Genomic DNA, 56,651 nt, shown 5'->3' with positions numbered 1-56,651 from the left:
AGCAAACACTCAAGGACCGTCTGCTGGAGCTGTTTGGACTCTTCGAGTCTTCGGACCCGCGTGTACTTAAGGCGCGCACCCAACTCGCCAGCGCCCTGTACTAGGCAGGGGCAAGGGGTAGACAGCGCTCCTGCTTACCCTCATTCTGAAAAGTCCGATTCTCCCATTTTTCTGGACTTGGGGGACTGGCTATTAACCCCGGCTATGGCCCGGGGTTATTTTTCGTATACCCCCAGCGCAGGTCCAATTTCTAGATCCCAATAGGTGCGGTTTAATATCGCCTACATTAAGAATGCTGAGTGAGCCGTAGCACTTTGTTGGGCAAAGTTGTCGAGCAACTCTCAGTGCAGGTTTCTAGTTCCCCCTGAAGGGAGTGTCCATGTCCACCCTCTCACCACAAGGTCCAAAGATTGCGGAGTCCAAGGCTCCGAAGAAGGACCGCACCCACTGGCTCTACATCGCGGTTATCATTGCCGTTCTCGGAGGTATTGCCTTCGGCCTGATCGCGCCTGATTCTGCGTCGAACATGAAGATCGTCGGCACGATGTTTGTCAGCCTCGTCAAGATGATCATCGCTCCGGTCATTTTCTGCACCATTGTCCTTGGCATTGGATCCGTTCGCGCTGCTGCCTCGGTGGGCAAGGCCGGCGGCATTGCCCTCATCTACTTCATCACGATGTCTACGTTCGCTCTCGCAGTCGGCCTCATCGTTGGCAACTTCATCGAGCCAGGCGCGGGCCTAAACATCCAGGCCACCGCGGGCGAAGCTGACAAGTACGTCAAGCAGGCCGAGGAAGGCGCTCACGGCCTTTCCGGTTTCGTGCAGTCCATCGTTCCGGACACCCTGTTCTCGGCGTTCACCTCCGGTTCCGTCCTCCAGGTTCTCTTTGTTGCTCTGCTCTTCGGCTTCGCCGTTCAGTCAATGGGCAAGGCCGGTGAGCCGATCCTGGCTTTCGTGGCCAACCTGCAGAAGGTCACCTTCAAGATCTTGACCATGATCCTCTGGGTTGCCCCGATTGGTGCATTCGGCGCTATCGCTGGCGTCGTCGGCGCCACGGGCTTCGAGGCAGTCAAGTCTCTGGCAGTGCTCATGCTGGCCTTCTATATCACCTGCTTCCTCTTCGTTTTCGGTGTTCTCGGCCTAATTGCCCGCCTGCTCGGTGGCATCAGCATGTGGAAGCTGTGTAAGTACCTGGGGCGTGAGTTCCTTCTCATCGTCGCGACCTCGTCCTCTGAGTCTGCTCTGCCGAACCTCATGCGCAAGATGGAGCACCTGGGCGTCGCCAAGCCAACCGTGGGCATCGTCGTTCCGACGGGCTACTCCTTCAACCTGGACGGCACCGCTATCTACCTGACCATGGCGTCCATCTTCATCTCTGACGCCATGAATATGCCAATGCAGCTCGGTGAGCAGATCGGTCTGCTGGTCTTCATGATCATCGCTTCCAAGGGTGCCGCGGGAGTCTCCGGTGCTGGCCTGGCTACGCTGGCTGCGGGTCTGCAGTCCCACCGCTCTGAGCTTCTCGACGGCGTGGGTGTCATCGTTGGTATCGACCGCTTCATGTCTGAGGCTCGTGCGCTGACCAACTTTGCGGGCAACGCTCTCGCCACCATTCTTGTTGGCCGCTGGACCAACTCCATCGATATGCCACGCGTGCGCGAGGTGCTCAATGGCAATCTTCCTTACGTGGAAACCGCGGACGACGCTGATGTTGACCTCTCCAACCCAACCGTGGAGAATCCGGCAACCGGGCATCTGCAGCCAACTCCGCAGCTCGATATCGACAACTACCAGAAGGGCTCTGGCGCGCTCCAGTAGTGCGAACACTTAAGCTTCAATAAATGACCGGAATATTTCCGGTCATTTTTGCTTTAAAAGTGATCTGCCATGCTAGTTTTTCTCCAAGTGTTCTATCTCATATTCCACTGGAGGAAATATATGCGAAAGCTTTATGGCGTTTTGGCTGCCGGCGCCCTCGCCTTTGGTCTTGTTGCCTGCGGCAGCGATGCAGGCGATGCGGCTAGCGACGCCAACTATGTCACCGTGCTCGGCACCGAGCCGCAGCAGGGACTCATTCCGGCCATGACCAACGAGAACGGCGGCGGCCGCGTGGTCGATATGCTTTACTCCGGCCTTATCTACTACGACGCAGAGGGCAAAGTCCACAACGAGATGGCCGAGTCCATCGAGCAAGAAGGGGACAAGACCTACAAGGTCACCCTCAAGCCGGACCTGAAGTTCTCCGACGGATCCCCGGTTACTTCCGCAACCTTCGTAGACACCTGGAACTATGCCGTGGCCAACGAGCAACTCAACGAGAGCTTCTTTTCTTCCATTAAGGGCTATGAGCCAGGCGTCAAGGAGATGGAAGGTCTCAAGGTCATCGACGATCGTACCTTCACCATCGAACTGACCCAGCCGGAGTCCGACTTCCCGACTCGCCTGGGGTACAACGCCTACTTCCCGCTTCCCAAGGCCGGGCTCGACGACCCAGAAGGCTTCGGCGAGAACCCCGTCTCTAATGGCCCATACAAGTTTGTCTCGTGGGACCACAACCAGAGCCTCATCATCGAGCCGAACCCGGAGTACGGCGGCGAGCGCACCCCGCAGAACGAAGGTATCCAATACACCTTCTACAACGACACCGATGCGGCGTACATGGACCTGTTGGCCAACAACCTGGACGTCCTCGAGGCGATTCCTTCCTCGGCCTTCGGCAACTACGAGGCTGACCTAGCTGAGCGCAGCGAGACCAAGCCAGCGGCGACCTACCTCGAGATGTCCATCAATGAAGAGACCCCGCACTTCAAGGGTGAAGAGGGTGTTCTGCGCCGCCAGGCTATCTCCATGTCCATCAACCGTGCTGAAATCGCCGAGTCCATCTTCAAGGGCACTCGCACCCCGGCCCGCGACTTCACCTCGCCGGTCTTGGACGGCTACGACGACGATTTGCCGGGTTCCTCCAACCTTGACTACAACCCAGAAAAGGCGAAGCAGCTGTGGAAGAAGGCCGACGAGAAGTACGGCAAGTTTGAAGGTCAGTTCCCGATCAACTACAACACCGACGGCGACAATAAGGATTGGGCCGACGCCGTAGCGAACAACATCAGCAACACCTTAGGCATCGAGTCCGTGGGAAGCCCGTTCCCCGACTTCAAGTCCTTCCGCGACGCTTATCGCAAGGAGCGCATGGACGGCGCCTACCGCACTGCGTGGCTGGCCGACTACCCATCCATGGGCAACTTCCTCGGCCCGAACTTCACTAGCGACGTCGCCTCCAACGACGCTAAGTACTCCAACCCAGATTTCGACGAGCTCATCGTGAAGGCCAACGGCGCCAAGAGCTCTGAAGAGGCTGCCAAGCTCTACAACCAGGCCCAGGAGCTGCTGCTGCGCGACCTGCCTGCCATCCCGCTGTTCTACCCGAATGTTGTTGGTGGCTGGTCGCAGAACGTCGATAACGTCGAGTTTAGCTGGAAGTCCCTGCCGGTCTACTACGCCATTACTAAGAAGTAGCGCTACAGCTCAACGCGAGGCATAAAACACGGATAAAGTACGGAGTCATGACCTCCGTACTTTTTCTTTGCAACAGCAACCGCGGCAAGTCCCAGATGGCTGCCGCTCTGGCCAAGCAGCACGCGCCCGAGTGGGACGTGTATTCCGCAGGCGTCCAGGTGTTAGAGCCAGGCATTGCCGGCGACATTAACCACGAGGCAGCGGAATCGCTTGCTGCGGTCGGTGCCGACATGGCGCAGGGCACTCCGAAGCCTGTGGACCCTGAGCTCGCCTCACAGGTCGAGCACGTCATCGTGGTAGGTGGCGCAGACTACGACGGTCCCGCTGAGCGCTGGGATATCGAAGACCCGTCCCTGCGCGGCGTCGAGGGCACCCAGCGCATGAACGAGCTGCGCGACGACATCGACTCCCGCGTGCAGGAACTCATCGCGAGAGTCAACAAGCAGGCTTAACGCGGGCCTGCCTCGGGGGGGAGCTTAGCCCCTGAACAGGTACCACTGCACGGAGTTCGACGGCAAGTGGAGCTCCGTGTAGTTGCCCTGCGAGTGAATCCAGCGCGGCAGATCGTTGCCTGCTCCTTGGTAGACGGCGTCGTCAGTGTTGAGGATCATCTCCCACGCGCCGTCGCGCGGCAGCCACAGGTTATAGTTGGGCACCGAGCTGCCTGAGAAGTTGCACACCGCCAACAGCGCGGAGCCATCCGTGCCGTAGCGGACGTAGCCCAACATGTTGTTGTTCGAGTCGTCAGACTTGACCCATTGGAACCCTTCAGGTGCAAAGTCCTGCGACCACAGCGCCGGGGTGTCCTTGTACACCGCATTGATATCGCGCACCAAGCGCTTGATGCCGTGGTGCCACTCGTTGCCCCAGCCCTCCAGGTTGGACCAGTCAACCGAGTTGGACTCGTTCCACTCCGTGGTTTGGCCGAACTCCTGGCCCATGAAAAGCAAGTTCTTGCCAGGGTGGGAGAACATGTAGCCATAGAGCGCGCGCAGGCCGGCGGCCTTGTTCCAGTCATCGCCCGGCATGCGGGTCCAGAGCGAGCCCTTGCCGTGGACAACTTCGTCGTGGCTAAACGGCAGCACGTATCGCTCCGAGTAGGCGTAAATCATGGAGAAGGTCAGCTCACCATGGTGGTACTGGCGGTGGATGGGCTCGTGCTTGAAGTACTCCAAGGTGTCATTCATCCAACCCATGTTCCACTTCAGGGAGAAGCCCAGACCGCCCTGATCCGTCGGTGCAGTAACGCCTGGCCAGGAGGTGGACTCCTCAGCGATGGTCAAGACACCAGGATGGACGCGATTCAGCGTGGCGTTGGTCTCCTGCAGGAACTGGACCGCCTCCAGGTACTCGCGGCCACCGTACTGGTTGGGAAGCCACTCGTCGCGGGAGTAGTCCAGGTAGAGCATAGAAGCCACCGCGTCGACGCGCAGGCCGTCAATGTGGAACTCCTCCGCCCAGTACAAAGCGTTGGCCACTAGGAAGTTGCGTACCTCGTTGCGGCCAAAGTCGAAGACGTAGGTGCCCCAGTCGGACTGCTCGCCGCGGCGCGGGTCCGGGTGCTCGTAGAGAGCCTGGCCATCGAAACGTCCCAGGGCGAAGTCATCCTTAGGGAAGTGCGCCGGGACCCAGTCGACGATGACGCCGATGCCGGCGCCGTGGAGGGCGTCGACAAGCGCGCGCAAGTCGTCCGGAGTACCCCAACGCGCGGAAGGGGAATAGTAGCCCGACACCTGGTAGCCCCAGGAACCGCCGAATGGGTGCTCGGCAACAGGGAGCAGCTCGACATGAGTGAAGCCATGCTCCTGCAGGTACGGGATGAGCTCTTCGCGCAGGGAGTTGTAATTGGAACCAATCTTCCAGGAACCCACGTGCAGCTCATAGACGCTCATTGGCACGTTAAGGTCACCATTGCGCTGCTCTAACCACGCAGCGTCGTTCCACTCGTAGCGATTAGCGGAGACCACCGAGGCAGTCTCCGGCGGGGCAATAGTGCGCTTGGCTAGCGGGTCCGCCTTATCGATACGGCGGCCGTCCCTGGTCTGGATGGCGAACTTGTAGTGCTCGCCCTCGCTAATGCCTGGGATGAAGACCTCCCAAACACCAGTTGAACCCAAGCTGCGCATCGGGTACTGGGTGGGATTCCAACCACAGAAGTCGCCTATTACCGCAACGCCTTCAGCGTTCGGCGCCCACACGGCAAAGGCCACGCCGTCGACGGTGCCCAGGTCCGTGTCGTAGCTCTTCAGGTTCGCGCCCAACACATCCCACAGGCGCTCGTGGCGGCCCTCGGAAATCAGGTGCAGGTCCAGCGTGCCCAAGGTGGGCAGGAAGTGATAGCCGTCGGCGACGTCGACAGGCGTCTGTCCCGGGTAGGTAACGCGCAGGCGGTAGTCCTGTTCCTGAGGCAGGGTTGCTTCCCACAAGTCGTGGCCCACCGGGGACATGTCTACAGCGCCAGCCGCGGTAACCAACTGGACTGCCTCAGCGCCAGGGCGGCGGGTGCGGACGAGACCTTCATGCCAGCCATAAAAGGCATGCGGCGCGTGGTGACGGCAATTATTAAGGCGGGAAAGGTCTGGTTCCGGAATGGTCATGTGTCCAAGTTACCTAACTGTGTGAGGGTGCGGGGCTGGTTATGAAAGGCGTTATGCGCGGTAATCGTCAACGTCACGCCAGGCAAGGCGGTTCAACGAATGGGAGTCTGCCTGTGGGAGGACGAACACGTGGGCCACATCGCGCATCGGTTCGAGGCGCACGAAGTTGCGGTTGGACCAGTTATAAGCCGCGCCAGTGATCGCATCGTGCACGGTGTAGACGTCGCCGTCTGCGCGGCCGATGGCCTCCATGTCCACGGTCACGGTGGCCTCCTGGGCATTGCGCGGGTCTAGGTTCACCACGGCGAGAACTACGTTGCCGGTGGCTGGGTCCGCCTTTGAGTAGGCGATGATGTTCTCGTTATCCGCATTGTGGAACTTGAGGTTGCGCAGCTGCTGCAGGGCCGGGTTCTCGCGGCGAATCAGATTCAGCAGGCGGATGTAAGCCTCAAGCGACGCCCCCTTCTTCAGCGCTGCCTGGAAGTCGCGCGGGCGCAGCTCGTACTTTTCGGAATCCAAGTACTCTTCACTACCCGGCGCAACAGCCTCGTGCTCGTAGAGCTCATAGCCGGAGTAGACGCCCCACAGCGGCGACAAGGTGGCCGCGAGAACCGCGCGGATGGCGAACATTGCGCGGCCGCCGGTCTGTAGGGACTCGTGCAGGATGTCCGGGGTATTCACGAACAAGTTCGGGCGGCAGATATCAGCCTGTTCGACGTGCATCTTGGCAAACTCCGTCAACTCGTACTTGGAGGTCTGCCAGGTGAAGTAGGTATAAGACTGAGTAAAGCCTGCCTTGGCCAGCCCAAACAGGCGCGGTGCGCGGGTGAAGGCCTCAGCCAAGAAGATGACCTCAGGATGGGTTACGTGGACCTTGGAGATGAGCCAGTTCCAGAAGTTTGCTGGCTTCGTGTGCGGGTTATCTACGCGGAAGGTGGTCACACCCGCATCGACCCACAGCATGACCACGCGGAAAATTTCGTTGTAGATGCCGTTAGGATCATTATCGAAGTTGAGCGGGTAGATGTCCTGGTACTTCTTTGGTGGGTTTTCCGCGTAGGCGATGGTGCCGTCCGGCAGCACCGTGAAAAACTCCGGATTGGTTTGCGCCCATGGGTGATCCGGCGAAGCCTGAAGGGCCAAGTCCAAGGCCACCTCGAGACCCAGCTCCTTTGCGCGGGCCACCAGCTCCTTGAAGTCTTCCATCGTGCCCAGCTGCGGGTGCGTGGCGGAGTGGTCTTGAATAGCCCACGGGGAGCCGACGTCGCCTGGCTCTGCTACCACGGAGTTGTTCTTACCCTTGCGGTGTACCTCGCCAATCGGGTGAATCGGCGGGAAGTAGACGGTATCGAAGCCCATATCCGCGACGCGTTCCAAAGCCTTCTGCGTGGTTTTGAACGTGCCATGCACCGGCTGGCCGTTCTCGTCCCAACCGCCCGTGGAGCGAGGGAACAGCTCGTACCAAGAGTTGAATAACGCTTCGCGACGCTCAACTAATACCTCGTGGATTTCGCCCTCTACGAGGAGATCGCGCAGCGGGTGGGTGTGCAAAAGCTTCGTAGTCTCTTCAGACAGCGCCAGTTGCACTCGCTCGGCGGGGTCCAAGGATTCGTCGCTCAGCGCACGGGCGGCGTCGATAAGCAGCGCTGCCTTATCCGTTGGGGACTGAAGGGATGCACGCTCGAAGAGCTCCGTGCCGTGGAGCAAGTCATTGGACAGTTCCTGCGCTGACTGGCCGGCCTCCATCTTCTTGGTAATAGCGTTACGCCACGTCGCCATCGGATCTGACCACGCGTCTACACGGAAGAACCAGCGGCCGGGGGTCGCCGGAGTAAACACGCCATGCACTCGGTCGGGATTGACGGAATCGAAGTCCATCGTCACGGAAGAAACCGCGGGGGAGTCCGAGTTCCACACCGACAACGTTGCGGCGACTGCGTCGTGGCCCTCCCGCCACACCAGCGCAGTTACTGGAATTACCTCGTCCACCACTGCTTTAGAGGGGACAGAACCGGACAAGCTTGGGCGAACGTCATCGATAGCAAGGCGTGTAGTCATGCCCTTAAGATTAATGCAGCTGTGTCACTTTCACCGGCCAACAGAAATATCCGCCACAATGGAACCTGTGAATCAAACAAACCCAGTGAATCCAGTGAACCCAGCTCCCGAGCCAGAGACTGACGAAGACTGGCTCATCGACTTCCGCGGCGTCGAACTGCGACGTGGCGGCAATACCCTGGTGGGCCCAGTTGACTGGCAAGTAGAACTCGACGAGCGATGGGTCATCATCGGCCCCAACGGCGCCGGCAAGACCAGCCTCGTGCGCATGGCCTCCGCGGAAGAGTTCCCCTCCAGCGGTACTGCCTTCCTTATGGGCGAGCGCATTGGCAAGACCGACATGCGCGATCTCCGCGCCGCCATCGGCATCTCCTCAGCTGCCGTGCAACATCGCATCCCCGATAACGAGCGCGTCGATGACCTCGTTATCTCCGCAGGCTACGCAGTGCTCGGCCGCTGGCGCGAGGAATATCAAGACATGGACTTCTCTCGCGCTTATGAAATTCTCGAACAAGTGGGCGCTAGCCGCCTTGCGGAGCGCACTTGGGGCACCCTGTCGGAAGGGGAGAAGAAACGCGTCATCTTGGCGCGTGCCTTGATGTCGAACCCCGAATTACTCATCCTCGACGAGCCCTCCGCAGGCATGGACTTAGGAGGTCGGGAAGACCTAGTGGGATATCTGGGAGGCTTAGCTCTCGACCCTGATGCGCCTGCAATCGTCATGATTACTCACCACGTAGAAGAAATCCCTTTCGGATTTACGCATGCGATGATCCTCGATGAGGGTAAGGTCGTGGCCAAGGGCCTCATTAACTCGGTCCTCACCTCCGCGAACCTCACGCAGGCATTCCACCAGCCGATCCAAGTGGATCGCATCGGTGATCGGTACTTCGCCCGCCGCCTACGCTAAACGGAAAGATGCATGACCCAGCCCATCCATGACCGCCTTGACGCGATCGACCATAACGAAACCACCGGGTTCAATGGTGGACGCTTGGCGGCGACTGTCTTGCTTCTTAGAGACGGCGGAGAAGGGCTCGAGGTATGGATTCAGGAGCGCGTGTCCACCATGCGCAACTATCCAGGGCACGCGGTGTTCCCGGGCGGGGGAGTCGACCCACGTGACTTCCCGCCCCGTATGTGGGACTCAGGCGATCTGTGGACAGGCCGCTCCGTTATCTCCCTGGCACGGCGCATGGGAGTAACCAAGTACAAAGCACATGCCTTGGTGTTTGCAGCGATCCGCGAACTGTTCGAGGAATCCGGCACGCTGCTCGCCATTCGCGACGACGGCATTGTCTCCGACGCATCGCGTTATCACCGCGAGCGCGTCCTCCTCGAATCCCATGACATCTCTTTTACCGAGTTTCTCAGCAACAACGGCATGCGCGCCGATTCCGACATGCTCCGCCCGTGGTCCCGTTGGGCAGGCGAAGACGGGGGACAGTGGTTCGACACCTTCTTTTTCATTGGGGTACTGCCCGAGGGCCAGGAGCCGGACGGTCACACCATGGAGGCCGACGACGCCGGTTGGTTTCCACCGCAGCTCGTCCTCGACGGTTGGCGCGCCGGGCTGGTGCGCCTTGCGCTGCCCACGTGGGCACAGATGCTGCGGCTATCCAGCTATTCCACGGTGCAAGAAGCGCTTGACGACGCCTCCTTCTCCGACCTTCGCCCCATCATCGGCGATCCCAAAGACGACCCGCGCTACCGCGAGTACTTTACGACTTTCCCAGTAGACAGAATATGAGTTATACCCTCGCTGAGGTCGATTTCCTCACCCAGCATCTGCCCGAAATCGTGGGCCTAAACCTTGAGTTCAGCAAAGCCTCGCAGCTGAGCGACGTCGCCAAGCTCCAGCAGCTCTACGGTGAGAACTATCGCTGCGTGGCCGAACTGATCAAAGCCCGGCGCAGCGGCAAGCTACCAGCCGACTGGCTCATGGATTCCGACTCTGCGCAGCAGGCCACGCCTTTGGTGCTGGCGCAGTACCGACGCCGCTTTCTGCAAGGCCTGGGCGTGGAACTTGTCCACGATGTCACCTGTTCCATCGGCACCGAAGGGCACGCCTGGAACAAGGGCACCTACATCGGCTCCGACCTGGATGCTTCCCGCATCAAAATGGCCCAGCACAACGTGGCCCACCCCTTCTTCCGCGCCGATGCGCTGACCCAAACCTCCACTGCACGGGTACTCATCGCTGACCCCGCGCGCCGCAAGGACGGCAAGCGGATCACCGATCCCGCCAAGCTTTTGCCGCCTCTGCCGGACCTAGTTGCTGCGCACAGTGCTGACAGTTCGCGCATTGCGCACAGTGCCGAGCTGGCCGTGAAGTGCGCGCCCGGCCTCGACTTCTCGCAGTGGCCGGGACTGGTCTCTGTGGCCAGCGTGAACGGCAACGTCAAGGAAGCGTGTCTCTATACCCCGGGCTTGGCCACCGGCCGCCAGGCTGTGTTGCTCAAAGACGGCACGGAAGACACTGAAGGCGCTGAAGGTACTGAAGGCGCCGCAGACATCCTCGACAGCAACGACTTTGACGAGGACAACCTGCCCGAGGCCGGCGACGTCGGCAGCTACATCATCGACCCCGATGGCGCCGTGGTCCGCGCGGGTCTGGTGCGCCACTACGCGGCCCGGGAGGGCCTGCACCAGCTCGATCCGCGTATCGCGTACCTCACCGGGGAACGCATCCCGGCAGGCACGTCCGGATTTCCATTCATTGAGGCCGTGCCCGTCAAGCGGCTTAAGGCTGCGCTGCAGGCGCACGGCGCGGGCTCGCTCGAAATACTGGTCCGCGGTCTAAACGTCGATCCGGATCAGCTGCGCAAGAAGCTCAAGCTCAAGGGCAAACGTTCCATGGCGATTGTGATGACACGCATTGGCACGCAGGGAATCGCGTTGCTGTGCGGACCGCGAGTAGTATCGTCCGAGGATAATTACGCAACATAAATCTATCGGAAAGGGAAGTGTCCAATGCCCGCAATCGTGGCTCTGGTCAAACACGTACCGGATACCTGGTCCACCAAGTCCCTCGAGGAAGACCACACCCTCGACCGCACCAGCGTCGACAACGTCATCGACGAGATTAACGAGTACTCCGTCGAGCAGGCCCTGCGCCTGAAGGAGGTTAACCCCGAGTTCAAGGTCGTAGCACTAACCATGGGTCCAGCCGCCGCCGATGAGGCGCTGCGCAAGGCTCTTGCCATGGGCGCGGACGAGGCAGTGCACGTGCTTGATGACGCCCTCTCCGGCGCCGACGCGCTGTCCACCGCATGGACCCTGAACGCGGCCATCAACACTATTGAGGACGTGCAGGTTATTACCCTCGGCAACTCCTCTTCGGACGCATCCACCGGCCTGCTCGCAGGTCTGCTCGCCGAGTACCGCCAGCTGCCTGCGCTTACCGATCTGAAGTCCCTGAGCCTAGATGGCGGCGTCCTGCGCGGCGTCCGCGAGGACGCCCACGGTCACTGGAAGCTCGAGGCGCCTGTGCCTGCGATCGTCTCCTTTACCGACAAGGCCGATAAGCCGCGTTTCCCCAACTTCAAGGGCCTCATGGCCGCGAAGAAGGCAGAGGTTAGCACCCTCGACGTCGCCAAGCTCGGCATCGATGCAGTGGCTCCGACCACCACCGTTACGGCCTCTGCTCAGCGCCCAGCCCGTACCGCCGGCGAGGTCATTACCGAGCCGAACCCACAAGAAGCCGCCAAGCAGATCGCCGACTTCCTCGCCGCGAAGAACCTTATCTAGGAGAATAAATGTCTCACGTATACGTACTTGTAGAACACGAAGATAACGTCCTGAATCCTGTCACCGGCGAGCTCATTACCGCCGCTCGTGCCCTGGGCACCGTCTCTGCGGTCGTCGTCGGCAAGCAAGCCGATGCCTTCGATTCCGAGCTCGCAGCACTGGGTGCCGCCCAGATCGTCCAGGCGACCGCCGAGGACTACGACAAGCGCATCATTCTGCCCGAGGTCGACGCCCTGCACGCCCTCGCTGCTGCAAACCCGGCCCCAATCGTGCTGGCAGCCACCCCGACCAACAACGAAATCGCCGGCCGCCTTTCCGCGCGTTTGGCGTCTGGCGCCTTGGTCAACGTCGACGGCATCAACGCCGATGGTTCCGCACACCTGACCATCTTCGGCGGCTCCTACGAGACCACCGCCACCGCAGCCGGGGCCACCCCGATTTACACTCTGCGCCCAGGCGCCGTGACCGTTGATCCGCAGCCGGCTGCCGTCGCTCCCGCACCGATGCCGCTGCCCGCCGCCACCGCGAAGGACGTCACCGTTGCTTCTTTCACCCCGCACGAGAAGTCGGCTCGCCCAGAGCTGACCGCAGCGAAGGTCGTCGTCTCCGGCGGCCGCGGCGTTGAAGACAACTTCTCCACCATCGTGGAGCCGCTGGCTGACGCCCTCGGCGGCGCCGTCGGCGCCACCCGCGACGCTGTTGACCAGGGCTTCTACGACCCAGCACATCAAGTAGGCCAGACTGGCGTCACCGTGTCACCCGATCTCTACATCGCCCTCGGAATCTCCGGCGCCATCCAGCACACTTCCGGTATGCAGACCTCCGGCACCATCGTCGTGGTCAACCAGGACCAGGACGAGCCCTTTTTCCAGATCGCCGACCTCGGCGTCGTGGGCGACGTGCACGAGATCGCCCCGGCACTCGTTGCTGAGTTGGAGTCCCGCAAGTAATGTCTCGCTACTTCGACTACGCGGCCACCCAACCCATGCGCCAGGTGGCCATCGATGCTTGGGTTGCCGCCTCCGGGGCCGTTAACTCGGGAGCCCAGTATGCCTCTGGCAGGCGCGCTCGCTCCGTGCTTGACGACGCCCGCGAGAAAGTCGCCGAGCTCCTTGGCTGCGAACCCATCGAAGTGATCTTCACTTCTTCTGGAACTGAAGCAGACAACATCGCTATCCAGGGCCTTTACAAGGCTGGCAACACGAACCGCGTCATCTCGACGCCCATCGAGCATCCCGCTGTCCGCGACACCGTCGCACAGTTGAAGGGCGCGCAGGTGGATCTGCTGCCTGTCGACAGACACTCCCACGTCAGCGACCTCTCGCTGCTGGATACCCCGGCCGACGTCGCCACTTGCATGTGGGCCAACAACGAGACCGGTGCTATCCAGCCCATCGCTGAGTTCGCGGCGCGCGCGCAAGCTGCCGGGACGCCCGTTCACGTGGATGCGGTCCAGGTGGCAGGTAAGTTGCCCATTAACTTCCACGAGCTGGGGCTGACCACTCTGGCTGCGAGCGCCCACAAGTTCGGCGGCCCGCGCGGCATCGGACTCCTGCTGGCCAAGCGCAGCCCGGCCCCGCAGCCCATCGCCTATGGCGGCGGCCAGGAACGTGGAATCCGCCCTGGCACAGTCGACGTCGCCAGTGCCTCGGCTCTAGCCGCAGCTCTCGAGGAGTCCATCGCCGAGATTCCTTCCGAGTCCCAGCGCGTGGGCCAGCTTCGCGACGCCCTCCGCGCAGGCATCGTATCCAGCATTGACAACGTGGTGCTCAACTCCTCCGAGCCGATGCTTCCTTCGCACCTGCACGTTTCTTTCCCCGGAACTGATGGCGACAGCCTCATCATGCTGCTCGACTCGTTGGGCATCGAGGCGTCGACAGGCAGTGCATGCCATTCCGGCGTGAATCGCATGTCACACGTGCTGGAAGCAATGAATGTTTCCGAGGCCGATGGAATTGGTTCGCTACGCTTTACCCTCGGACGCAACACCACCCAAGAGGACGTTGACTTCGTGCTCCAGGAGCTGCCCGCAGTGGTAGCGCGTGCCCGCAGCGTTTAGGTAGCGATTCAGTACCAACCTCGCAGCCTTCTCACAGCGTATTCAGCCAGCGCAGGACTAGTGTTTAGGAGTGAATTTTTTCCTAGACCTTCCGCTGGCTGATCCTGTTAATGGCATCATTTACGTGGTCATCCTCGTGGGCGCAGTTGGCTTGATTGCATGGACCCGCAAGATAAAGCCGGTCTTGTTCGCCGTTGCTGCCGCGATCATCGCGTGGCTTTTCCTTCGGCACTGGGACGTTCCCGTCTACATTCTGATCGCGGGTGCCATTGCTATCGCTGCGTTGCTTCGCAAACCTAAGACTTCGACCGTGATCGCTGGGCTGTTGTCCTTGATCGCACTGGCCGGTTTGGTGAATTTGGAGTACCAAACGTACCCGACCGTCGGTTCCCTCGACCCTAGGCCCGTGGCCCAAGAGATCTCACCTTGGCAGTTGCCTACCTACAAGGGCCAAGGCGCTGCGACGGTGCATTTGAACCTGCAAGGGGAGAAGTCAGGCTTTAAGGCGCGGGAGGCCATCGCTTACCTGCCACCTGCTTATTTCCGCGGACAACGACTGCCAGTGATGGTGCTTCTCCACGGCAACCCGGGTGGACCTGAACAATGGTTTGGTTCAGGAGGCGCCGCGCAGACCGCGGACCAGTTCCAAGCAGCAAACGGAGGAGTCTCGCCAATCGTTATCGCGGTGGATGCGACTGGCTCGGAAACTGGAAATCCCGTATGCGCCGACTCTGCCCGTGCCAAGGTCATGACCTATCTCTCGCAGGACGTGCCCGCTGCAATCAAAAAGCAGCTGCGCGTAGACGAGGATCAGTCGCACTGGTCACTTGCAGGCTTGTCCTATGGCGGTACGTGTTCGCTGCAAGTGGCCACGAACCATCCCGCAAGTTACGGCAGTTACATGGACTTTTCCGGTCAAGCTGAGCCCACCCTGGGCAATCACTCGGACACCGTGACGAAGCTCTTCGAAGGCGACGAGCGCGCCTTCCAAGCACAAAATCCTGCGCACCTGCTTCAGAACAAGAAATATCCCAATCTTGCGGTGGCGTTCATTTCCGGCGATAAGGATAAAGATGCCCAGAGCGCGCAGAACGATCTCGCCGAGATGCTCCGGCAGGCAGGCGCTAAGAGCTACGTTGCCACGCTGCCCGGCGGCCATTCCTTCGGGGTTTGGCGGCCCGCGCTTAGACAAACCTTCGCGTGGGCTGCAGCCCGCGGAGGAATCCAAGTAGAACGAGACCCATTCGACGGAATTAAGGAATCCGATGTCCACGCTTAAGAAGCTCAAGTTCTTCCCAGTTACCGCAGCTCTTATCGCGGTGATGTGGGCTTTGCATCTGCTTGACTACGAATGGGTCGTCACCTCTGGGTTGAGTACCGTCACCATTGGTGGCTCGATAGTCGTGACCTTCTTTGCGCTCGTCTTTGGCATCCCCACAGAAAAGGTTTTGGGCAGCAAGAAATACTTCGTCGTTGGCCTTCTGGCACAAATGGTTTCGGCACCGCTCGCTCTTGTTATTGCCCGTGGAATTGAGATCACCGGCTTGAATCGATGGGGCGACGACTTGCTCCACAACTTCTTGTTTACGCCGGTTGGCTGGATCTTTGGCGCAGCCATGTATGCCTCAGCGATTATGCCCCGCCTGTGGAAGCGCCGCTTCCGAGTACTTATCATGGTGCTGGCCTTGACCAACGTCTTTTACGCCGGCTCTCTTGCAGATGTGCTTGGCCTTACCGCGGCCCTGCTTGGTCTTTTCTTGGGCATGTGGAGGCATCCTCAATCGCGTGCGACGCCCTCACTTCGCGAGCGGCGCGTCCTCGTTGCCCTGATTTTGGGCGCGGTTGCCATCAGCCCCGTCCTCGTGGCAATCAATCCCACCGCCGAAGGGCCCTTTTCTGACCTCACCCGACTCATGTGGGGGCCTGTGCTTTCCGACGTCTCCGTCGAAGTTCTGTGCACACTCGATTCCACGTCCGCTGCGTGCATCTCGTCAGCTGACATTGCTCGCATGCATGGCTTTGGGCCCATGTTGGCCAACCTGATGCCGCTTCTTCTTCAGCTTGTATTGTGCTTTGGCTTGGTGCGCGGCCGGCGTGTTGCTTGGTCTCTTTCCTTGGTCGTCCAGCTCGCGTCCTTGGGCTTCCTCCTGATTCAGCTTTGGGATCTTGACCAAGATGGCTTCTTTTTGTATGGGGTTAATCTGTTTGAAGCGCTGCTTCCTTGGCTGTTCTGCATTGCTGTGTTGCTCTACTCGCACAAGCTTTTTAGCGTTCACGAATCCCCGCGCATGCTTAAGAAATACGCGGGCATCCTGGCCATTGTGGCTGCTTCCTGTTCGGCTGCGTGGCTGCTCGGAACGCTGCTGGTTAAGGAGGCGTTTGTAGGCGGGGCGTCGTTAAGCACTGCTCTTGCTGAGTGGCCGTTGCGATTCCTTCCTGCAGTGATCACACTGGTCGCTCCACACGAGCTGATCCCCGCCAGCGGTTTCGGCTGGTTCCTTTACGAATGGGTGGGCAACGTATGGTGGCTCGCAGTGATTTGGGCCCTGTGGCGCTGCTTTGCCGCCCCTTCGGATCCTCAGCAGGAGGCCGACCGTGTCAAGGCGCGCGAAATCCTGGAACGACGTTCTGGCGACCACCTCTCTTTCATGACTTTATGGCAGGGCAACCGATATTTCTTCGAGCGAGATTCCTACGTGGCCTACCGTGCTTCCAACGGAATTGCCCTGACTCTGGGCGGACCGGTCGGCGACGATATTTCGCGTGAGTTTGAAGACTTTGTCAGGACCGAAGGCATGACACCGGCGTGGTATTCCGTGAATGCTGACTTTGCTAATAACCACCCAGATTTTAAGCGTCTCGAGGTCGCCGAGGAAGCGGTGCTGAGCTGTGAGAACACCGAATTTAAGGGTAAGAAATTCCAGAACATCCGCACCGCGCGTAACAAGGCGGTCAAGGAAAGCATCACAACTGTCTGGACCACTTGGGACGAACTCGACGTCGGTGTGGCATCCGCCCTCGTGGCACTGAGTGAGGAATGGGTGAGCGAGAAAGCGCTCCCAGAGATGGGGTTCACCTTGGGTGGTATCGAAGAAATGAAGGTGGCTGGCACGCGGCTCCTCCTAGCAATTGGTGATGATGGCATGATTCATGGCATGACCAGCTGGATGCCGGTCCGCCGTGATGGGCAACTTGCGGGGTATACGCTCGACGTGATGCGCCGCAATGATCAGGGGTTTAAGGGCGTGATGGAACTGCTCATCTCGGAGGCGCTTGTGATTGCGGCTGGAGAAGGCTGCGAGTGGATTTCGCTTTCTGGTGCGCCGTTGGCAGGATCAGCCGAGAAGCCATCCACACTTGATACTTTGCTCGCCAAAATAGGAGAGCAGATGGAACCTCTCTATGGATTCCGTTCTCTGGCTGCCAGTAAGAGGAAGTTTCAGCCTGAAGAGCACAAGTGGTTCCTTTGCTACGAGGACGAGCTATCGCTTCCTTCGATCGGTCTGGCAGTTGTTCACGCATACCTGCCCAACTTGAAAGCATCCGAGGCGCTTAACGCTCTTCGTCTTTCAAACAGTTAGCTCGGGCCTCCCTTCTTCTTGCTGCCACGGCCTCCATGAAAGTTCGCAACCAGTTGCGTTTCTTCGGAGCGAGGGGGCCTTCGGCTCGGGAGAATTCGTAGTGGCCATCGTCGAAGAGCCAGATGATGTCATTGGTTTCTTCGTCCATGATGTACCAGACGCGGCCGTCGGTCTTGAGGTTGTGGTGAGGCTGGCATAGGCTCACCAAATTCGATGCTGTGGTTTGGCCTCCGTCTGCGAAGTTTATGCGGTGGTCCATCTGGCATTCCCAGGCTGGGCGGTCACAACCAGGGATGCGGCAGGTGAGGTCGCGCCCTTCGACGTACGCACGGATCGTGGCCGGTGTGGTGTAACTGCTGCTTACCGCGGTCTCGGCCTTTTCCATGTCACGAACGACAGTGGGTTCCAGTGTGTCCGCTACCTCAGCGGATACCCAGCCGACGTCTTGAATGAACGCAGGCGCATCCTTGAGGTCGCTAGCGCGGTACATGTTGAGGATGACTGTGGCTTGGGAATTAGCTTCTCCGCGAATGAGTTTTTCGAGGGCCTCGGCCGGAGTGATCTCTAGCTTTTCGGCGGTGTCTTTGATGTGTTTGTCTAGTTCGAATGCTGTGGCGGCGTCGTACTCGGCGCTGATGGCCTCTCGGCCGCCCGGTACTGGGTAGGTGGAGTAGGAATCATTTCGCTTTTCCTCTTCCTTTGATTCTGGCTCGATGTTGTCATCAAGCAGGCGGAGGAGGTCGTAGATGAATTTGGTGATGGCGCGGTTGGATGGAAGACCCTGCCGCGGCTTAGTGGGAGTGAAAAACTCGCACAACGCCGCGTCAATTTGCTCGAGAGCTTCCGGTGAAGGCGCGCCGAGTTTGTTGAGAGCGAGGTCGATGGCAGTGAGCCTGGATATGTCGAGGAAGTATGACTCATGTTGCAACGCAAGCAATTGAGGCAATTCGTGGATGCGGTATAGAGCGAAGAGAATCTTCTTTGTTTGGTAGGTACCGCGGCCTGTTGTGGTGGCCAGATTTTGGATAACAAGTTCGATATCTGCGTCGTGCTCTGGAATACATTTGGCCCAGAGCTCAAACTCAAGCTTTCTTACTTCCCTGGCGGCAGTGGCTACAGGGCATGAGGTGTCATTGACCAGGTAGTATCCGTTCATTCCCCCAGGCCCCCGCCGTTAGAATATCTGTTTGCATGTTCATGCCCCTCATTCTAAACATGCACGGAGTTAAACTCAAGGGAAAATCGAAAATGTGTACGAAAGAAGTGAAAGAGGTAAAAGTGGAAAAATATTATAAAAGATACGCGTGTTAATAAAGGGATAATTGGGTTTGTCTCGGTACAGTTACGCGCATGACTTCAAATAAGGGAATGCGCAAGGCCATCGTTGCTGTTGTTGGATCCGTTGCTCTAGCTATCGCAGGAACGATGACCGCCGGCGCTTGGACCTCGAGTGCCCCTTCGGGAATTGACATCGCAGCACACCAGCATCCAGGTGGAGCGCTGATTAATTGGAGTGACGTCAAGACTGACGGTCAGTCCTTCGCCTTCGTCAAGGCAAGTGAGGGCAGCGACTGGACAAACTCTTATTTTGTTGCTGATGCCAACGCAGCCTCTGCTGCGGGCCTCAAGGTTGGTGCTTATCACTACGCGCGCCCGGCGTCGTCAGCTTCAGCGCAGGCTGCCCACTTTGCGGCGCAGCTGGCGCTCGTGCCAGGTCAGACCCTGCCTCCTGTTCTTGACATTGAGGTAGACGAGGGCTTGTCACCGGTGCAACTAGCCAATTGGATTCGCCAATTCACCACCGAACTGCGCGCGCTTACCGGCCGTACCCCGATGATCTACACCTACAAGTACTTCTGGATGGGGCAGATGGGTAACACCAAGGAATTCTCCGATATGCCGCTCTGGCTCGCCGCATACCAGGATAAGGCCCCGGAACCAGTGGGCGGCTGGGACAAGATCTCCTTCTGGCAACGTTCCGGCTCCGGCCGCGTTAACGGCATTACCGGTCCGGTGGACATGAACCTGTTTAACGGTAGCGAGGGGCAGCTCGAGTCCTTCAGCAACGGCAACTACCTCGACATCGGCGGAATCCTTGAGGGCCTTGTGCTCGGCGACGACGCACCAGACCTCAGCTCCAACAGTGGTCCGCTGATCGGAGCCATCCTCGCGTTGGCGGCAGGCATTATCGCGACGCCGCAGCTTGTCGACGCCGCCGAGCAGGCAGGTCTTGGCGGGAACGCTGCGGGCGTGTTCACGGACTTCGTCAAGCAGCTCACCCAGAATGGAACGCTGCCTATCGATGACCTCGTAGAAATGGCAACTGGCGACTTCACAGTCGGCGACTTGGCCATCCTTCTGGACAACGCGGGCCATATCGCTACGAAAAACGGCGTCAATCCAGACCAAGTAGAGCAGGCACAGGAAGCAGTTAATCAGCTCGCGCAGTAGCGCCCTGCATGTGCTTTTTGGTCCACTTCTCGTCTTTGTAATGGGCGGGGACAGCGCCACCTAACAGCAACTTTGCCAGTTGTGCGGCTGCAACGGAGCCCGCAGCTGGCATTTCGCGATCAGAGCCCAAGAGGATGATGTTGCCGTAACGCCTGCCTTTGAGCATTGGTGGATCGGCAATAACGGAGATGTGTTCAAAGACCTGCGACATTCCCTGCAGCTCAGCTTTGGCGATAGACAAGTCGTGGTGATCGCCGCAGTTAGCTACGTAGAGGCCTCCGGGAGCGAGGGCGTCGTGAGCCGCACGGAAGAATTCAACCGTGGTGAGGGGATATGGCGTCGTGTCGCCTGCAAAGACGTCACGGATGATGACGTCGCGGCTGGCAGGGACGAAACTGTCTGTAACCGCGCGGGCCTCGCCGGCGCGAATCTTGACGGTGGGCGAGCGGGGGACGTCGAAAAGCGTACGCACAAGCTCGCCCAGCTTTGCATCGAGCTCGACCACTGTGTGCCGTGATTTGGGCCAGATACTGGCGAAATAGCGGGGAAGGGAGCAGCCCGCGCCGCCCAAGTGGGTCATGCGCAGCGAAGCTGGATCGACTGGCAGAAGCGTTTCTACCGCCGCGGCAATCCACCGCATGTACTCGAACTCGAGGACTTCCGGGGAACCAATCACGATGTGGCTCGATGGCACACCATTGACCATGAGGATGTAACCATTGTCGTGATATTCGTCTGCGAGTACCTCAGCCGTGCCTGTGGAAATCTCGTAAGTGCCAACCAACTCATCCGTTTTGCGCATGTCTTTAAGCCTAGGGAATGTAGGAGCTGCGATTGTCGTTGGGCCTAAAAGGAGAAAAAGAGTAACGTATTCGGCCGAAGTAAAGGAGTATGTGTGCGAGTTCTCGTTGCGATGTCAGGTGGCGTCGATTCCTCGGTGGCTGCAGCCCGAGCGGTGGAGGCAGGCCACGACGTCGTGGGCGTGCACTTGGCCCTACATAAGGATGCTCAGCAGACCCGTGAGAAGGCGCGAGGCTGCTGCTCCTTGGAGGACTCTGCAGACGCGCGTCGCATCTGTGACAAGCTGGGCATTCCTTTCTACGTGTGGGATTTTTCCGAGCAGTTTAAAGAGGAGGTCATCGGGGACTTCGTGGATTCTTATGCCCGGGGCGAGACGCCGAATCCTTGTCTGCGGTGCAACGAGAAGATCAAGTTCCGGGCGCTGCTCCAAAAGGGCATGGCGCTCGGCTTCGATGCCGTAGCCACGGGCCATTACGCCACGCTTGACGACGCCGGCTACATGCGCCGTTCCAAGGACGAGAACAAGGATCAGTCCTATGTTCTCGGCGTGATTTCCGCAGAAGAGCTCGAGCATTGCTACTTCCCGATTGGTGATACCCCAAAGCCGCAGATTCGCGAGGAAGCGGCGCGGCATGGCTTTTCCACAGCGAAGAAGCCCGATTCCTACGACATTTGCTTTATTCCGGATGGCAATACGCAGGCATTTTTGGGCTCCCGAATCGGTTTGCGTCCGGGCATGATCGTGGACCAGGAGGGCCAGGAGCTCAAGCAACATGATGGTGCGTGGAACTACACCATCGGTCAGCGCAAGGGCCTTGACATTAAGGAGCCCACGGCGGACGGGCGCCCGCGCTATGTCACGGATATCGACGCTGCAACAGGAACGGTGACGGTAGGCGCGCGCGAGGATTTGGCGGTTTCAACGATTCAGGCAGATCGCCTGAAGTATCTGCACCCGGCCATGGACGGCGAGCTGGAGTGCGAGGTTCAGGTTCGCGCGCACGGGTCGGTTGTGCCTTGCAAGGCATACGTGGATCGCGATGGCGACAAGATGACGCTGGAGCTGAAAGAACCGCTCTCCGGTGTTGCACGCGGCCAAGCCGCAGTGCTGTACCTGCCAAGCCCCGATGAGCTGGGCGACATCGTCTTGGGTTCCGGAACCATCTGCGGGACGGCATAGTGACGGGCTTTTCGCTGGGGCCGATGCGTGGGGTTTCCATGACGGAGGCTGCCGACATCGTGATGGGCGAGTCTGGGCATCTGCCGGCGATTCCGCAGCTTCCCGAGCGCGGGCTTGGTGCGGATGCCGTGGGCTCTACGGCCGCGCTTTTAGAAGCGGTCAACGTTGACCGCGGCCCACGCGCGTGGCAGATGACCCAGCGCCCACAGCTGATGATGCGACGCACCTGGGATCTGTGGGAGCGTGATTTGGACGCCATCCAAGAGGTATGGGGCGAGTCTGTTCCCGTCTTAAAGATGCAGGTTTTGGGGCCGTGGAGCTTAGCAGCGGCGGTGGAGCTTTCGAATGGACACCGCGTGCTTTCCGACGCCGGTGCTACCCGCGATCTGCATGAAGCCCTGCAGATGGGCATCGCGGATCACGTGGCTAAGTTGCAGCGGCGTTTTCACGGTCAGGTGCGGGTGCAGGTGGATGAGCCTTTGCTTGGCGACGTCCTTACTGGAAAGGTCCCCGGGACCACCGACTTTGACGAGATTCGCGCGGTCCCAGCGGAAGTTGCTCGGGAGAAGCTCAAGGAGTTGGGTGCGGACTATCTCGTTTCGGGGACGCATTGGGAAATCGCCGATGCCGCGGAAACATTCGTGACTGACTTCGTTGGGCTTGACACGGCAAAGAACATCGATGGCCTTGGCGAGTTCTTAAGCGAAGGCAAGCGAATCGGTTTCGCAATCGCGGGTGTCGATGCGCGGGCAGAAGCAGTGGCTGTGGCCCGGCACTTTGACCGCATGGGTATGCCACGTGAGCTGCTGGTGGATGCGGTGGACGTGGTGCCAAGGGAGGCGTCGGCAAGCACGCTGCGCTCGGTCGTGGAGACGGCGGGCATGTTGGTGCGCGACGCCGGTGATCTCTAGCTAGTCGGCCCTGCCGAGTTTGTCGGTGGAGTTGAAGAAGCGCTCCATGTAGGGGATGACGAATTGCAGCTCGCCGTGGGCGGCGGGCTCGATGAGGTCGGCGTCGATAAGCCTTTGGCGCGTTGCCGAAAGCGAGCGGACCGTGCGGCCTTGGCTTTCTGCAATCTCCGTAATCGTGGCGATGCCATCAACGGAAGCACTAGACATCGAGTCAAGGAACTGGCGCTGAGCAGGAGGCAGCGAAGACGCGGCGGGCAAGTGCACTTGAGCGCACAGGATGGAAATGGCTTCGTCGGCAATGCTGTCTACGTCTGAAGCTTCAATCTGGGTCTCGTCGCGGGCGTATGCGCGCTCCCAAGCCAAGGAACCCACCAGCTGAACGAGGTATGGGTAGCCCTTCGACAGCTCGACGGCCTTGCTGATTGCCTCCGATGAGAAATTAAGGCCCGAGTCAGCTGCGGTGGCAGTAAAGGCTTCGGAGGCGTTGCCTGCAGAAAGCGGACCCAGAACGAATCTTTGGGCGCGGCGTAAGAAAGTAACGCCTGGGAGATCGAGCAGGCGGTTGACGCCTTGCGGCAATCCGGCGGCGACAAAGGAAATGTCGAGCTCATAGCGCAGGAGATCCTGGTAGGCCACTGCGATAGAAGTGAGGTCTTCTACTGAGGCGTCTTGAACTTCGTCGATGCTGAGCAGAATTCCGACCCCGCCGATTCCGATGCGGTTGATTTTCCGCTTATCTCGGGGCGCGAGTTGCTCGATCAACCGCGGAATGGTGGTCTCGACGAGCTCCTCGACCATGTTGGTGCGCCCAGAAGCTCGAATGCATATCCAGCCTTGTGCTTTCGCAGAATCCTCCAGTTCATTGAGCAGAACCGTCTTTCCGATACCGCGTGCACCGCTGACGATCATCGTGCGAGCGGAGGCGCCGGCTGGGGACTACAGGGCATTGCGGAATGCATCGAGCACAGCAGTGCGGCCCACCCAATAAAGAGGCGGGACTCCGAAGGTGGGGCGGAAAGGATTACTGCGGGTGCTCGTAGACGGCAAGGCTACCTCAAGATGGGAGATTTTGGAGATTTGGGAGACTTTTCGGAGGTTGGAGATTTGGGAGACTTTCTGTGAAAGGCCGCTTTTCCAGCATAAAGTGCCGTCATTGCTACCAACCGGCTGAAGTGGCCTTCGATACGCTCGAATCTTTTGGTGCTGACTATCTCCACGCTGAACCTTTGTGGGAGATGGCAGCCGCGGCAGGTACTTTCATCACCTTGTTCAAGGGGTTGGAGACTGGGCAGAACATCGACGGCTTGGGCGAACATCTCAGCGAGGGACGCCGCATTGGTTTTGCGATTGCTGGTGAAGATGCTCGTGCGCGACGCGGGGGATCTGTAGGCGTAGCGCGACTGCGCCCGCATAAAGCGCGGTCAGCGCCACGAGCGCATACCACCACCAGATGCTCAGCGAGCTGTTCCAGCCGAGTACACCTCCGAGAAAAGCGACGACGAGCCAGGTTATCACGGCATCGAAAATGCGGTAGCTCGTGATTTTCGGAGCGGTCCAGGACTTCCATATGGACCAGACGATGTTGCAGAGGAAAAATGCGGTGACCAGCAGGGGTAAATAGTCCATCATGGCAGCTCCTTGAAGATGGTTCGCGTGATGTTTTCGGTCCCGGCAGGGGAATCGTTGTTGACGAAGGCTGCGTGGCGAGTGCGTGGGTCAATGATGAGCATCGAGGAATAGCCGTAGGTGCCGCCGTTGTGCCAGAAGCCGCCGCCGTCCTCGACTGGGTTTTCTTGCCAGCCATGGGTGAAGTCGCCGTACGCGAGCATCCACTCGGCAAACTTAGTCATGTCGTGTGCAGTCGAACGGATAGCGCCGGCTGGACCTGTGCCGGGCATCTCCCAGGGTTCGGCGCTTCTGCCGCGATTGGTCAGCCCGCGCGAGGCGTTGTCAGGCACTGCCCCTAGGCTCATGAGGTAAGTCTCCTCCATGCCGGCGGGCTCGAGGATGTTGGATCGTAGGAGCTGCTCGTAGGATTTGCCGGAGGACTCTTCTAGCACCAAGCCCAACAAGGCGTATCCGAGGTTGGAATAGGACTCGGTGCCGCGGCCCGTTAATTTCGCGTCCTTGGCGGCGGAGAGGATGTCTGCCTTGGTCTCGTTGGCGTAGGGATTCTTGCCGCTAAAAGCCGAGGTTAAACTAAGAAAGCTGGTGCCTTGGGCGAGGCGGGGAAGTCCCGAGGTGTGCTCGGTGAGCTCGGTGAGGGTGACGTCGCTAATGGGGGAGTCGCCGGTGTCGAGGACCTCGCCCACCTTGGTTTCGTAGGTCAGATGCTGGCTCTCAACCTCCTGGCGCAGCAGTTCAGCGGTGAACATCTTGGTTACGGAGCCGATTTCGACCTCGGTATGTTCGTCGGCGCCAAGGCCTGCGAAGGAGACCTTGCCGTTCGACAGCGTAAAGGCCGTCAGATTGTGGTGACCGCGCTGTGCATTGTCACGCAGCTTCTGGGCTAGGTCGGTCGAGCCAGTGGCCTCGGTTGCCAGGGCGATGCGGTGAGGGCCTACCAGGACAAGGACGGCTGCTACGAGAGCAGCGACCAGGAATCCGATTGCGAGTTTGCCAATGGAAAAGTTCATTAGTGTGCCTCCACCGCCGTGATGATTGTCATGAGGGGGATGACGCGGGCCGGCCGGATTTCGAAGGCGCCGGACTTGGATTTGGCGATCCACCCGGCGCTGCTGAGTTCGTTGAGGTGGTGATATGCGGTTCCTGTCGAGCTAGCCAGCCCCTCCTGCACAAGGTCGCTGACGCTGGCGGGCGCACACAGGAGGCGACGCAGGATCTCCGCGCGGGTGGGATGTGCGATGGCGCTAAGACGCTTGATGTTTTCTTCCCAAGACTCGTCGGTGACGAATTGGGTGGGGCGCTGCCATTGGTATTTGTACTCGCGATTGCCGATGGTGACGTCGCCGCCAAAGATGACGGAGCCGTCGGGAATGTCGGGCCCTTCTTCGAGGGCCTCGACGAGCCAGTAGCGGGAATCGGAGGTGGGTGCTGGGGGCGGAGTGACCGAGTGCTGCCCTTCGAGAGCCTCGACACGGGCCTCGAGGGCGGCGAGGCGGGCTTCGAGTTGAGGTGCGGAAGTTCTGGAATTCATATTTATAGAATTCCAGAATTTTAAAAATGTCGCAATATTTAGCCAATCATTGGCCAAGCGGTGGAGATGTCGCTTGCGTCCTTACCTTGGCCTTCCAAGTACTTCTTGAAGGACTCGCGGTCCTTGTACCACTCGACGGCCTGGTACTCCATGAGCTCGGTGGTGTCCATTTGGGCCAGTTCTGGGAAGTGCTGACGCACCTGCATCCAGGCGATGCGAGCTGCGGCGAGTGCGTCCGAGGTTGCTTCGTGAGCGTTTTCGAGGGTGACGCCGTAGTGTGCAGAAACGTCGCCAAGCGTGCGCTTGCCCTTGCGCCACTTGTCCTTGACTCGGTCGATGACGAAGGGATCGAAAACCGGACCGTCAACCGTGAAATCGCCCGTGAGTGCGCGCAAAACGGAGAGGTCATAGGCGGCGTTGTAGACGATGAGCGTCAGACCGTCGTCCCACGCCTGACGGATGGAGCGGAGCGTCTCGGCTAGGACTTCGTCGTGTGGCTGGCCCTCCGCGCGTGCCTTTTCAGTGGTGATGCCATGGATCTTGGCGGCTGCCTCGGGGATTTCCACGCCGGGGTCTGCGAGCATTTCGCGTTTGTCGACGTCGCGTCCATCAATGCGCACCAACGCAGAGGTGACGATGCGCGCTTCTTTGGGGTTGACGGAGGTGGTTTCGAGGTCGAAGGAGAGCATGCGGGTGGCGTCGAAGTTCATGTGAAACACTCTAGCGCTTGGATCGGACACGGACTGTGGCACTCGGTGTCGGAGGTGATGACTAGACTGGTTGACCGTGACTAACTCTGCAGAAAACTCCGTAGATATCCAACGAAAGTGGTCCGAGCTTGCGCAAGAAGTGCGTAAGCACCGCGAGCTCTATTACAACGGTGAGCCTTCGATCCCTGATGCTGACTTTGACGAACTGTTTCAGCGCCTGCTCAAGCTTGAGGCAGAGCATCCTGAGTTGGCTGTTCCTGATTCGCCCACCCAACAGGTTGGCGCGGCGCCGGAGGGCGCTGCGGATATTGAGCACTTGGAGCGCCTCTACAGCTTGGACAATGTATTCAATGAATCGGAGATGCAGGATTGGCTCGACCGAACGCCGGCGCAGACGTACCTGACTGAGCTGAAGATTGATGGCCTGTCCATCGACTTGGTCTATCGGGATGGCAAGCTGACCACGGCGGCAACCCGTGGCGACGGCCGCGTGGGAGAGGACATAACCGCCAATGCCAAGGTGATTACGGATATCCCGCACGAGCTAAGCGGCACCGATGAGTATCCTGTGCCGGCGCTGATTGAGGTTCGCGGCGAGGTCTACATGCGCCCTGACGAGTTTGCGGAGATCAACGCGGCGCGCCGCGAGGATGGCAAGCCGACGTTTGCCAACCCGCGTAATGCTGCGGCAGGTGGCCTGCGCATGAAGGACCCCAACGAGGTGAAGAAGCGCCGCCTACACATGGTGTGCCACGGTATTGGCGCACGTGATGGCTTCCAACCAAGCTCCCAACATGATGCCTACCAGGCCTTGGAGGCCTGGGGATTCCCAGTCTCGCCGTACACCAAGCAGGTTAAATCAGCGGCCGCAGTGCAAAAGGAAATCAATCACTGGGCGGAACACCGCCATGACGCCTATTTTGAAATGGACGGCCTCGTGGTCAAGGTCGACGACTTGGCTTCGCAGCGTGCGTTGGGTGCGACGTCCCGCGCGCCGCGTTGGGCCATCGCTTATAAATACCCGCCTGAGGAGGTGACCACCAAGCTGCTGGACATTGAGGTAGGAGTGGGTCGCACGGGCAGGATCACGCCATTCGCGGTGATGGAGCCGGTGTTTGTCTCAGGCTCCACGGTGTCGAAGGCGACCCTCCACAATCAGTTCGAGGTCAAGAACAAGGGCGTGATGATTGGCGATACCATTGTCATCCGCAAGGCCGGCGAGATTATCCCTGAGGTGCTGGGACCGGTTCTGGAGCTGCGGGATGACTCCGTGCACGAGTGGGTATTTCCGGAGAATTGTCCTTCCTGCGGCACCAAGCTGGCACCGCAAAAAGACGGCGACCAAGACTGGCGTTGCCCGAATACACGTAGCTGCCCAGCTCAGCTTTCCGCGCGCCTTGAGTACTTGGCCTCCCGCAAGGGTATGGACATTGAGGCATTGGGGGAGAAGGCCGCGGTAGATCTCATTGAGTCGGGCGTGCTTGTTGACGAAGCGGATCTTTTCGACCTCGACGAAGAAAAGCTTCTGAAGTCCTCTGCCTATACGACAAAAGCAGGCAAGCTCAACGCGCAAGGCAAGAAGCTGTTGAAGAACTTGGAAAGCGCGCGGCAGACTGATTTTTGGCGAGTGCTTGTCAGCCTGTCCATTCGCCACGTTGGCCCGATTGCAGCGCGTGCACTGGCCACTAGGTATCGCTCGATGGAGGCGCTGCGGGCAGCGTCGGAAAGCGACCTCGCGGATACCGACGGCGTAGGCGGGATCATCGCGGCGTCGTTTAAAGCGTGGTTCGAGGAAGATTGGCATCGCAACATCGTCGAGAAGTGGGCTGCCGCAGGCGTGACCATGGAGGATACCGCTACGGAGCAACACGAGCAGACCCTGGAAGGCTTGACCATCGTGGTGACGGGCACGCTGGAGAACTTCTCTCGCGACTCGGCCAAGGAGGCCATCATTACGCGCGGCGGCAAGGCGTCGGGCTCGGTGTCCAAGAAAACGGACTACGTGGTGGTCGGTGAGAACGCTGGTTCTAAGGAAACCAAGGCGCGTGAGCTGGGTCTTACCATCCTGGATGAAGCCGGATTCCAGCGCTTGTTGGAGACGGGTGAAGCTTAGGCGATGAAGCTGGCGGCCTTTGACCTGGACGGCACCGTCTACTTCGACGGAAGTGTGCCTGATGGCATTGCGGAGGAAATCGCCGCTTGGCGTGCCGCCGGCAACTTAGCGGTGGTGACCACGGGCAAGTCTGCATTCTCTGCGCGCCGCGACTTGCGTGGCTCGGGGCTCGAATTTGATTACTACCTGCTGTGTAACGGGACCGTCATCATGGACGGCGAGTGGAACCTGCTCTATGAAAGCCACGTGCCACCGGCGGTGGTCGAAGCGGTTTATACCAAGCTTCACGACGTCCCGGCTATCGACCTGTATTGCACGCGGCTGCGTGAGCGTGACGGGGCGCTGCTGCGCAAGGTAGAAGGGTTGCACAACCCGATTATTAAAGACCCAGTTCCGGTTGAGCTTAACGCTGGTGTCTTTCCGTTGGTGGCGGTGTGGACGCCGGGGCAGAAGAACCTGCAGCTGGAGATCGCCTCGTGGGTGCGGCAGCGCTTCGACGTTGGTACGGCGATGAACCGGAATTTCTTCGATATCACGCCGCCGGGCCATGACAAGGGGTTCGCTATCAACTGGTTGCTCGAGTACCTGCACCGCCCCCGTGCCGAGATGCAGGTGATCACCTTTGGCGATGGACACAACGACCTGCCCATGCATGCGCTTGCCGACGTCTCGGTAACCTTTCCGTGGGCCGCGCCTGAGGTGCAGGCGGCATGCGATGTTGTTGCCGAAGACGTGATCACGGCCTTGAGGGGCCTAGAAAACTAATGCGGCTCTTTGCGCAACTAGCGCAGGAATGCCCCCAAGATAGTTCCCAAGTGTCCAAGGTGCTCGACCTCTGATGCGAGGTAGTCAGGTCCACCGACGCGGCCCATTACGATGACGTAGTCGGTGCCAACGAGGGGGGCAGCGGCTAGTGCAGAATCAAGGAGTGCCCAGGACTCAGGGATCCAGTCCTCGCGCTCAGGGTGAAGGACTCGGGCGGTGTCTACGGCGATGCTAGTGGGGATGGAGCCGTCATCTTCTGGTGCGGCATCGGAGCCAGCCACGCGGCTGATGGGGGCATTGATGTTGATTACGATGGCCCAGTTAGAGGTAAGTGCCTTCGGGATTGCAGCGCATACTTCCTGCATAGCGGCGGTGACGTTGTTCTTGGAAGCGACGTCGGCAAGCAAGCTAATCTGGCCGCGGCGGTCGACGCGGCCACTAAATGGTCGGATGGAGTCGATCTCTACGCCGTCGACGCCTTGCGCGGCTGTAATAATCTCATCCGCCATGGTCCCTTGCGGAAGTTCGATGACAATGTCATCCATGACAGTTCCGTCGGGGAAGTTTTCCACGATGTCTACCGATTGAATATTGGCATTGACGTTGCCTAACGCGTCCGCCAGCAAGCCTAAACTGCCAGGTGTGTCTGGAATGAGGACGCGTACGAGGAAGGACATGACTAACTTTCGGTAGGAGGAATAGTTTTTACCATCGTACAAGCCGCAATTGACGCTGTTCAATAAAGACGCGGGTGTATCCATATCGTTACCTGCAGGTGGGACTGGTGCTGTGGTGTCCGGTTGGGTGCAGTAACATGGTGCGATAGCTACAAGCATGTAACCAATCACGTCTGTGAATAAAAGGATGGAGAACGCGTGTCTGAGATTTCGCGTGAAGAGGTCGCGCACCTGGCTAAGCTGTCGCGCCTCGCGCTGAGCGACGAAGAGCTGGAGCAGTTTGCGACGCAGATCGACAAGATTGTCGATTCCGTGTCTGCCGTGGGCAAGGTCGATGCCGAGGGTGTTGAGCCGATGTCCCACCCGCACTCCGTTGTTGCCCCGATGCGTGAGGACGTCATTGTTCGCACGCTGACCGCCGAGCAGGCTCTGGACCAGGCTCCGGCTGCAGAGGATGAGCGTTTCGTAGTACCGCAGATTCTGGGTGGAGGAGACGAATAATGGCTACTTTTATCGCTCCAACCGAGGGAGTTCTGTCCATGACCGCTGCGGAGCTGGCGGAGAAGATTCACACCCGCGAGCTGACGTCGCGCGAGGTTACCCAGGCTTTCTTGGACCGCATCGCGGAGACCGATGGCGAGCTCAACGCGTTCCTGTACGTCGGTGCAGAGCAGGCGCTCGCTACCGCCGACGCTGTCGATAAGGCACTCGACGCGGGGGAGAAGCCGGCGTCAGCTCTAGCTGGCGTGCCATTGGCACTTAAGGACCTTCTGGTTACCACCGACGCACCGACCACCGCAGCATCCAAGATGCTCGAAGGCTGGATGTCTCCTTATGACGCCACACTGGTCACCAAGCTGCGCGAGGCAGGCATCCCGATCCTGGGCAAGACGAACCTGGACGAGTTCGCCATGGGTTCTTCCAATGAGAACTCCGCTTATGGCCCAGCCCATAACCCGTACGATACTGACCGCACCCCGGGCGGTTCTGGCGGCGGCACCGCCGCTGCACTGGCTGCGGGCCAGGCACCGCTGGGCATTGGTACCGATACCGGTGGATCCATTCGTCAGCCGGCCGCCCTGACCAACACCGTTGGCGTGAAGCCGACCTACGGCACCGTGTCCCGTTACGGCCTGATCGCCGCCGCATCTTCGCTGGACCAGGCTGGTCCGACCGCTCGCACGGTTCTGGATACTGCACTGCTGCACGAGATCATCGCGGGCCACGATTCCTTCGATGCCACCTCGGTGGACAAGCCGGTTGCTCCGGTTGTCGCTGCTGCCCGCGAGGGTGCTAACGGCGACCTCTCGGGCGTGAAGGTTGGCCTCATCAAGCAGTTCGAGCGCGATGGCTGGCAGCCGGGCGTCATGGAGGCTTACCACGCCGCGGTAGAGCAGCTCAAGGCGCAGGGCGCGGAGATTGTCGAGGTGGACTGCCCACACTTTGATGATGCGCTGGCCGCTTACTACCTGATCATGCCGTGCGAGGTTTCCTCAAACCTCGCTCGCTTCGATGGCATGCGTTACGGCCTGCGTGAAGGCGACGACGGCACGCACTCTGCTGAAGAGGTCATGTCCCTCTCGCGTGCTAAGGGCTTTGGTCCCGAGGTCAAGCGCCGCATCATGCTGGGCACCTACGCGCTGTCCGTGGGTTACTACGACGCGTACTACCTGCAGGCACAGCGTGTGCGTACCCTCATTGCGCAGGACTTTACCAAGGCATTTGAGCAGGTTGACGTCCTAGTTTCCCCAACCACTCCGACCACGGCCTTCAAGCTGGGCGAGAAGGTTGAGGATCCGATGGCGATGTACAACTTCGACCTGTGCACCCTGCCATTGAACCTGGCTGGCGTGTGCGGCATGTCCGTTCCTTCCGGCTTGGCGTCGGACACGAACCTGCCCACCGGTCTGCAGATCATGGCGCCAGCGTTTGCCGACGATCGCCTCTACAAGGTTGGCGCGGCATACGAGGCTGGCCGAAAGTAGCGGCGATGCCTGAGCAAGACTGGACCGAGGGCTTCCGGGCAGGTTATGCCGCCGGATTCTCTGATGGGTTCCGTGCGGCACGTGAGGCTCTTTCTTCTGGCGAGCTCGCACCCGCTGCGGTGCCACACAAGCATGTTGCTAAGAAGCGGTATGGCACCGCCACCGTGACAGGCAAGCAGCAGCTTTCAGTCGATATGATTCGGGTCTTTGCTCAGGCGCCCGATATGGTCGGTCTTTCCTTAGACAAGACGGATCACTACATCAAGATTTTCTTCGGTGAGCAGACGCGTTCGTACACGTTGCGCAAGGTGGACACCGCCACCGGAGAGATCGCGATCGACTTCTTCTTCCACGGTGATGTTGGGGTGGCAGGACCATGGGCGCGTGATGTGCACGTGGGAGAAACGTTTTCTTATAAGGGGCCAGGCGGCAAGTGGTCACCGACGACACCGCTGCCCGGGGTTCAAGAGTTTGTGTTTGCTGGCGACGAGTCGGCGGCACCAGCGATTGCGTGTGGCCTGGAGAGGATTCCGGCTGGGGCGAGCGCAACTGCCTACGTGGAGGTCGCAGCACCGGGCCACGAGATTCCGATGCCGGAGGGCTCGTCGGTGGTGTGGCTGTACCGGGAGGGTAAGCCGGCAGGGCAGGCGCTTGTCGACGCCCTGCGTGAACACAACGTAAAGCACGCGCGTACGGCCTGGTTCGTGCGTGGGCCGTCGAGCATAGTGAAGGATGCGCGGCGCTACCTGTTCCGGGAGAGGGGCGTCGCTAAGCAGGATGCGTCGATCTCTGGATACTGGAAGAACCGGCGATAGGGTTTTGAGCGCACGCGTTGTTTGAGGGTGGGGCACACTGTAAGAGAGATGAATAAGGCGCCCTCGGCCGCCCTCGCTACTTTAAGGGTGGCTGACAGGGCGCCTTATTTGGTTTGCTACTTAACTCCTAGGCTGTCGCCGAAGTTACTTTGCATCTGAAAGGAAGTATGCAGCGCCCGCAGAGGCTGCAGTCACGGTAAGGACAGACGGCCACGCTCCGATCTTCTTAGCGAGGGGGTGGGAAGCGCCGAATGCGCCGAGGTAGAGCGCAGACAGAGCGGCAGTGGTGGCAGGATTGGTCTTGTCGAGCCAGGAACGGCCGGCCCAGATGCCCGCCGCGCCGAGGATTACGCCACCGAGAGGGCGGATACCCGTTTCTTTGGCGGTTACCCAGCCGCCGATGAGGCCAAGGGCAACGGTGGTTGCGGTGGATACTTGCTTTGGTTTCTTTACATCAATCATGGACATGGGGTCAGTTTAGGCTTCCTTTTGGGGAGATGGCTAGACTTCCCGGCATGACAGTGCCCACTTTTGCAGCCGTCTCAGAGGTGCCACCGGAACGCGATGCGTGGCGCGCGATGTTCGCGCTTTCCCTGGGATTTTTCGTCTCCCTGTTGGATCAATCGATGATTGCGGTGGCCCTCCCTCGCATTCAGGCTGATTTGTCAGCCAACGTCAATGAGGTTCTGTGGGTCTCAGCCATTTACTTGCTAGCGGTGGTCGTGCCACTGTTGTTCACGGGTCGCTTGGGAGACGTCTTCGGACAAAAGAAGATGTTCCAGTGTGGAGTGAGTTTGTTTGGTATCGGCGCGCTGATGTGCGCGCTGGCGCCAAATATCCAGATATTGATTGCAGCCCGTGCGGTGCAGGGTATTGGTGCTTCGTTGCAGATGCCGCAGACGATGGCGGTTATTAATCGCGTGTTCGCGCGTGAACGCCGCGGCCGCGCGCTGGGCGCCTGGGGTGTTATTGGTTCGGTTGCTTCGCTGACTGGACCATTGCTGGGTGGCTTTTTGGTCGGTGCATTCGGCTGGCAAGCGGTCTTTTGGGTGCACATGCCTTTCGTTATCGCTGCCGTGGTGCTTTCGGCAATTTGGGTACCCGTGCTCCAGACGACGTCTCGCAAGATCGATGTGCTGTCGGTATTTGTTTCCTTTCTCGCCCTGACGGCGCTGGTGTTTGGAATACAGCAGGGTCCGGCAACGGGATGGCCGGTGTGGATTTGGGCGCTGTTAGCGTTTGGGTGCCTCGCGTTGGCGGGGTTCATGTGCTTGCAGGCAACAGCAGCTGCACGAGGAACAGAGCCGCTAGTGCCATTGCAGCTCTTTGCAGATAGGAATTACTCGGTAGGCAGCGTGGCCATCGTGACAATGGGCTTTATGGCGGCCTCGATGATGTTGCCCATCATGCTCTGGCTGCAGAACGAAAAGGGTATGCCGGCGGGGACAGCGGGAATCATCGTCGCTCCAATGGCGATTGTTTCGCTGGTGGTCTCGCCATTGGCGGGCATCTTGGCTGACCGCTTGGACCCGCGGCGCTTGGCGATGACCGGATTTAGCATCCTGGTGGCATCGTTTGGCGCGGCGTTTGCGGTCATCATCAGTGACGTTTCTGCGTGGTGGATGTGTGCTCCTATCGCCTTGCTTGGTTTCGGGCAGTCCTTCATCTGGGGCTCGAATGCTGCGACGACCATGCGCGACGTTGCGCCGGAACTCATGGGCGCTGCTTCGGGCGTGTACAACACCTCGCGCCAAGTGGGGTCGGTGCTCGGTGTTGCTGGGGTGTCTGCGGCGCTGCAAGCGGCGGGGATTGCCACATCGTTATGGGTGATTGTCGCGGTGCTTGCCGTGGGACTATGCGCCTCGCTCTTCTTCAGAGACACCCTGCACGGTGCGGGCGCGGCCCATCAGGGGTAAGTTGGAGAATATGCGCCTTGCTGTACTTACCTCCGGCGGCGACTGCCCCGGACTGAATGCTGTTATCCGCGCGGTCGTTCGCACCGCTTCCAACGAATTTGGCTCCACCGTCGTGGGCTACGAGGACGGATGGGTAGGCCTCATGGAGGACCGCCGTCGCGATCTTTACGACGATGCCGAGATCGACCGTATCCTCCTGCGAGGCGGTACCATCCTCGGCACGGGTCGCCTGCACCCAGACAAGTTCAAGGCTGGGCTGGACACCATCAAGACCAACATGGCGGATGCGGGTGTTGACGCATTGGTCGCCATCGGTGGCGAGGGAACGCTCAAGGGCGCCAAGTGGCTGTCCGACAACGGAATCCCGGTTATCGGCGTTCCGAAGACCATTGATAACGACGTTAACGCTACGGACTACACCTTTGGTTTCGATACCGCAGTATCCGTGGCTACTGACGCTATCGACCGCCTGCACACCACTGCTGAGTCCCATGACCGTATCCTCATCGTCGAGGTCATGGGCCGTCACGTGGGTTGGATCGCATTGCATGCCGGCATGGCTGGTGGCGCTCATTACACGGTTATCCCAGAGGTTCCATTTGACATCGCTGAGATCACCAAAGCTATGGAGCGCCGCTTCCAGATGGGCGAGAAGTACGGAATCATCTGCGTGGCTGAGGGTGCGCTGCCGAAGGAAGGCACCATGGAGTTCGAGGAAGGCGGGGTAGACCAGTTCGGTCACCAGACTTTCAACGGCATTGGCCAAGTCATCGGCGATGAAATCAAGAAGCGTACGGGCTACGACGTTCGTACCACCGTTCTTGGCCACATCCAGCGTGGCGGTACGCCGACTGCCTACGACCGCGTTCTGGCTACCCGTTACGGCGTGCACGCCGCTCGTGCCGCTCACGAGGGCAAGTCCGGTATGTGTGTCGCTTTGCATGGCGAGAACATCGATCTTGTTCCGCTCGAAGAGGCAGTGGGCAAGCTTAAGACGGTTCCGCCAAAGCGTTATGCCAATGCCCAAGCGTTGTTTGGCTAAATAGGACGTATATAAAAATGTCACCGCGCCTGTGCGGTGACATTTTTCGTTTTGCCTAGAAGTGGATGCGAGGTAGTGCGCAACCGTATCGGCCATCCTAGGGGAATGCATGCGCGTTCGTGGCTTCATACTAAGATGGCACCCATGACTGCTGCGATGTATGACCTGATGGACTACGACGAGGTCCTTGAAAAGTTTGAACCCGTGATGGGTATGGAAGTTCACGTGGAGCTCAACACGGAGACCAAGATGTTTTCGACATCGCCGACGAACTTCAATGCGGCTCCTAACTCCAACGTAGACCCAGTTTCCTTGGGTCTGCCGGGCGCACTGCCGGTTGTGAACTCTAAGGGCGTCGAAGGCGCTATCAAGATTGGTCTCGCGCTCAACTGCAAGATTGCTGAATCTTCACGCTTTGCTCGCAAGAACTACTTCTACCCAGACCAGCCAAAGAACTACCAGATTTCCCAGTACGATGAGCCTATCGCGTACGACGGTTACCTAGACGTCGTGCTGGAGGATGGCACCGAGTGGCGTGTGGAGATCGAGCGCGCACACATGGAGGAAGATACCGGCAAGCTAACCCACATCGGTGGCGCTACCGGCCGTATCCATGGTGCGACGAGCTCCCTGGTTGACTGCAACCGTGCAGGCATCCCGCTTATTGAGATCGTCACCAAGCCGATCATTGGTGCGGGTGAGCGCGCCCCAGAGGTAGCTAAGGCATATGTTTCTGCACTTCGCGAGCTCGTCGCAGCGCTCGGCGTTTCTGACGCGCGCATGGACCAGGGCTCGATGCGTGTGGACTCCAACCTTTCCCTGCGCCCGATTGGCCAGGAGGAGTTTGGTACCCGTACCGAGACCAAGAACATCAACTCGCTGAAATCCGTCGAGCAGGCAGTGCGCTACGAGATGCAGCGCCAGGCTCAGGTCATCACCGACGGCGGCGAAATCGTGCAGGAGACCCGCCACTACCAAGAAGCTGACGGATCCACCTCTAAGGGCCGTCCGAAGGAGACCGCTGAGGACTACCGCTACTTCAACGATCCGGACCTTCCGCCGGTTATCGTCTCCCGTGACTGGGTCGAAGAGATCCGCAAGACCCTTCCGGAGATGCCGTGGATTCGCCGCGCCCGCATCCAAGAGGAGTGGGGCCTTAAGGATGAGGAGATGCGCGACCTGGTAAACGCCGGTGCGCTTGACCTTATCGTCGCTACTGCCGAAGCCGGTGCAAAGCCGGACGAGGCTCGTTCTTGGTGGGTTTCTTACCTGACTGGTAAGGCGAACGAGGCCGGTATCGAGCTGGCCGAGCTCGCAATCACCCCGGAGCAGGTCGCACGGGTTGTGGCTTTGGTTAACGAGGGCAAGCTGACGAATAAGCTTGCTCGCCAGGCTGTCGACGGCGTCTTGGCAGGCGAGGGTGACGTTGATGAGGTCGTCGCAAAGCGCGGGCTCGAGGTTGTGCGTGACGACGGTGCCATTGAGGCAGCCGTGGACGAGGCACTTGCCGCTAACCCAGACATCGTTGAGAAGTACAAGGCCGGCAACACCAAGGTCACCGGCGCAATCGTGGGTGCAGTCATGAAGGCCACCCGCGGTAAGGCTGACCCGGCACAGGTCAACAAGCTGATTGCGGAGAAGCTTAAGTAAATAACTGGGTGCCTTTGCACCTTCGCTACATGGGGACGATTTCCATTAAGCGCTGATAATGAAAACTGGCGTAGGATCGTCCCCATGCCCATTAAGACAAAAGCTCTGCAAAAGACCGCGCCCGATGCGCCTTTCAAGGTAGTAGATATCGAGCGCCGCGATCCTCGTGAAGACGACGTTGTTATCGATATTAAGGCTGCTGGCATCTGTCACTCCGATATCCACACCATTCGCAACGAGTGGGGAGAGGCCCACTTTCCGCTGACGGTGGGCCATGAAATCGCGGGCGTAGTTTCCGCAGTCGGAGATAAGGTCACCAAGTTTAAGGTCGGCGACCGTGTGGGCGTTGGCTGCCTCGTGAACTCCTGCGGCGAGTGCGAGCAGTGCCAGGCCGGAATGGAACAAAACTGCCTTAATGGTGGCGTCGGAACGTATAACTCTAAGGACGTGGACGGCACCATCACTCAAGGTGGTTACGCCCAGAAAGTCGTGGTTAATGAGAACTTCGTCCTGAACATCCCTGACTCCCTTGACTTCGACGTCGCGGCACCTTTGCTGTGCGCAGGTATTACTACGTATTCGCCGCTGGCTCGCTGGAACGTGCAGGAAGGCGACAAGGTCGCGATTGTGGGCCTTGGTGGTTTGGGCCACATGGGCGTCCAGATTGCTGTAGCCAAGGGTGCTGACGTAACTGTTCTTTCTCGTACCTCCCGAAAGGAGAAGGAAGCAAAGGAACTTGGTGCGGCTCGCATTCTTGCGACGAATGAAGAGGAAGACTTCTTCAAGAACCATCGCGGCGAGTTCGACTTCATCCTGTCTACGATTTCTGCGCAATACGACCTAGAGGCTTACCTAGGGTTGCTGAAACCACGCGGCATTATGTCCGTTGTTGGCTTGCCACCAGAGGCGCTGTCGCTGCGTATGAACCGCATCATTGGCGGTGGCAAGGTGCTCACCGGTAACAACATCGGCGGCATTGCGGAAACCCAGGAGATGCTGGATTTCTGTGCCGAACACGGCTTTGGCGCAGTGATTGAAAAGGTCAGCGTCGACGAGGTCGATGCGGCGTATGACCGCGTGGTCGCGGGTGATGTGAAGTTCCGGTTCGTTATCGATACGGAGACCTTCCCGGCCTAGGAGCCGGGCCTTGGTGCATTCCCCACGGGATGAGGTACGTCACGCTTTTTATGGAAGCGGCGTAATCTCACCCCGTTCTTTAACGTCATAACGTGCGGCTTTCCGTATCGTGGAAAGGGACTATCGTCTATCAAGTAAGGCAATGAGACACCCGTGTCTTTGAAAAATATCCTGTCCATTTCTTTGTCCTTTGTTGGCCTCCTCGTCGGTGCTGGGTTTGCCACTGGCCAGGAAGTCGTGCAGTACTTCACGTCCTTCGGCCTGTCCGGCGTGTGGGGAATTATTGTCGCCGGCATCGTTATGACGCTTGCGGGCACCGTGTTCCTTCAGCTGGGAAGCTACTTCCACGCTTCTGAGCACAATCAGGTCTTCCGCGAGGTAACTCACCCATTCATCTCGCGAGTCTTGGACGTGGCTGTCATTTTGACGCTCTTTGCCGTGGGCTTCGTGATGCTCGCCGGCGCGGGTTCCAACATGGAACAACAATTCGGCTGGCCTGCTTGGGTTGGTTCTTTGCTGATGCTGGTCATGGTGATTGCCGTGGGCATGATGGACGTCAGTAAGGTTTCCCAGGTGATTGGCTTGCTGACTCCGACCATCATCATCGCGGTCATCGGTGTTGGTATCTATACTGCGCTGAATATGCCGGCAGACCCGAGCGCGGCCATCGCAGCATCCGCAGAAATCGAGTCACCAATCTCTAACTGGCTGGTATCCGCGCTCAACTACAACGGTCTGGCTCTGATTCTGGCCGTGTCCATGTCCCTTGTTATTGGCGGCGACAACATTAGCCCGCGTGAGGCTGGCTGGGGCGGCGTCGTCGGCGGCGCTCTCTATTCGGTACTCATGGGCGTTGCCGGGTTTGCATTGCTCATGAACTCCGAGATGCTCGGGGACTCTGATATTCCGATGTTGACCTTGGTGGATTCCATTCACCCAGTGCTCGGCGTGATCATGGCGGTCATCATTTATCTGATGATCTTTAATACCGCGATCGGAATGTTCTACGCCCTGGGTAAGCGCCTTTCCTCCGGACATGAAGCCCGCTACCGCATCATCTTTATTGTTGGTTGTGTTGCTGGTTTCGCGGTGTCCTTCGCCGGCTTTAAGACGCTGATGCAATACGTGTACCCGGTTCTTGGTTACATGGGCATTGTCCTAGTCTTCATCTTGGCGGTGGCGTGGCTCAAATCGCTCGGCCAGATTAAGGATGAGGGCATACGTCGTGAGCGAATCCGCGCACTGCTGCACCTGAAGCTGCACCCGGACAAGGAATATGATGCGGAGCGCTTTGACGACGAGCTCGGCCAGCACATCGTTGACTCCAACATGGAGGATGAGGCGCTTTTCGACGACCTTGCTTACGAGGTCGCCGAGTCTCTCGACAGCGATGACGACGTTGATTTCGATAAGGAAGTGTGGGAGGAAAACCGCAACGATGCTTCCTTCTATACCGAGCGTGACGCTGTAGAAACAGATCGCACGGAGGAAGAGATCAAGGCCTGGATCGAAGAAACGGGCGCATCCGGAGACCCGGAGGAACCCGTTGAAGAAGCTACCGAAGGGGAAGAAGTCGCGAAATAGCTTAACTAGCCGCCAACGAAGATCTTGATGAGCTCGTTGACGCAGATATATACAAACGCCGCCGAGATAATGGCCATCAACGTGTTGACGAACCAACCGTTGCGCCACTCGCGCGGCGTGTGCCTTGTGTTGAGCAATATCAATAGGGTGAGGCCGAGGAATGGCATGAAGAATGCGCCGAGGACACCGTAGGCAATAACGAGTGCCGTGGGCTTGCCCAGGAAGAGTAGCAGCATCGGTGGGAAGGTAAGCCACAAGACGAACCAGCGGTAGTACTTGCCACCCATCTGCGTATCGGGGTGTTCCTGGGGCAGCTTTTTGATGTGCCCGACGTAGTCGGCGAACATCATGGAAACGCCGTTCCACACGCCAAGAACGGAAGACAGCGCGGCGGCCCAGAATCCAATCAAGAAGACCGGTGCCATGAAGCTGCCATAGCGGTCACGGAGGACGTCAGCCAGATCAATCAGTCCCTTATCGCCCTTGGAAACAGCGATGTTGGCAGAGTAGAGCAAGTCGCCGCCGATGATGAGCATTGCAGCAACAAAGATGCCGGTGACCACGTAAGCCACGGTGTTGTCGAGGCGCATGACGCGCATCCACGGAGGGGAGTCCCAGCCTTTCTCATGCAGCCAATAGCCATAAGCGGCAAGTGTGATTGTGCCACCCACACCACCGGCAAGAGAGAGCACATAAACGAATGAGCCCTCTGGCAGCGTTGGTACCAAGCCCTTGAGGATTTCTCCGATGTTGCTTAGCGATAGGCAGGCGATTCCCACCACGGTGAGGAACATGATGCCCACCAAGACGGCAATGATCTTCTCGAACATTCGGTATTGGCCGGCCCAGGTTAATCCGAAGCCGATGAGGCCGGAGATGACGGCCCAGGCTACGAGTGGGACTTGCGGGATGAGCGCGTGGAGAGCCATGCCGGTGGCGCTCATGGCGGCGGCACCGTACACAAATCCCCAGATGATGATGTAAGGGGCGAAGTACCAGGAGGTCCATTTACCGAGGGATGACCAACCATGGAACATGGTGTTGCCGGTGGCCAGGGTGTAGCGTCCGACGCCCTCGACCAAGACGATCTTCATGATGGTGCCCGCGATGCAGGCCCAGAGAAGCGCGAAGCCGTACTTCTGACCGGCGATGAGTGTGGCGACCAAGTCACCAGAACCAACACCGGTTGCGGCGGCGACGAGGCCAGGTCCGATTACTTTCCACTTCGGTACGTCTTTATGCCCACTAGCGGGAGGTGATGAGGATGCGGGGGTGCTCATGGGTGCGCCTTCCTGTAAATCGAAATGTTTTACAGGTCACAATAGAGTAGCGCCCGGCGCTCTGGTGTGGTTTTGAGCACTCGACTTTGTAACCGGGCGGCTTTGGCGCCGCTGAGTGCGACTAGTGAAGGCACGACTGGTGAAGGCGCGATTAGTGGAGCAGGAGCTTGGCTGTCAGCAGCATCATGACGCAGCCGATGGCGAAGTTGACGTAGCGCCAGGTAGTGGGCTTTGCCAGGACGTGGGACAGTTTGAAGGCGCCATAACCCACGGTGGGGAACCAGACTGCGCTCGCCATGATTGCGCCTGCAGCGAAGACCCAGCGTTGATCGCCGTAATGCTGGGCGATACCGCCGAGCATCACCAGGACGTCGACGTAGGCGAGTGGGTTGAGCCAGGTTAGAGCCATGGCGCCCATGACTGGCTTGACCCAGGTGCGCGACTTGGTGCGCTGCTTGGTCATGACGGTGGTGGCGCCGCCAAGCTCTGTTTCATTAGGGGCAGACGGGGGCGTGCTTGAAACGACGAGTGCTTCCTGTTCCTTTTTGAATGCATCCCGGAAACAGGTAAAGCCAAAGTAAATCAGGTAAGCCGCGCCGAGGTACTTCATGATGATCAGGCCGGTGGGGAACTTCTCCACGAGCACGCCCATGCCGCCTACGCCGGCGTTGATGAGGATGACGTCGCTAAGCAAGCAGGCAAGGATTATGGCACCGATGTGGTCGCGTTTGACGCCCATCTTGATGATGTAGGCATTTTGGGGGCCGATAGCGACGATGAGGGAGAGGCCAAGGAGGAAGCCTGCGAGCAAAACTGACATGCTTTTAGTGTGCCCACGCTGCAAGCTGAAGTCCAGTTAAAGAAACTAAACCTAGTTTAGAATAGCTTCATGAACCCAGTCCATTTGGAAACTTTGCTGGCCATTGTTGAGGAAGGCAGTTTTGAGGATGCCGCCGCTGTGTTAGGAATCACTCCTTCGGCGGTGAGCCAGCGTATCAAGGCGCTCGAGCACAACACCGGTCGCGTGCTCTTGCATCGCGCCACTCCGGTCACTGCCACGGAGGCAGGAGAGATTCTTGTGCAATCTGCCCGGCGCATGGCGCTGGTGCAGGCGGAGACCGATGCACGCTTGCAGACGAGGCTTTCCCGTGTGCCCTTGACGGTTGCAGTGAACTCGGACTCCCTGGCCACCTGGTTCAAGGAGGTGGTGCGTGATGTCGCGACGCGCGGCGAGGTGGCCCTGCGTATCCGTATTGAGGACGAAGCTCGTACGTTGGCGATGCTGCGTAGGGGAGACGTGCTTGGTGCGATTACGCGCGAGCACACTCCCGTTTCAGGTTGTGAGTCGACGTACCTCGGCACCATGCGCTATTTCGCGGTGGCGGCGCCCTGGCTGGCGGAAGGCTTTGATAGTTGGGAGACGCTGCCGCTGGTGGGCTATGGTCCCAATGATCAGATTCTGGACGACGCCATGCGCGAGCGCTTCATCGATTCGCACGTCATTCGTGCCCGGGTTTCCCAGGTGCCCTCGTCGGAGGGCTACTTGGACGCGGTGCGCTACGGGCTGGGCTGGGGCTTGATCGCCGAACTCCAAGCGCGGCCGCTGTTGGACAACGGGGAACTGGTGCTTCTCGACGATAAGCCAATGGACGTTGAGCTCTATTGGCAGCGGTGGCGCTTGGAGTCGGAGGTTTTGGAGGAGTTAACGCAATCCGTGGTGGCTGCGTCGAGCGTCCTCCGCGGGCAGTAAGGAGACTCGCCTTTTAGTAGGTTGCAAACAGTGCCTGCTGGAAGCTCTCCGGGTTCTTGACCTCTTCACCTTTAGGCACTGGGCCAGGAAGGACGGTGCCTGCGGCGAAAGGCTGACTGCCGAAACGGTCACGGTCGTGGTCTTCCATGAGCCATTCCATGTTCGGGCCGACAGGAACGATCTTCGTCGGGTTAATCTCGGTGTGGACGATGAAGTAGTGTTCCTTGATTTCGGTGAAATCGGTGGTGTCTCCGAAACCTGGGATCTGGAAAAGCTCCTGTAGATAGCCACGGATATTTGGCATCTCAGCCATCTTGGTCCGTGAGCATTTGAAGTGGGAATAGTAGACCGGATCAAAGCGTATGAGGGTAACGAAGAGGCGGATGTCAGTTTCCGTGATGTGATTTCCGACCATATAGCGCTGTTTGTCTAGGCGTTCCTCGACCCAATCAAGTGCCTCCCACAATTGGACGTAGGCAGCCTCGTAAGCCTCTTGGGAGCCGGCAAAGCCACAGCGGTATACGCCGTTGTTAATGTTGCGGAAGATGTAGTCGTTTATTTCTTCCATTTCAGACGCGTGCTCCTCGGGGTAGAGGTTTGGCGCACCTGGGGTCTGGAACTGGGACCATTCCTTGATGAAGTCACGGACGATGGAAGGGTAGTCGTTAGTGACAACGCGCTTGGAAGATTCCTCCACGATTGCTGGAACAGTGATGCCGCGTGGGTACTCGGGGAAGCGGTTGAAATAGGCATCCTGGAGACGAGGAATGCCCAGTACTGGATCCACCCCGCCCTCATCGAGGTCGAAAGTCCAGGAACGAATGTCGTGGGTTGGGCCGGCGAGGCCGAGTGAAATTGAGTTTTCCAAACCCATGAGGCGGCGGGTGATGACAGCACGGTGCGCCCATGGGCAAGCGCGGGCGGCAATGAGGCGGTAGCGATCTGCTTCCATTGGCCAAAGGAAGGTGCCGTCTTCTTGTGCGGTTACCTCGGAAACCTGGGAAGAGATGCGGTCCTCGATGTAGTTGGTGTCGCGGATGAACTCGCCGTCGGGCGAGGCATTCTTTGCGTCGCCCGCCCAGTCCTTATCGTTTGTGGCTGTCACAGTTCATTCCTTTGGGTTGATGTTTTGATTCTTAGAGCATTGAAAAATGCGGGCAGGTAGGTAAACCACCGATTTTGTTAACGTGTCAACAAAATATATTTTTGATGATACATACTCAAAGTTGCGATGGCAATATGGTTCCGGCCGCGCCTATTTCGGGGGCTTAAAGGATTTTGCGGCCGCGCCGCGCCGTGTGATGTGCACCATTAGTGCTGTATGCTGCCCTAAGTTGGAGGTATGAGCGATAAGAATGTACCCGATAAAGCGACGAGCTTCGACGAGGATCTCGATCTCCCGACCTATAGCCGCGACAAGGCCGCCGCAGATGCGGCTGCGGACAATGCCGACGCCGCTACCGAGGTCACTCCCGCGGCTGCACCAACGCGGTCCCGGCTATTCCAACGTCCGGGCCGAGCGGAGCCGCAGGAAATCAAGCCCAAAGAACCTAAAGTCCATGACTCGGAACCTGCTGAGACTGCATCTGTTGAGCCCGAGCCCACCGAGGTCTTCGCGTCTGCCTCAGAGGCTGACTCTACAGTGGCATCTCAGGCTGTTCAGGCTCCGGAGAACGGGCACAAGGAAGGCGAGGGGCTGTCCTTTGACTCTTCTCGCAAGCATTCGCAGGCCGCTCCAGTCGCCGCCCCTGCAGGTGAGCCTATAGCTGAAGATGCTGAACCGGCTGCGGAAACAAAACAGTTCGTTGCCCCGCGCGATGAGGAGCCCGCTGTTGCCGAGGATCGGGCAGAAGATTCCTCTTATGACGATGCTGACTTTGCTCCCACGGCTGTTGCCGCTGCGGCGCCAGCGGCAGCGACCACCGTTATGCCGGCCAGCGTCTCGGATGTTGACCTAGAGGCAGAGACAGAGGAAGAAAAGTCGGATCGCCTCAAAGCGGAACAGGCCGAGCGTGATGGATACCGCGAGTACGGCCGCCGCGGCACGATTGACTTCGGTCTTCTCTTTGTGCGTATTGCATTGAGTGCTTATCTGCTTCTGGCTGGCGCAACGACCTTCTTTAAGCTGGGTGGCGGCGAGGGGCTATCCGGCCTCGAGTCTGAGTTTGCCAACTATGCATTTGCGTCGCCGTTGGCCATTGCTGTGCCGGCTATGCAGCTGATCGCGGGTGCATTCCTCCTGCTGGGCCTAGTCACGCCGTTGGCTGCGATGGTCGGCCTTGTCGTCACCGGCTTTATGGCTCTCCACGAGCTGGCAGCTTCGGGCGCGGGACTCGATGTCTTTACTTGGCCAGAGTCTGTGTGGCTGTCTTTGGTGCTTTTTGTCATCGCTATCGCGCTTCAGTTTACCGGCCCTGGCTTTATTTCTTTCGATGTCAAGCGCTCGTGGACCCGCCGTCCGCTGGCCACCTCTTGGATCTTCGTCATCATCGGTATCGCCGTGCTTGTCGCACTGTGGTGGTTCGGTGCGGGAGTTAATCCAATCGCTTAATCGCTCTGAATCCGCCTGCCAGAATAACGGTGGGCGGATTTTCTTTTGTCTTTCCCCTATGCTTGCTGGCGGTGGGGGTAGCGCCAGAGCAATGGGGATGGCCTGTATTTGCGGTGGTCATGGTCGTGGCTGTTGCCGCGTGCATTTTTGCTTGGAAGAAACGCTCCAAGACCCGCATGTCTTATCGCCAAGACCCACGCAAGGAACCTAAGCCGGACAAGAAATACTATGCCGGGATGGCAGTGCTGTTTGCGCCTGCTCTGCTTATGTGGGCTTTTGATGAAAAGATATGGCTTGGGATCGCCGCAGCTTTCATCTGGGGCTGCGCGATGTTTTGGGCGCTGCAAAGCGATGCGCTGGATCTAAACAAGAGGGCGAGCCGCAATGCGTGAGTCACTATCTGCTCTAAACCCCATCATCCAGCCACTTAACCGATTCAAGATCTGTGCGGCGCTCAGGGCTTTCGGGGCAGTCGAGGGCCAGCAGCGGAAGGAGATGCGTTTCGGTGCGCTGCGCGATGAAACGGGACTCACAGATGCGATGCTGTCGAAGCAGCTGAAGGTCTTGGAGGAGGCAGGCTTTGTTACCCGCTTCCGCGAGTACGGCTCAACGCGCGCCAAAGACACCGTCTGGGTCATGCTGACCGCAGAAGGAAAAACGTGTTTAATTCTCACTTAGCGGCGCTGCGGGAAATCGCAGGCGACGGTGTTACATAACGCAGGCAGTAGGCAAAAAGTGCTACTACGATGAAGGTCAACCACACAAAGTCGTCCACGAGGAACTTCTGATAGAAGGGCTGGCCGTGCACGTCAATGGAGTCACCGAACCACCACTTTGGTGGCACCGTAATGACCATCGCGCCCCACGCTGCCATAACCGCTAGGAAGGAGCCTGCGACCCACGTGTTGTTGCGCCATGTCCATGCACGGTAGGTGAAGACCGGGATAACGAGTGCGAGCCAGACCCAGTGGTGAGACCAAGAGACTGGGGAAATCAGCAGCATGACTAGTGCGGTGACCAGCTGGGCGTCGATAAGCATGTTGCGTTTGAGCAATGCCAAGATGAGCAGCGAGCCTACGGCGACCACCGCAAGCGCCAGCACCAGCCAGATGATGTTGATGAGGGTTCCGTTGGCCTCCATCGACTCCGTGGAGGGGAACAGGCGCTGCACGACCGCCTTGAGTGAGCTGTTGGACTGGTAATCGGTGGCCACGCCGAAGTCGGCGCCCGAGCCCATGTCGAGCAGCTTTGAGGTAAAGAACTCTACGAATGCCTGCCAGCGAACCGCTGCGGCTGCCAGCGTGGCCGCGGCTGCAGTGCCGATAGCAATCAGGATCGGCTTAAGCTCCTTGCGCAGCAAGAAGTAGAGCAGCATTGCCAGGGGAGTGATCTTGATGGCTGCAGCGAGACCGATGAGGATGCCCTGCGGTAGCCAGCGCTTGCGCGGAACGAGATCGAAGATGACCAGGGCCATGATGACGATGTTGACCTGCGCAAAGCCGTTGTTGAGGCGAATTGGTTCGAAGGCCATCGTCAGAGCCCAAACCAGGGAAACCACCGGCAAGAGCCATGTGCGGTCCTTGAGCAACGCGCGGAAAATGAAATACAGGCAGGCGAGCACAAGTACGTCCGACAACACGTTCATGATGTTGCCGGCCATGTCGTGGGTAATCCAGTCAGGCGCCGTGAGTGGCACCATCGCGAGCGCACCGAATGGCGGGTAGATGAAGGGCAGCGCAATGTCGCCGGCCATCATGGGCTCCGAATACATGGAGCGGCCCTCGAGATAAGCCTTCACGCCTTCCCGGTAGATGACCATGTCGATGGGGAAGTCTGTCATGCGCACATGCAGGATCATTCCCACAGTTCCGGCAATGAGGCCGAACAGCGTTAGTGCCCATTTCAAAGTTGTATTCGCGGGTTTCATCGGATTCAACAATAGGACACTTTCGCCCATGCGCTGCGTAGGACGTGGCGCATGGGCGAAGTTAGTTGGAATAAGCAGCGGGAACGCTTAGTTCACGTGGCCATCCACCACGCGGACGGCACCGCGGTCAGCGGAGGTTGCCATGTTGGCATAAGCGCGCAGAGCCTTGGAGACAGGGCGGTTGCGCTCAACCGGGGTCCATGGCTTTTCGCGCTGCTCTTGCGCTTGGCGACGTCGCTTCAGCTCCGTCTCATCAACGTCCAAGGAGAGCTTGCGCTCGTGGATGTCAATGGAGATGGTGTCGCCGTTTTCAACCAAACCGATGAGGCCGCCGTGGGCTGCCTCAGGGGAGATGTGGCCGATGGATAGGCCGGAAGTGCCGCCGGAGAAGCGGCCGTCCGTGATGAGCGCGCAGGCCTTGCCCAGGCCCGAGCCTTTGAGGAAGGACGTCGGGTGGAGCATCTCCTGCATGCCTGGGCCGCCGGCCGGGCCCTCGTAACGGATGACGATGACATCGCCCGCCTGCACCTCGCGCTTCAAGATGATGGAGACGGCCTCTTCCTGGGACTCGACCACGCGGGCCGGGCCGGAGAACTTCCACAGCTCTTCCTCGACACCAGCAGCCTTGACGATGGCGCCGTTCGGTGCGAGGTTGCCGCGCAAGACCACGAGGCCGCCGTCGGAGGAGAAAGCGTGTTCTACATCGTGGATGCAGCCATTGGCTTGGTCGGTATCCAGCGACTCCCAGCGGTTGGACTGGGAGAAAGGCTCGGTGGTGCGCACACCACCCGGTGCGGCGTAGAAGAGCTCGCGGGCCTTGTCTAGAGCCTTGTCGTTACGGATGTCCCAGTCGTCCAACCACTGTTCAGCGTTGTCGTAGAGCGCGGTGTGCACCTTCAGGTTGAGGTGGCCGGCGCGACGTAGCTCGCCAAGGATGGCGGGGATGCCGCCGGCACGGTGGACGTCCTCGATGTGGTAGGTGCCGTTAGGCGCGACCTTGGACAGGCACGGTACGCGGTAGGAGATCTCGTTGATGTCCTCCAAAGTGAAGTCCACCTCGCCCTCCTGCGCAGCGGCCAAGGTGTGGAGGATGGTGTTGGTGGAACCGCCCATCGCCATGTCGAGTGCCATGGCGTTGGTGAAGGCTTCCTTAGTGGCGATGCTGCGCGGGAGGACGGATTCGTCCTCCTCGCCGTAGTAGCGGCGGCACATGTCCACGATGGTGGAGCCGGCCTCTTCAAACAGCGCCTTGCGGGCTGTGTGCGTGGCCAGGGTGGTGCCGTTGCCCGGCAGTGCCAAGCCGAGTGCCTCGGTCAGGCAGTTCATGGAGTTGGCGGTGAACATGCCGGAGCATGAACCGCAGGTAGGGCAGGCAGACTGCTCGACGGTGAGCAGATCCTCGTCAGAGACGTCGTCGCTTGCCGACGCCGTGATAGCGGTGATGAGGTCGGTCGGGGCCTTGGCGACGCCGTCGACTACGACGACCTTGCCTGCCTCCATGGGGCCGCCGGAGACGAAGATGGTGGGGATGTTCAGGCGCAGTGCTGCGTTGAGCATGCCCGGGGTTATCTTGTCACAGTTGGAGATACACACCAGTGCGTCCGCGGTGTGGGCATTGACCATGTACTCGATGGAATCAGAGATGATTTCACGTGAAGGCAGGGAGTACAGCATGCCCTGGTGGCCCATGGCGATTCCGTCGTCGACAGCGATGGTGTTGAACTCCTTTGGGACGCCACCGGCTGCGCGGACCGCATCGGCCACGATGTCGCCCACATTTTTGAGGTGAACGTGGCCTGGCACAAACTGGGTGTAGGAGTTAGCAATCGCCACGATTGGCTTGCCGAATTCGTGCTCCTGGGTGCCGGTTGCGCGCCATAGGGCACGCGCACCAGATGCCTGGCGGCCAACGGTGGTTACTTTCGAGCGCAGCGGAAACATGGGGTGATAATCCTTTATCTCTATGGCGTGCTACTAGACGCTTACTGGTGGGCTGAGAAGGTCGTTAATGCTCAGCTTTGGGGGCTCGCTCGGGGTGTTTTTCGAGGTATTGGCTGTATTCTTCCTTGGACATGAGAACCTGCTGACCATCGCGGTGCACGATCACCACTTTCTCGTCGGCGGCGTCACGCCCGGCGGTTAGCGCATCGGGGATGCGGCCGCGGGAGGCATCGGAAAGCCTTGGCAACGAATTGAAGGTGACGCCCGGAAGCGTGAACTGCTTTCCGGACTTCGTGCGGGCGAATGCTTTGGCACGCTGGAAACCAATGCCTGCGAAGTTGTCCCAAGAGATGTTTTGGGAACCCTTGAAAGCGTAGCTGATTGCAATGCCCTTTTCGGAGACACGAGTGCGGGACTTCAATACCCACCAGATGCACAACACTGGAACGATGAGCAGCCAAGCCAGATACTTGGGAGCCCAACCGATGCTGAGCAGTGCGATGGCGGATAAAAGAATGATGCCCAAAATGTGGTCTCGAGCGGGCTTGAATTCCTCTGCCTGGGCGTGGGTGGCCCGGGCCTCCGAGGCGGGAGCGGAGTCGGCGTTCTGTGGGTGAGATGACGTCATAGGTGCTTATGCTAATTGACTTTGCCCCCTCCGTGCTAACCGCCCCACCTGTGCTATCTCGCAAAATGGAACGTCGCTCCCAAAAGTGGGGGTATTTCCAGTGGACCGATATCTATATGTGTATAGTAATTCCCATGATCATTATTCGACTTCAGCTAGTAGTACCGGCGCGGCGTTTGCCGTAACGGGTTGCCGAATCAAACTTCAGCGACGTCGAAAAGCAAGCGCCCTCGCCAACTTCTTAGCGGAAGTTGAGACGGGGGCGTTGGCATTTTCTGGTCAGTTCAGCAAAAGTGGCACCGCACCCGGGGTGTTTCATTAGCAAACGGACATCCCACCATCCCCGGGTTGTCACCCAAAGCAGATACAGCAATTCATCAACAAGGAGCTCATTCCCCGTGGCAGCTACACATCCGCCCACCCCGGCATCGGTGGCCTCTGTTAAGAAGCAAGGGGCCGAGATTATCACCGGCGCGCAAGCGATCGTCCGCACCCTAGAAGACCTAGGCACTGACCTAGTATTCGGCATTCCGGGCGGCGCAGTGCTGCCGCTCTATGATGCATTGCACCATTCCACCAAGCTGCGCCACGTGCTCACCCGCCACGAGCAGGGTGCGGGTCACGCCGCAGAAGGTTATGCCCAAGCCTCCGGCAAGGTGGGAGTGATGATCGCGACCTCCGGTCCGGGTGCAACCAACTTGGTTACGCCGCTTGCCGACGCCAACCTGGACTCCGTTCCTGTTGTGGCCATCACCGGCCAAGTGGGCACCAGCCTGCTGGGGACGGACGCGTTCCAGGAAGCAGACATCCGCGGCGTGACGATGCCGATTACCAAGCACAATTTTATCGTTACTGATCCGCAGCAGATTCCCACCGCTATCGCTGCAGCCTTCCACCTGGCTTCGACTGGACGTCCTGGACCGGTGCTAGTTGATATCCCGAAGGACGTGCAGAACGCCACGCTCGAGTACGTGTATCCGCCGCAGATTGAGCTGCCGGGTTATAAGCCCACCACTACGCCGCATCCGCGTCAGATCACGCAGGCTGCAAAGTTGATTGCTGAGGCTGAGGCGCCTGTTCTCTACATCGGCGGCGGCGTCATCAAAGCGAATGCCTCTCGCGAGCTGCTGGAGTTTGCCGAGCTTTCTGGGATCCCGGTTGTCACCACCTTGATGGCGCTGGGTTCCTTCCCCGATTCGCACCCGCAGCACATGGGTATGCCGGGCATGCACGGTACGGTTCCGGCGGTGGCTGCGATGCAGCGCGCGGATCTGCTTATCGCTATTGGTGCGCGTTTCGACGACCGTGTTACGGGCGATACCGAAACCTTCGCGCCGAACGCACAGGTTATCCACGCGGACGTGGACCCGGCCGAAATTGGCAAGATCCGGGAGGTGGCCGTTCCAATCGTCGGTGATGCCCGCGAGGTGCTGCTGCAGTTGACCAAGGCTTTCCAGAATGATGCGAAGCTCAACCCACCGGCGATCGGGGAGTGGATGGCCTACCTGGAGGATCTAAAGAAGCGTTTCCCGCGGGGCTATGAGCCCACGCCGGACGGTTTGCTCAATCCGCAGTTCGTATTGGAAAAGCTCAGCTCCATCGTCGGCGCTGAGGCAATCTATTGTGCCGGTGTGGGCCAGCATCAGATGTGGTCTGCTCAGTTTATTGACTTTGAAAAGCCGCGGACCTGGATTAACTCCGGTGGTGCGGGCACGATGGGCTACGCGGTCCCCGCTGCGCTGGGTGCTAAGGCTGCTTGCCCGGATAGGGAAGTGTGGGCTATCGACGGCGATGGCTGCTTCCAGATGACCAACCAGGAGCTGACCACCGCGGCGGTGGAAGGCTTTCCATTCAAGGTGGCTGTTATTAATAACGGCAATTTGGGCATGGTGCGTCAGTGGCAGACACTTTTCTACGACCAGAACTACTCCAACACCAAGCTGCGTGAGCACGATGAGTATCTCCCGGACTTTGTCAAGCTCGCGGAGGCGCTGGGCTGCGAGTCGATTCGCGTCACCAAGGAAGAGGAAGTCGAGCCGGCCATCAAGCGGGCGCGCGAAATCAACGACCGTCCAGTGGTCATCGACTTCATCGTGGGGCAGGATGCTCAGGTATGGCCGATGATTGGTGGTGGCGCTTCCAATGAGGAGATCCAGTATGCATTGGGACTGCGACCACTATTTGATGAGAACGAGTCCGCTGCTGAGGATCCCGCAGAAATCCACGAGATGGTCGAGGAGGCCTAAGAATAATGGCAACGAATGAAATCACCCGCCACACCCTGTCCGTCTTGGTGCAAGACATCGAGGGCATCATCTCTCGCGTTGCGGGTATGTTTACCCGCCGTGGCTACAACCTGATCTCGCTAGTTTCTGCGCGTACGGAAACGGAAGGCATCAACCGTCTTACTATCGTGGTCGATGCTTCCGACGTCGTCATTGAGCAAGTTACCAAGCAGCTCAACAAGATCATTCCGGTTCTCAAAGTTGTGGAACTGAAAAAGGAATCCACCATCGCTCGCGCCATTATGCTGGTGAAGGTCTCTGCAGACAACACCAATCGTCCGCAGGTGGTTGATGCGGTCAACATCTTCCGCGCGCGCATTGTCGACGTCGCGCAAGAGTCCGTGGTTATTGAAGCCACTGGTACACCCGGCAAACTGCGGGCGTTGCTTGATGTCTTGGAGCCTTTTGGTATCCGTGAACTTGTCCAATCGGGTCACGTGGCGCTGGGACGCGGACCAAAGACGATGGCTCCTTCGAAATAAGTATCTCACATCGTGAACAAACCATCCCGTTGTGTGGTACAACTATAGGTAGTTCACCGCACAGCAATATCTATGTAAGGAATACTGACATGGCAATCGAGACTTTCTACGACGCTGACGCAGACCTCTCCATCATTCAGGGTCGCAAGGTCGCCATCATTGGTTATGGCTCCCAAGGCCACGCACACGCACAGAACCTGCGTGATTCTGGTGTTGAGGTTGCGATTGGTCTGCGTGAGGGCTCCAAATCCCGCCCAAAGGCTGAGGAGGCCGGCTTTAAGGTTCTCACCAACGCTGAGGCGGCTAAGTGGGCAGACGTCATCATGTTGCTGGCGCCGGATACCTCCCAGGCACAGATCTTCTCCGAGGACATTGAGCCGAACCTGGAGGGCGGCAACGCGCTGTTCTTCGGCCACGGCCTGAACATCCACTTCGGGCTCATCAAACCGGCAGAGAACATCACCATCGGCATGGTTGCCCCGAAGGGCCCAGGCCACCTGGTTCGCCGTCAGTTTGTTGACGGTAAGGGTGTTCCTTGTCTTATCGCTACCGAGCAGGATCCGAAGGGGGAGGGTCACGACCTTTCCCTGTCCTACGCTGCGGCAATCGGTGGCGCTCGTGCGGGTGTTATTTCGACCACCTTCAAGGACGAGACCGAGACCGACCTCTTCGGTGAGCAGGCTGTGCTCTGCGGTGGCCTCGAGTACCTGATGATGGCGGGATTTGAGACCCTGACCGAGGCTGGCTATGAGCCGGAGATGGCCTACTTTGAGGTTCTTCATGAGATGAAGCTCATCGTCGACCTCATCTGGGAGGGCGGCCTGGCCAACATGAACTACTCCATCTCTGATACCGCTGAGTTCGGTGGCTACGTTGCTGGACCGCGCATCATTGACGATTCCGTTAAGGCTCGCATGAAGGACGTTCTTACCGACATTCAGGATGGCACCTTCGTCAAGCGCCTGGTTGCCAACGTTGAGGGCGGCAACAAGGAACTCGAGGATATGCGCGCTAAGGTTAACGCACACCCAATCGAGGACACCGGTGCCAAGCTGCGTGACCTCATGAGCTGGGTCAAAAACCCTTTGGACGCTACCGCCTAAGAATTCGCAGGTGAAAGCGTTAGACACCCTTTTTCAATAGGCGGGGATCCCGCAAAAATCCCGCAATAGATACGAAAGCGCCCCGGCGATTTGATTAGATTCAAGAGCCGGGGGCGCTACTGCTGTTCTGCTACTCGCCGACCGCCCGCAAAGCCGGACGGCCTGGCGATAGGTCTTTGCCCACATGGGCGCTAATCGCCGCCGTGATACGGTCCTGCGAACCTGAAAGCACATGCGCATACGTAGACAACAAAACATTGGGAGAATGCCCCATCACGTGGGCCACGTCCTGAAGGGGATGCGGACGAAATCTTGGAGGATTTCCCGTATGATTAATGTGCGATACACGGATGCCCAGCGGCTCAAGGCTTAGAGGTATTTGATAGAACATTATCTGCTACCGATTAAACCAGCAGGGGTTTCACATCAAACCTGAGCGCTTCAGAAAGTGGGTGGAAAGAGGAGCGTTAGCGACGCGAAAACAAGCGGATGGGGTTAACTTATATGAAGTAAACGAGGTTCACGATGTCTTGCGCATCAGAAACGGCTACAATCAAAAGCCCATAGAACCGTGACCGTCTAGCGAAAGGAGTAGTGATGTCAGATGGCACGCCGGAAGATGAACTTCCAGACGCGGAGTCGGAAGCTACTAGCGACGACGAACAGCGGGGAAAAGATTTACGGAGTGAGAACTCCGAGGCCCGAGACCCTGGTCGTGGAGGGCTGGAAAGACACCGGTCGAGCATTGACGAGTGCAATGCAACAGATCCCGATCTCGAGGTAATAACTCCAGACGAAGAACGCCAAATCACTTCGGCTGAGTTCCAAACGATGATAGCGACTCACACAGGGCCGCTACCATGAGTAAACGATTTCGCTGGGTATGACGATGTTCTTCCCGGTGCTGCGGATCGTATTGTCCAGATGGCCGAGAAATCAATTGATGCCTACCATCAAACTGCTTCGGCTGATGCAGAAATTCAAAAAGCAACTGCTCGTTCGATTGACAATCGAGGATTAATTGAACGACGTCAGCAAGGGTTGTTTTCAGCGGTTGCCATCATCGCTCTTCTTGGCACGCTTATTATGGCTTGGTTCGACAAACCGGTCCCCAGCGTAGTGGCGCTAATTGTTACTGCTGCAAGTGCATACATGGCGTATCGCACGGGCAAAGAAGGTCTGCAGGTGAATCCAGTGCGACACGATGGGGAGAATGACGACTGAGTTTTGTCACGCTGTGTGATATAATCGATGCGACTATTTATATCCTGCCACCGGCGAGGGTGTCTGTCCGTTTGAGTACGGGGGTTGATTTACAAGTATGCGGCGAACCTGTTGGGGTAGGCCACGGATAGCTGATTGATTGCCTGCTTCCAGTTGCTGGTCTTGCTGCCTTCGATAGGTTGCTTGGCTGAAGCAGAAGCTTTGGCTCCTTCTTTAGCGCGGCGGGCAGGACGACGGTTCTCGATGTTACAGATCATCAACCACAGCGTCTTCACTGCCGCTGAATCCGACGGGAACTGAACTCGGTTTCGTGTTGTTTTTCGCAGCTGACTGTTCATCGATTCGATGGAATTGGTGGTGTAGATAACCTTCCTTGCCGCTGGCGGGAACTGCAGGAACGGAATGAACCTGTCCTACGCGTCGCGCCAGACTTTCACTGATTACGGATACTTCTGGCCAAGCTCGCTGGTCTCAAACTCATCGAGTGCACGTCGAGCTTCATTCTCGTTGACAGCGGTATAGATGCCTCGTAGTTGCTTCGAGATCTCTTTCCGGTCGCCGGAGGCTACCCACCTGTTAGCGGCACGAATCAGATGCACCACTCAGGTTTGGACCATGGAGTCCGGCTAGGTTGCCTGGATTGCTTCGGGAAAACCTTTCAGTCCGTCACAACAGACAATAAAAACATCGTTGACACCGCGGTTGGCGATTTCTGCGCATACCTGCGACCAGAATGCTGCACCTTCATTGGTAGCTACCCACAAGCCCAAGATGTGCTTGATGCCTTCCATGTCCACACCGACAGCCATGTAGACCGCCTTGTTGACGACGCGTCCGTTGTCACGGATTTTTACACGTAGGGACCTGACCCCTTTTTGGTGGACACCTGATATCCAGCCCGGTTGGGTTGGGAAGAAAGGTAATCTACCATTATGTCCAGGTACTCCGAACAGTTCAAACGCGATGCTGTGGCCCTCTATGAAAACAATAAGGACCTCTCGCTGAACGCAGCATCAACAGAGCT

General features: G+C 58.8%; 49 protein-coding genes and 2 pseudogenes (1 of these 51 running past the window's edge). 33 read left to right on the top strand and 18 right to left on the bottom strand.

All coding sequences use genetic code 11. From position 1 onward, the window contains the following. From HMPREF3148_RS03940 to HMPREF3148_RS03925, 4 genes are all read left to right on the top strand, one after another. A protein-coding gene (locus HMPREF3148_RS03940) for a tetratricopeptide repeat protein (RefSeq protein WP_046645544.1) crosses the window boundary here: on the top strand, positions 1–104 show its 3' end. It extends 787 nt beyond the left edge of the window; the window shows 104 of its 891 coding nt (coding positions 788–891); the start codon falls outside the window, past its left edge; the stop codon is at positions 102–104. Between the two features lie 275 nt (positions 105–379). Beyond that, the gene (locus HMPREF3148_RS03935; protein ID WP_070508740.1) at positions 380–1,819 is read left to right on the top strand and encodes a cation:dicarboxylate symporter family transporter; all 1,440 of its coding nucleotides are present in this window, start codon (positions 380–382) and stop codon (positions 1,817–1,819) included. 120 nt (positions 1,820–1,939) lie between these two features. Continuing rightward, positions 1,940–3,517, top strand: a complete 1,578-nt coding sequence (locus HMPREF3148_RS03930) for a peptide ABC transporter substrate-binding protein (RefSeq protein ID WP_110333285.1) — start codon at positions 1,940–1,942, stop codon at positions 3,515–3,517. Positions 3,518–3,564: 47 nt separating this feature from the next. Continuing rightward, complete coding sequence (locus HMPREF3148_RS03925) at positions 3,565–3,969, top strand: arsenate-mycothiol transferase ArsC (RefSeq protein ID WP_049063757.1); 405 nt, start codon at positions 3,565–3,567, stop codon at positions 3,967–3,969. 24 nt (positions 3,970–3,993) lie between these two features. On the opposite strand, the gene glgB is transcribed toward HMPREF3148_RS03925, so the two are convergent. Both glgB and HMPREF3148_RS03915 read right to left on the bottom strand, forming a co-directional pair. Beyond that, the gene (gene glgB, locus HMPREF3148_RS03920) at positions 3,994–6,114 is read right to left on the bottom strand and encodes a 1,4-alpha-glucan branching protein GlgB (RefSeq protein WP_049063755.1); all 2,121 of its coding nucleotides are present in this window, start codon (positions 6,112–6,114) and stop codon (positions 3,994–3,996) included. A gap of 51 nt (positions 6,115–6,165) precedes the next feature. Next, positions 6,166–8,172 (bottom strand): maltotransferase domain-containing protein, encoded by a 2,007-nt coding sequence (locus HMPREF3148_RS03915; RefSeq protein WP_049063753.1) that lies wholly within the window; start codon positions 8,170–8,172, stop codon positions 6,166–6,168. A gap of 58 nt (positions 8,173–8,230) precedes the next feature. Between HMPREF3148_RS03915 and HMPREF3148_RS03910 the strand changes: the two genes are divergently transcribed. The 8 genes from HMPREF3148_RS03910 to HMPREF3148_RS03875 all read left to right on the top strand — a co-directional run bounded on the left by HMPREF3148_RS03910 (position 8,231) and on the right by HMPREF3148_RS03875 (position 17,562). Beyond that, a complete protein-coding gene (locus tag HMPREF3148_RS03910) occupies positions 8,231–9,082 on the top strand; it encodes an ABC transporter ATP-binding protein (RefSeq protein ID WP_049063752.1) in 852 nt (283 codons plus the stop codon). Between the two features lie 12 nt (positions 9,083–9,094). After that, complete coding sequence (locus HMPREF3148_RS03905; RefSeq protein ID WP_046645549.1) at positions 9,095–9,922, top strand: NUDIX hydrolase; 828 nt, start codon at positions 9,095–9,097, stop codon at positions 9,920–9,922. Next, positions 9,919–11,121: a THUMP-like domain-containing protein gene (locus HMPREF3148_RS03900; RefSeq protein WP_070508730.1), complete on the top strand. Its 1,203-nt coding sequence runs from the start codon at positions 9,919–9,921 to the stop codon at positions 11,119–11,121. Before HMPREF3148_RS03905 ends, HMPREF3148_RS03900 begins: the two co-directional genes overlap by 4 nt. Positions 11,122–11,145: 24 nt before the next feature. After that, positions 11,146–11,922, top strand: a complete 777-nt coding sequence (locus HMPREF3148_RS03895; protein ID WP_049063748.1) for an electron transfer flavoprotein subunit beta/FixA family protein — start codon at positions 11,146–11,148, stop codon at positions 11,920–11,922. Positions 11,923–11,930: 8 nt separating this feature from the next. Then, entirely contained in the window at positions 11,931–12,872 is a 942-nt protein-coding gene (locus HMPREF3148_RS03890; RefSeq protein ID WP_049063746.1) for an electron transfer flavoprotein subunit alpha/FixB family protein, read from the top strand. Next, complete coding sequence (locus tag HMPREF3148_RS03885; RefSeq protein ID WP_046645553.1) at positions 12,872–13,981, top strand: cysteine desulfurase family protein; 1,110 nt, start codon at positions 12,872–12,874, stop codon at positions 13,979–13,981. Before HMPREF3148_RS03890 ends, HMPREF3148_RS03885 begins: the two co-directional genes overlap by 1 nt. Positions 13,982–14,051: 70 nt before the next feature. Then, a complete protein-coding gene (locus tag HMPREF3148_RS03880) occupies positions 14,052–15,260 on the top strand; it encodes an alpha/beta hydrolase (RefSeq protein WP_005532093.1) in 1,209 nt (402 codons plus the stop codon). Next, a complete protein-coding gene (locus HMPREF3148_RS03875; protein WP_070508727.1) occupies positions 15,247–17,562 on the top strand; it encodes a bifunctional lysylphosphatidylglycerol flippase/synthetase MprF in 2,316 nt (771 codons plus the stop codon). The genes HMPREF3148_RS03880 and HMPREF3148_RS03875 overlap by 14 nt, the downstream gene beginning before the upstream one ends. On the opposite strand, the gene HMPREF3148_RS03870 is transcribed toward HMPREF3148_RS03875, so the two are convergent. Then, positions 17,534–18,718 (bottom strand): HNH endonuclease signature motif containing protein, encoded by a 1,185-nt coding sequence (locus HMPREF3148_RS03870; RefSeq protein WP_049063742.1) that lies wholly within the window; start codon positions 18,716–18,718, stop codon positions 17,534–17,536. The two genes, HMPREF3148_RS03875 and HMPREF3148_RS03870, sit on opposite strands and share 29 nt — an antisense overlap. 194 nt (positions 18,719–18,912) lie before the next feature. Here HMPREF3148_RS03870 and HMPREF3148_RS03865 point away from each other — a divergent pair, with 194 nt between their 5' ends. Next, the gene (locus tag HMPREF3148_RS03865) at positions 18,913–20,013 is read left to right on the top strand and encodes a glycoside hydrolase family 25 protein (protein WP_049063740.1); all 1,101 of its coding nucleotides are present in this window, start codon (positions 18,913–18,915) and stop codon (positions 20,011–20,013) included. Here HMPREF3148_RS03865 and HMPREF3148_RS03860 read toward each other — a convergent pair. Further along, positions 19,994–20,815: a spermidine synthase gene (locus tag HMPREF3148_RS03860; protein ID WP_049063737.1), complete on the bottom strand. Its 822-nt coding sequence runs from the start codon at positions 20,813–20,815 to the stop codon at positions 19,994–19,996. The genes HMPREF3148_RS03865 and HMPREF3148_RS03860 overlap by 20 nt on opposite strands. 93 nt (positions 20,816–20,908) lie before the next feature. Here HMPREF3148_RS03860 and mnmA point away from each other — a divergent pair, with 93 nt between their 5' ends. Both mnmA and HMPREF3148_RS03850 read left to right on the top strand, forming a co-directional pair. Next, positions 20,909–21,994 (top strand): tRNA 2-thiouridine(34) synthase MnmA, encoded by a 1,086-nt coding sequence (gene mnmA, locus HMPREF3148_RS03855; protein ID WP_049063735.1) that lies wholly within the window; start codon positions 20,909–20,911, stop codon positions 21,992–21,994. Continuing rightward, positions 21,994–22,905: a uroporphyrinogen decarboxylase/cobalamine-independent methonine synthase family protein gene (locus HMPREF3148_RS03850; RefSeq protein ID WP_005532100.1), complete on the top strand. Its 912-nt coding sequence runs from the start codon at positions 21,994–21,996 to the stop codon at positions 22,903–22,905. Before mnmA ends, HMPREF3148_RS03850 begins: the two co-directional genes overlap by 1 nt. On the opposite strand, the gene HMPREF3148_RS03845 is transcribed toward HMPREF3148_RS03850, so the two are convergent. The 5 genes from HMPREF3148_RS03845 to HMPREF3148_RS03825 all read right to left on the bottom strand — a co-directional run bounded on the left by HMPREF3148_RS03845 (position 22,906) and on the right by HMPREF3148_RS03825 (position 26,772). Further along, positions 22,906–23,814, bottom strand: coding sequence for an ATP-binding protein (locus HMPREF3148_RS03845; RefSeq protein ID WP_065420388.1), 909 nt, complete (start codon positions 23,812–23,814; stop codon positions 22,906–22,908). A 408-nt stretch (positions 23,815–24,222) separates the two neighbouring features. Further along, positions 24,223–24,534 carry a hypothetical protein gene (locus HMPREF3148_RS03840; RefSeq protein WP_049063734.1) on the bottom strand — a complete coding sequence of 104 codons (312 nt, stop codon included), beginning with the start codon at positions 24,532–24,534 and terminating at the stop codon, positions 24,223–24,225. After that, on the bottom strand, positions 24,531–25,541 hold the full coding sequence (locus HMPREF3148_RS03835) for a serine hydrolase domain-containing protein (RefSeq protein WP_172954264.1): 1,011 nt from the start codon (positions 25,539–25,541) through the stop codon (positions 24,531–24,533). The genes HMPREF3148_RS03840 and HMPREF3148_RS03835 overlap by 4 nt, the downstream gene beginning before the upstream one ends. Further along, positions 25,541–26,062, bottom strand: coding sequence for an ArsR/SmtB family transcription factor (locus tag HMPREF3148_RS03830; protein WP_049063732.1), 522 nt, complete (start codon positions 26,060–26,062; stop codon positions 25,541–25,543). The genes HMPREF3148_RS03835 and HMPREF3148_RS03830 overlap by 1 nt, the downstream gene beginning before the upstream one ends. 38 nt (positions 26,063–26,100) lie before the next feature. Continuing rightward, entirely contained in the window at positions 26,101–26,772 is a 672-nt protein-coding gene (locus tag HMPREF3148_RS03825; RefSeq protein ID WP_046645560.1) for a 3'-5' exonuclease, read from the bottom strand. Between the two features lie 76 nt (positions 26,773–26,848). On the opposite strand from HMPREF3148_RS03825, the gene ligA reads away from it, so the two are divergent. Both ligA and HMPREF3148_RS03815 read left to right on the top strand, forming a co-directional pair. Beyond that, a complete protein-coding gene (gene ligA, locus HMPREF3148_RS03820) occupies positions 26,849–28,885 on the top strand; it encodes an NAD-dependent DNA ligase LigA (protein ID WP_165033284.1) in 2,037 nt (678 codons plus the stop codon). A 3-nt stretch (positions 28,886–28,888) separates the two neighbouring features. Then, positions 28,889–29,650, top strand: coding sequence for an HAD family hydrolase (locus tag HMPREF3148_RS03815; protein ID WP_049063727.1), 762 nt, complete (start codon positions 28,889–28,891; stop codon positions 29,648–29,650). Positions 29,651–29,667: 17 nt separating this feature from the next. On the opposite strand, the gene HMPREF3148_RS03810 is transcribed toward HMPREF3148_RS03815, so the two are convergent. Next, entirely contained in the window at positions 29,668–30,327 is a 660-nt protein-coding gene (locus HMPREF3148_RS03810) for an ACT domain-containing protein (protein WP_046645562.1), read from the bottom strand. 198 nt (positions 30,328–30,525) lie between these two features. Between HMPREF3148_RS03810 and gatC the strand changes: the two genes are divergently transcribed. Genes gatC through HMPREF3148_RS03795 form a run of 3 tightly spaced genes read left to right on the top strand, consistent with a single transcriptional unit; the run spans position 30,526 to position 33,127 of the window. Then, a complete protein-coding gene (gene gatC, locus HMPREF3148_RS03805) occupies positions 30,526–30,828 on the top strand; it encodes an Asp-tRNA(Asn)/Glu-tRNA(Gln) amidotransferase subunit GatC (protein WP_005532113.1) in 303 nt (100 codons plus the stop codon). Continuing rightward, on the top strand, positions 30,828–32,312 hold the full coding sequence (gene gatA, locus HMPREF3148_RS03800) for an Asp-tRNA(Asn)/Glu-tRNA(Gln) amidotransferase subunit GatA (protein WP_049151612.1): 1,485 nt from the start codon (positions 30,828–30,830) through the stop codon (positions 32,310–32,312). Before gatC ends, gatA begins: the two co-directional genes overlap by 1 nt. Before the next feature lie 5 nt (positions 32,313–32,317). Further along, positions 32,318–33,127 (top strand): siderophore-interacting protein, encoded by an 810-nt coding sequence (locus HMPREF3148_RS03795; RefSeq protein ID WP_005532116.1) that lies wholly within the window; start codon positions 32,318–32,320, stop codon positions 33,125–33,127. A 144-nt stretch (positions 33,128–33,271) separates the two neighbouring features. Here the strand turns inward: HMPREF3148_RS03795 and HMPREF3148_RS03790 are convergent, their stop codons facing one another. Next, the gene (locus HMPREF3148_RS03790; protein ID WP_005532119.1) at positions 33,272–33,595 is read right to left on the bottom strand and encodes a hypothetical protein; all 324 of its coding nucleotides are present in this window, start codon (positions 33,593–33,595) and stop codon (positions 33,272–33,274) included. 47 nt (positions 33,596–33,642) lie between these two features. Between HMPREF3148_RS03790 and HMPREF3148_RS03785 the strand changes: the two genes are divergently transcribed. From HMPREF3148_RS03785 to HMPREF3148_RS03765, 5 genes are all read left to right on the top strand, one after another. Next, positions 33,643–35,043, top strand: coding sequence for a DHA2 family efflux MFS transporter permease subunit (locus HMPREF3148_RS03785; RefSeq protein ID WP_049063761.1), 1,401 nt, complete (start codon positions 33,643–33,645; stop codon positions 35,041–35,043). Between the two features lie 10 nt (positions 35,044–35,053). Further along, positions 35,054–36,085 (top strand): ATP-dependent 6-phosphofructokinase, encoded by a 1,032-nt coding sequence (locus tag HMPREF3148_RS03780; protein WP_034657607.1) that lies wholly within the window; start codon positions 35,054–35,056, stop codon positions 36,083–36,085. Positions 36,086–36,229: 144 nt separating this feature from the next. Next, a complete protein-coding gene (gatB, locus tag HMPREF3148_RS03775; protein WP_049063723.1) occupies positions 36,230–37,735 on the top strand; it encodes an Asp-tRNA(Asn)/Glu-tRNA(Gln) amidotransferase subunit GatB in 1,506 nt (501 codons plus the stop codon). An 84-nt stretch (positions 37,736–37,819) separates the two neighbouring features. Beyond that, a complete protein-coding gene (locus HMPREF3148_RS03770; protein ID WP_049063722.1) occupies positions 37,820–38,872 on the top strand; it encodes an NAD(P)-dependent alcohol dehydrogenase in 1,053 nt (350 codons plus the stop codon). 153 nt (positions 38,873–39,025) lie between these two features. Continuing rightward, positions 39,026–40,456, top strand: coding sequence for a YkvI family membrane protein (locus HMPREF3148_RS03765; protein ID WP_046645567.1), 1,431 nt, complete (start codon positions 39,026–39,028; stop codon positions 40,454–40,456). 5 nt (positions 40,457–40,461) lie between these two features. Here HMPREF3148_RS03765 and HMPREF3148_RS03760 read toward each other — a convergent pair whose 3' ends face one another. Together HMPREF3148_RS03760 and HMPREF3148_RS03755 are read right to left on the bottom strand one after the other, a co-directional pair. Further along, positions 40,462–41,736, bottom strand: a complete 1,275-nt coding sequence (locus HMPREF3148_RS03760) for an Nramp family divalent metal transporter (RefSeq protein WP_049063720.1) — start codon at positions 41,734–41,736, stop codon at positions 40,462–40,464. Between the two features lie 151 nt (positions 41,737–41,887). After that, the gene (locus HMPREF3148_RS03755; RefSeq protein WP_005532131.1) at positions 41,888–42,556 is read right to left on the bottom strand and encodes a LysE/ArgO family amino acid transporter; all 669 of its coding nucleotides are present in this window, start codon (positions 42,554–42,556) and stop codon (positions 41,888–41,890) included. Between the two features lie 69 nt (positions 42,557–42,625). On the opposite strand from HMPREF3148_RS03755, the gene HMPREF3148_RS03750 reads away from it, so the two are divergent. Further along, positions 42,626–43,486, top strand: a complete 861-nt coding sequence (locus tag HMPREF3148_RS03750; RefSeq protein ID WP_005532133.1) for a LysR family transcriptional regulator ArgP — start codon at positions 42,626–42,628, stop codon at positions 43,484–43,486. Positions 43,487–43,499: 13 nt separating this feature from the next. Here HMPREF3148_RS03750 and HMPREF3148_RS03745 read toward each other — a convergent pair whose 3' ends face one another. Further along, entirely contained in the window at positions 43,500–44,591 is a 1,092-nt protein-coding gene (locus HMPREF3148_RS03745) for a glutathione S-transferase C-terminal domain-containing protein (RefSeq protein WP_005532135.1), read from the bottom strand. Between the two features lie 237 nt (positions 44,592–44,828). On the opposite strand from HMPREF3148_RS03745, the gene HMPREF3148_RS03740 reads away from it, so the two are divergent. The 3 genes from HMPREF3148_RS03740 to HMPREF3148_RS03730 are packed head-to-tail and all read left to right on the top strand — an operon-like array spanning position 44,829 to position 46,715. After that, entirely contained in the window at positions 44,829–46,037 is a 1,209-nt protein-coding gene (locus HMPREF3148_RS03740) for a DoxX family protein (protein WP_049146444.1), read from the top strand. Between the two features lie 29 nt (positions 46,038–46,066). Continuing rightward, positions 46,067–46,429 (top strand): hypothetical protein, encoded by a 363-nt coding sequence (locus HMPREF3148_RS03735; RefSeq protein ID WP_129721017.1) that lies wholly within the window; start codon positions 46,067–46,069, stop codon positions 46,427–46,429. Beyond that, positions 46,422–46,715: a winged helix-turn-helix transcriptional regulator gene (locus HMPREF3148_RS03730; RefSeq protein ID WP_005532140.1), complete on the top strand. Its 294-nt coding sequence runs from the start codon at positions 46,422–46,424 to the stop codon at positions 46,713–46,715. The genes HMPREF3148_RS03735 and HMPREF3148_RS03730 overlap by 8 nt, the downstream gene beginning before the upstream one ends. Here HMPREF3148_RS03730 and HMPREF3148_RS03725 read toward each other — a convergent pair. The 3 genes from HMPREF3148_RS03725 to HMPREF3148_RS03715 all read right to left on the bottom strand — a co-directional run bounded on the left by HMPREF3148_RS03725 (position 46,708) and on the right by HMPREF3148_RS03715 (position 50,533). Then, entirely contained in the window at positions 46,708–47,964 is a 1,257-nt protein-coding gene (locus tag HMPREF3148_RS03725) for a glycosyltransferase family 87 protein (protein WP_049146448.1), read from the bottom strand. The two genes, HMPREF3148_RS03730 and HMPREF3148_RS03725, sit on opposite strands and share 8 nt — an antisense overlap. 87 nt (positions 47,965–48,051) lie before the next feature. Next, complete coding sequence (gene ilvD, locus HMPREF3148_RS03720) at positions 48,052–49,905, bottom strand: dihydroxy-acid dehydratase (protein WP_049146450.1); 1,854 nt, start codon at positions 49,903–49,905, stop codon at positions 48,052–48,054. 64 nt (positions 49,906–49,969) lie between these two features. Beyond that, a complete protein-coding gene (locus HMPREF3148_RS03715; protein WP_005532144.1) occupies positions 49,970–50,533 on the bottom strand; it encodes a PH domain-containing protein in 564 nt (187 codons plus the stop codon). Positions 50,534–50,931: 398 nt separating this feature from the next. On the opposite strand from HMPREF3148_RS03715, the gene HMPREF3148_RS03710 reads away from it, so the two are divergent. The 4 genes and pseudogenes from HMPREF3148_RS03710 to HMPREF3148_RS13125 all read left to right on the top strand — a co-directional run. Beyond that, the gene (locus tag HMPREF3148_RS03710; RefSeq protein ID WP_065420389.1) at positions 50,932–52,779 is read left to right on the top strand and encodes an acetolactate synthase large subunit; all 1,848 of its coding nucleotides are present in this window, start codon (positions 50,932–50,934) and stop codon (positions 52,777–52,779) included. A gap of 5 nt (positions 52,780–52,784) precedes the next feature. Continuing rightward, a complete protein-coding gene (gene ilvN / locus HMPREF3148_RS03705) occupies positions 52,785–53,300 on the top strand; it encodes an acetolactate synthase small subunit (protein WP_049063709.1) in 516 nt (171 codons plus the stop codon). An 89-nt stretch (positions 53,301–53,389) separates the two neighbouring features. Next, positions 53,390–54,403, top strand: coding sequence for a ketol-acid reductoisomerase (ilvC, locus tag HMPREF3148_RS03700; protein WP_070508724.1), 1,014 nt, complete (start codon positions 53,390–53,392; stop codon positions 54,401–54,403). A gap of 882 nt (positions 54,404–55,285) precedes the next feature. After that, positions 55,286–55,627 (top strand): annotated as a pseudogene (locus HMPREF3148_RS13125) (DUF2335 domain-containing protein); the annotation flags it as partial. A gap of 89 nt (positions 55,628–55,716) precedes the next feature. Here HMPREF3148_RS13125 and HMPREF3148_RS03690 read toward each other — a convergent pair. Continuing rightward, a pseudogene (locus tag HMPREF3148_RS03690) lies at positions 55,717–56,490 on the bottom strand (IS256 family transposase); the annotation flags it as partial. Positions 56,491–56,651 lie beyond the last annotated feature (161 nt).

It is taken from the genome of Corynebacterium sp. HMSC05D08, assembly GCF_001807215.1.
GTDB classification, from domain to species: domain Bacteria; phylum Actinomycetota; class Actinomycetes; order Mycobacteriales; family Mycobacteriaceae; genus Corynebacterium; species Corynebacterium striatum.
The sequence above is the reverse complement of the archived record's forward strand: the minus strand, read 5'-3'. Positions and strand labels throughout refer to the sequence as shown.

What these genes read in the sequence shown, in the direction of transcription:
- HMPREF3148_RS03935 (WP_070508740.1), top strand. Translation starts at nt 380, where the DNA reads ATGTCCACCCTCTCACCACAAGGTCCAAAGATTGCGGAGTCCAAGGCT.
- HMPREF3148_RS03930 (WP_110333285.1), top strand. Translation starts at nt 1,940, where the DNA reads ATGCGAAAGCTTTATGGCGTTTTGGCTGCCGGCGCCCTCGCCTTTGGT.
- HMPREF3148_RS03925 (WP_049063757.1), top strand. Translation starts at nt 3,565, where the DNA reads ATGACCTCCGTACTTTTTCTTTGCAACAGCAACCGCGGCAAGTCCCAG.
- glgB (WP_049063755.1), bottom strand. Translation starts at nt 6,114, where the DNA reads ATGACCATTCCGGAACCAGACCTTTCCCGCCTTAATAATTGCCGTCAC.
- HMPREF3148_RS03915 (WP_049063753.1), bottom strand. Translation starts at nt 8,172, where the DNA reads ATGACTACACGCCTTGCTATCGATGACGTTCGCCCAAGCTTGTCCGGT.
- HMPREF3148_RS03910 (WP_049063752.1), top strand. Translation starts at nt 8,231, where the DNA reads ATGGAACCTGTGAATCAAACAAACCCAGTGAATCCAGTGAACCCAGCT.
- HMPREF3148_RS03905 (WP_046645549.1), top strand. Translation starts at nt 9,095, where the DNA reads ATGACCCAGCCCATCCATGACCGCCTTGACGCGATCGACCATAACGAA.
- HMPREF3148_RS03900 (WP_070508730.1), top strand. Translation starts at nt 9,919, where the DNA reads ATGAGTTATACCCTCGCTGAGGTCGATTTCCTCACCCAGCATCTGCCC.
- HMPREF3148_RS03895 (WP_049063748.1), top strand. Translation starts at nt 11,146, where the DNA reads ATGCCCGCAATCGTGGCTCTGGTCAAACACGTACCGGATACCTGGTCC.
- HMPREF3148_RS03890 (WP_049063746.1), top strand. Translation starts at nt 11,931, where the DNA reads ATGTCTCACGTATACGTACTTGTAGAACACGAAGATAACGTCCTGAAT.
- HMPREF3148_RS03885 (WP_046645553.1), top strand. Translation starts at nt 12,872, where the DNA reads ATGTCTCGCTACTTCGACTACGCGGCCACCCAACCCATGCGCCAGGTG.
- HMPREF3148_RS03875 (WP_070508727.1), top strand. Translation starts at nt 15,247, where the DNA reads ATGTCCACGCTTAAGAAGCTCAAGTTCTTCCCAGTTACCGCAGCTCTT.
- HMPREF3148_RS03870 (WP_049063742.1), bottom strand. Translation starts at nt 18,718, where the DNA reads ATGAACGGATACTACCTGGTCAATGACACCTCATGCCCTGTAGCCACT.
- HMPREF3148_RS03865 (WP_049063740.1), top strand. Translation starts at nt 18,913, where the DNA reads ATGACTTCAAATAAGGGAATGCGCAAGGCCATCGTTGCTGTTGTTGGA.
- HMPREF3148_RS03860 (WP_049063737.1), bottom strand. Translation starts at nt 20,815, where the DNA reads ATGCGCAAAACGGATGAGTTGGTTGGCACTTACGAGATTTCCACAGGC.
- HMPREF3148_RS03845 (WP_065420388.1), bottom strand. Translation starts at nt 23,814, where the DNA reads ATGATCGTCAGCGGTGCACGCGGTATCGGAAAGACGGTTCTGCTCAAT.
- HMPREF3148_RS03840 (WP_049063734.1), bottom strand. Translation starts at nt 24,534, where the DNA reads ATGATGGACTATTTACCCCTGCTGGTCACCGCATTTTTCCTCTGCAAC.
- HMPREF3148_RS03835 (WP_172954264.1), bottom strand. Translation starts at nt 25,541, where the DNA reads ATGAACTTTTCCATTGGCAAACTCGCAATCGGATTCCTGGTCGCTGCT.
- HMPREF3148_RS03830 (WP_049063732.1), bottom strand. Translation starts at nt 26,062, where the DNA reads ATGAATTCCAGAACTTCCGCACCTCAACTCGAAGCCCGCCTCGCCGCC.
- HMPREF3148_RS03825 (WP_046645560.1), bottom strand. Translation starts at nt 26,772, where the DNA reads ATGAACTTCGACGCCACCCGCATGCTCTCCTTCGACCTCGAAACCACC.
- HMPREF3148_RS03815 (WP_049063727.1), top strand. Translation starts at nt 28,889, where the DNA reads ATGAAGCTGGCGGCCTTTGACCTGGACGGCACCGTCTACTTCGACGGA.
- HMPREF3148_RS03810 (WP_046645562.1), bottom strand. Translation starts at nt 30,327, where the DNA reads ATGTCCTTCCTCGTACGCGTCCTCATTCCAGACACACCTGGCAGTTTA.
- gatA (WP_049151612.1), top strand. Translation starts at nt 30,828, where the DNA reads ATGGCTACTTTTATCGCTCCAACCGAGGGAGTTCTGTCCATGACCGCT.
- HMPREF3148_RS03795 (WP_005532116.1), top strand. Translation starts at nt 32,318, where the DNA reads ATGCCTGAGCAAGACTGGACCGAGGGCTTCCGGGCAGGTTATGCCGCC.
- HMPREF3148_RS03790 (WP_005532119.1), bottom strand. Translation starts at nt 33,595, where the DNA reads ATGTCCATGATTGATGTAAAGAAACCAAAGCAAGTATCCACCGCAACC.
- HMPREF3148_RS03785 (WP_049063761.1), top strand. Translation starts at nt 33,643, where the DNA reads ATGACAGTGCCCACTTTTGCAGCCGTCTCAGAGGTGCCACCGGAACGC.
- HMPREF3148_RS03780 (WP_034657607.1), top strand. Translation starts at nt 35,054, where the DNA reads ATGCGCCTTGCTGTACTTACCTCCGGCGGCGACTGCCCCGGACTGAAT.
- gatB (WP_049063723.1), top strand. Translation starts at nt 36,230, where the DNA reads ATGACTGCTGCGATGTATGACCTGATGGACTACGACGAGGTCCTTGAA.
- HMPREF3148_RS03770 (WP_049063722.1), top strand. Translation starts at nt 37,820, where the DNA reads ATGCCCATTAAGACAAAAGCTCTGCAAAAGACCGCGCCCGATGCGCCT.
- HMPREF3148_RS03760 (WP_049063720.1), bottom strand. Translation starts at nt 41,736, where the DNA reads ATGAGCACCCCCGCATCCTCATCACCTCCCGCTAGTGGGCATAAAGAC.
- HMPREF3148_RS03755 (WP_005532131.1), bottom strand. Translation starts at nt 42,556, where the DNA reads ATGTCAGTTTTGCTCGCAGGCTTCCTCCTTGGCCTCTCCCTCATCGTC.
- HMPREF3148_RS03750 (WP_005532133.1), top strand. Translation starts at nt 42,626, where the DNA reads ATGAACCCAGTCCATTTGGAAACTTTGCTGGCCATTGTTGAGGAAGGC.
- HMPREF3148_RS03740 (WP_049146444.1), top strand. Translation starts at nt 44,829, where the DNA reads ATGAGCGATAAGAATGTACCCGATAAAGCGACGAGCTTCGACGAGGAT.
- HMPREF3148_RS03730 (WP_005532140.1), top strand. Translation starts at nt 46,422, where the DNA reads ATGCGTGAGTCACTATCTGCTCTAAACCCCATCATCCAGCCACTTAAC.
- HMPREF3148_RS03725 (WP_049146448.1), bottom strand. Translation starts at nt 47,964, where the DNA reads ATGAAACCCGCGAATACAACTTTGAAATGGGCACTAACGCTGTTCGGC.
- ilvD (WP_049146450.1), bottom strand. Translation starts at nt 49,905, where the DNA reads ATGTTTCCGCTGCGCTCGAAAGTAACCACCGTTGGCCGCCAGGCATCT.
- HMPREF3148_RS03715 (WP_005532144.1), bottom strand. Translation starts at nt 50,533, where the DNA reads ATGACGTCATCTCACCCACAGAACGCCGACTCCGCTCCCGCCTCGGAG.
- ilvN (WP_049063709.1), top strand. Translation starts at nt 52,785, where the DNA reads ATGGCAACGAATGAAATCACCCGCCACACCCTGTCCGTCTTGGTGCAA.
- ilvC (WP_070508724.1), top strand. Translation starts at nt 53,390, where the DNA reads ATGGCAATCGAGACTTTCTACGACGCTGACGCAGACCTCTCCATCATT.